Origin of the sequence: Pseudomonas sp. (assembly GCF_035497915.1) — a bacterium.
In the GTDB taxonomy this organism is placed as follows: Bacteria; Pseudomonadota; Gammaproteobacteria; order Pseudomonadales; family Pseudomonadaceae; genus Serpens.
The window spans coordinates 1-56,042 of record NZ_DATJCS010000021.1; the positions used below are offsets into that span (position 1 = coordinate 1).

Sequence of the window (56,042 nt, forward strand, 5' to 3'; positions counted from 1 at the left end):
CTAGGCGAAACCCCTACCGAATTGCTTGACGACCATAGAGCGTTGGAACCACCTGATCCCATCCCGAACTCAGCAGTGAAACGATGCATCGCCGATGGTAGTGTGGGGTTTCCCCATGTGAGAGTAGGTCATCGTCAAGCACCTAAAACCAAAACCCCAATCCGCTAACGCGGGTTGGGGTTTTGTCTTTCCTGCTCGAAAAAAGCGAACTGTGCCTGCTACGCCAGCCACAGTTCAGCTTGATCAGAGCGGCTTCAGACGCTCCAACAATGCCCCTTTTTCCACGAGTTCAAGGAATTCATCACCCAAGCGTTGGCTTTCCGCCATGGCCTGGCGCCAATAGCGAGCGCGTCCTTCGTCATTACCAACATAGCGTTTGAAATCGGTTCGGTCCGGCAGTTTGCCATGTGGTAATCGCGCCAGATATTCGGGGGACGGAGACAGCAGCACCACGCCAGCGAGCCTTTGGCTGTCGGCTTTGCGCCAGGGCATGCCTTTGTCGAACCAGCCGGGAATGACGCGGTTGGTGAAATGCGGGTAGAGGACGAGTCCCGGCTCCTGATACGGCAGGTCGAGGTGGTAGTCCAGTAGGCCGCCGTCACGATAGGTCCCCGGTCCTGCTCCAGGAATGTCGCGAATGCCTTCCATGACCAGAGGAATAGAGCCGGAAGCCAGCAAGGCGGCGCGTAGATTGAGCCGATCCATGGGAATGCAGCGCGATGGAAAGTCGCTCAGTTCCCCCAGCGGAGGCGTCTGGCGGGGGTCGTGCATAACGATGCGCTCGAAATGGGCCGCCAGACGCCGTCGACCCAGCAGATTGCTGGCAATCACCGAGGACAGGCCGAGAGCCATCTGCAACCGTCGCTCCCCCGTCAGCAGCCCCTGGCTGCGCACCACCATCACATTGAGGCGATAATGTGCATTACCGAGAATCGCCTCGTCCTGATCCTGCAACAGGGCTTCGAGCATCTCTCGGCAACTGCGGGTCACCTCGGCGATGCTCGCCTTACGCTCGAAGCGCAGGCCGGTATACAGCTCGCCGAGGCGGCGCAGACTTGCTATCGGATCAGGCAGGCAGGCGCTGGCGAAGCGCCATGAGCCGATGGATGATCCGATCAGTGTGCGTACGCGCGGGGCGCGCGGCAGCCATTCACCAAACAGCGCCAGATCCAGACCCTGAATGCCGAGGGCTTTCGGTCCGCCAGCCGCTCCGGAAAGGATGGCGATGTCCTCGGGGCGCAGGCCGCGCTCGCGGATATGTGCCAGGGCAACGGAGCCGGCCCGTATTTCCAGGGCTGGATGGGGAATATGGATACTGCTCACGGGACGTCCTTCTATCAGCGGCGAGCGCATTATACGGATGCTTGCCGCAAGGGACAGGCGGAGTGGCGTGGCGCTGGATTTTGCGGGTGAAGATGCGGAAAATGCGCGTTTTTTCGCGCGTAATCCCCAGAGAGTTATTATGAATGCTGTAGTCGTAGCCGTAGGCCTCATGCTGATCCTCAGCCTGTGCCGCGTACATGTGGTGATTGCCCTGATTGTCGGTGCGCTGGCGGGTGGCCTGCTGGGCGGCCTCGGACTCGAGGGTTCGCTGTCTGCATTCAACAAGGGGCTGGGCGGCGGAGCGACCGTTGCACTTTCCTACGCCTTGCTCGGTGCCTTCGCGGTGGCCATCGCCAAGTCCGGCCTAGCCCACGCCTTGGCCGACAAGGCGCTGAGCCTGGTTGGCCAACAGGCCAGTCGGGGTACCGGACTGCTCAAGTGGGCCATGATCGGGTTGCTCATGAGTGTGGCGGTTTCTTCCCAGAACATCCTGCCCATTCACATAGCCTTCATACCGCTGTTGGTGCCGCCTCTGCTGTATGTGCTCAGCCAGCTCAAGATCGACCGTCGCCTGATCGCCTGCGTGCTCACCTTCGGCTTGGTGACCCCTTACATGTTTCTGCCGGTGGGATTCGGCAGCATCTTCCTGAATGACATTCTGTTGGCCAACGTGGCGCGCGCCGGGGTGGATACCAGCGGTATCCAGGTCACCCAGGCCATGCTGATTCCGGCCCTTGGCATGCTGACTGGCCTTGTTGTCGCCCTGTTCAGTTACCGCAAGGCGCGCAGCTACGACATGGGCCGGATCGAGCAGGCTGAGCGGGTAGCTGTCCGTTACAGTCCCAGGAGCATGCTGGTGGCCGTGGCCGCCGTAGCCGCAGCGTTCGTTATCCAGCTTTGGCTGGACTCGATGATCATCGGTGCCCTGATCGGTTTCGTGATCTTCTCGGTCTCTGGTGTCGTGCGTTGGCGTGAGGCGGATGACCTGTTCACCGAAGGCATGAAGATGATGGCCATGATCGGTTTCATCATGATCGCTGCCGCCGGTTTTGCCGAAGTCATGCGCGAGACCGGGCAAATCGGCGCGTTGGTGGAAACCTCGGCGGCCTGGATCGGCAACAGCAAGGCGCTGGGTGCGCTGCTGATGTTGCTGGTGGGATTGCTGGTCACCATGGGCATTGGTTCCTCGTTTTCCACCGTGCCGATCATCGCGGCCATCTTCGTCCCGCTGGGCATCGAGCTGGGCTTCAGCCCGCTGGCCATCGTCAGTCTGGTCGGTACCGCCGGCGCGCTGGGTGACGCTGGCTCGCCTGCTTCCGATTCGACCCTCGGCCCGACCGCCGGCCTGAACGTCGATGGCCAGCACAACCATGTCTGGGACACCGTCGTTCCCACGTTCCTGCATTACAACCTGCCGCTGCTGGCCTTCGGCTGGTTGGCGGCTATGGTTCTCTGAGCATCGCCTGATCTACCCCAAATGGAGCCTTCGGGCTCCATTTGCTTTTTCCGGGTCGCACTTACCGTCAGTGACAATGCCTAAGCCAGGGGACGCCTCGACAGGGATACCCATGGCCAATCACCGACTCGAGAACAAGGTCTTTCTGGCCTTGCTGCTGCTGGTCTCCATCGCCTTCCTCTGGATACTGTTGCCGTTCTACGGCGCGGTGTTCTGGGCCGTCATCCTGGCCATCATCTTTGCGCCTTTGCAGCGCCGGCTTACGCGTCGGATGCCCGGGCGACCCAATCTGACGGCAACGATCACGCTGTGTGCCACGTTGCTGGTTGCCGTGCTGCCGGTCGGCATCATCGGCACCTTGCTGGTGCAGGAAGGGGCGAGCCTGTACCAGCGAATCGAAAGCGGCCAGCTGGATCTGGGCGCCTACCTGGAGTGGATTCGCGAGCGACTCCCCCCGTCTCTGCAGCAGCAGCTGAACCGCTTGGGAATCGGCGATTTTCAGGACCTGCGTGAGCGACTGTCCGGCCTGTTGATGCAGGGCAGCCAGTTCCTCGCGACACGGGCGTTCAGTTTCGGGCAGAGCACCTTCGAATTCCTGGTGCGACTGGCTGTCATGCTCTATCTGCTGTTTTTCCTCATCCGTGATGGCTCCGGCATGGTGGCCCGGGTGCGCAACGCCTTGCCGCTGGCCGATGTACAGAAGCACCGGCTGTTCACCAAGTTCACCCAGGTGGTGCGGGCCACCGTGAAAGGCAACCTGGTGGTGGCGATCACCCAAGGGACACTGGGCGGGTTGATCTTCTGGTTCCTTGGAATTCCCAGTGTGCTGCTGTGGGCCGTGGTGATGACCTTCCTTTCGCTGTTGCCGGCGGTGGGAGCCGCGTTGATCTGGACGCCAGTGGCCATCTATTACCTGCTCAGCGGACAGATCTGGCAGGGGGTATTGCTGACGCTGTATGGGGTTGGGGTGATTGGTCTGGTGGACAACGTCCTGCGCCCGATTCTGGTCGGCAAGGACACCAAGATGCCCGATTACATGGTGCTGATTTCCACGCTGGGTGGCCTGGCCTTGTTCGGACTGAACGGTTTCGTCATTGGTCCCCTGGTGGCCGCGCTGTTCATGTCCACCTGGGGGTTATTCACCGAGCGGGAGGAAGTTGTCGTCGACGATCACAGGCCGGCCGCCTGAGCCAGTTGCAGCAGGGGCTGGGGATAGACGCCCAGGAAAAAGGCGAGCGCGGCGATGGCCAGCAGCATGATGCCGCCGGCCCGCTGTGGCCAATTGATCGGCGGCTCCCGGCGCATCAGGCCCGGCTCGACCAGGTACAGCGTGACCATGACCCGCAGGTAGTAGAACAGGCCGATGGCGCTGCCGATGATCAGTGCGCCGATCAGCCACCAGAGTCGCGCCTGCACGCCCGAGGCCAGGATGTAGAACTTGCCGATGAAGCCGGCGGTCAGCGGAATGCCGGCCAGGGACAGCATCATCACCGTGAGCACCGCGGTCAGGTAGGGCCGCCGCCAGAACAGCCCGCGGTATTCGAACAGGGCATCCGCATCGCGGCCCTTGAACGGGCTGGACATCAGCGCCACCACCCCGAAGGCGCCGAGCGTGGTCAGCACATAGGTGACCAGGTACACGGCGATGGCCTCGCCGGCCAGACCGCTGCTGGCAATCAGGGCGATCAGCAGGTAGCCGAAGTGGGCGATGGAGGAGTAGCCCAGCAGGCGCTTGAGGTTGTTCTGCTGCAGGGCGAGCAGGTTGCCGGTCAGGATCGAGGCAATGGCGATCAGCGATAGCGTGCTATCCAACCAGCCACCATAGGTGGCAGGCGACAGCTGGTAGAGGCGCACCAGCACCACGAACACGCCGACCTTGCTGGCCGTGGCCAGGTAGGCGGCCACCGGCGCTGGCGCACCCTGGTAGACGTCGGGTGTCCACAAGTGGAAGGGCACCAGGGAAAGCTTGAAACCCAGACCGACCAGCAGCATGACCATGCCCGCCTGCACCAGCGGGGCGAATTCGCCGGTACCCAGGCTGATGCCGATGCCGACGAAGTCCAGGCTGCCCGACTCGGCATACAGCAGCGCCATGCCGAACAGCAGGAAGGCACTGCCGGCGGCGGACAGGACCATGTACTTCAGGCCGGCTTCCAGGGAATGACGATTGAAGAAGGCGTAAGCCGCCAGGCCGTAAACCGGCACCGACAGCAGTTCCAGACCCAGGAACAGCGCCGCCAAGTGCTGGCTGGTCACCAGCACGATGCCGCCGGAGGCGGACAGCAGCATCAGCAGGTACAGCTCCTCGCGGTTGCCGGGGAAGCCGCCTTCGCCCGGCTTGCGACCCAGATAGGCATGGGCGAGGGTGACGCAGGTCAGCGTGGCGACGAGCAGCAGCGCCGTGTAGAAGTAGCCGAACGCATCCATGCGCAGCAGTGCCGTCACGTCGAGGGGCGCGGCGTCCAGGGCCGGCTGGATCGAGAGCAGCGCCAGCAACAGGCCCGCCACCGAGGCAATGTAGACAACACGGTGGTTGCGTTTCCAGGCGATCAGCAGCATCACCACGATGGCGGTACCGCTGGTCGCCAGCAAAGGCAGCAGGGCAATGAAGTGGGCGAGCGTCAGGTCCATGCGGGCTACCGGATCGAGGCGAGTTGGGTGATGGCCGTGCCCAGCCATTGGCGGACCCCTTGCACGCTGGCCTGCGCGGTGTCGAGCGCCGGCTGCGGGTAGATGCCCAGCAGCACCAGCAGCACGACCAGTGCCAGCACCATGCCAACCTCCCGCCCGTTCAGACCGGGCAGCGGCTGCGCGGAGCCGGCGGGCCCGAAGTAGGCGCGGTGAACCATGGCCAGCGAGTAGACCGAGGAGAGCACCAGGCCGAAGGTGGCAATGACCACTACCCCGGGATGGGCGGCGAAGGCACCAAACAGCACCAGAAACTCACCGATGAAATTGCCGGTGCCCGGCAATCCCAGCGAGGCCACGGCGAAGAACAGGCTCAGGGGTGGCAGCCAGGGCAGGCGCCGCCACAGGCCACCCATCTGGCGCATGTCGCGGGTATGCACACGCTCGTACAGCTGACCGCAGAGAATGAACAGCGCGGCGGCGGACAGGCCGTGGGCGAGCATCAGGATCACCGCGCCCTGCAGTGCCAGCTCGCTGCCCGAATAGATACCGATCAGCACGAAGCCCATGTGGGAAATGCTCGAGTAGGCCACCAGGCGCTTGATATCGGTCTGCGCGAAGGACAGCAGGGCGCCATAGAAGATGCCGATCAGCCCCAGCGTCATGGCGATCGGCGCAAACTCCGCCGAGGCGTTGGGGAACAGCGGCAAGGCGAAGCGGATCATGCCGTAGGCGGCGGTCTTGAGCAGAATGCCGGCCAGGTCGACCGAGCCGGCGGTGGGCGCCTGGGCATGGGCGTCGGGCAGCCAGGCGTGGAAGGGCACCAGTGGGAACTTCACCGCGAAGGCGATGAAGAAGCCGAGCATCAGCAGGTATTCGATGCCGGGCGTGAGTTCGGTTTCCAGCAGCCGGGCGTAGTCGAAGGTAACCACGCCGCTGTTCAGGTAATGCACCAGCACCAGGCCGAGAATGGCCGCCAGCATGAGCAGGCCGCTGGCCTGGGTGTAGATGAAGAACTTGGTCGCGGCGGTGATCCGCGTCTTCTTGCCGTCGCCGCTGTGCCCCCACAGCGCGATGAGGAAGTACATCGGCACCAGCATCATTTCCCAGAAGAAAAAGAACAGGAACAGGTCCATGGCCAGGAACACGCCGACCACCCCGCCGAGGATCCACAGCAGGTTTAGGTGGAAGAAGCCGACATGCCGCTGTATCTCGTTCCACGAACACAGCACCGACAGCACCCCGAGCAGCCCGGTCAGCACCACCATCAGCAACGAGAGTCCATCCAGCGCCAGGTGCAGGTTGATGCCCAGTCGGGCGATCCAGACCTGTCGGTATTCCATGACCCAGACTCCGGCATCGGCCGGCGAAGGTGCCAGGCGGTAATCGCCCTGCAGCCACAGCCACAGGCCCAGCGCCAGCAGCAGCCCCATGGCGAACAGGGCGATCCAGCGCGGCAGCGTCTGGTTGACGCGCTCGACCAGCCAGCAGAGCAGACCGCCGAGAAAGGGAACCAGGATCAGCCAGGGAAGCATCACGGTGTCGAATCCTTGCGCACGTTCAGATCAGGACCAGGCCAAGCAGCAGCACGGCTCCACCCACCAGGGACAGCGCGTACCAGCGCAATTGGCCGGTCTGGGTCCGACTGGTGGCCCGGTGCCCGGCCTGCGCCAGCGTCGCCAGCAGGCCCATGCCGCGATCGATGGGATCGCGACCCAGCAGCCGGCACAGCAGCAGGTAGGGCCGCACGAACAGCCTGTCGTAGAGCCAGTCGAATCCCCAGGCGGCGCGCCACCAGGCATGCAGCCGCCGCCCCGGCGAGCTCTGCGCGAGCGCCGTGACCCGCGTGCGCTTGCCAAGGAACAGCCCGGCGGCGAGCAGGATGCCGGAGACGGCAATCGCCCCCGAGGTGATTTCCAGTGTCATGCGCCCCTCGTCCGTGGTCTGCCCGGCGCCCGGCGGCAACACATCGGCCAGCGGCGGGCTGATCCAGGCGCCGAGAAAGGTGGACAGCAGGATCAGCACGATCAGCGGCAGGCCATGGGCCAGGCCGCGTCCGGCATGGGCCTCGATGCGTGGCGGGCCGTGGAAGACGATGAAGATCAGCCGGAAGCAGTACAGCGAGGTCAGCAGGGCGCCGGCCAGGCCGGCGTACAGCAGCCCCTGATGACCGCTGGCGAAGGCCTCCCAGAGAATCGCATCCTTGGAATAGAAGCCGGCGGTGAGCAGCGGTAGGGCCGCCAGCGCCGCGCCCCCCACCAGGAAACTGGCATAGGCCAGCGGCAGGCGGCGCCATAACCCGCCCATGCGGAAGATGTTCTGTTCGTGGTGGCAGGCGTTGATCACCGCGCCGGCGGCGAGGAACAGCAGGGCCTTGAAGAAGGCGTGGGTCATCAGGTGGAAGATCGCCGCACTCCAGGCGCCCACGCCCAGGGCGAGGAACATGTAGCCGATCTGGCTCATGGTCGAGTAGGCCAGGATGCGCTTGATGTCGGTCTGCGCCAGGGCGGCGAAGCCGGCCAGCAGCAGGGTCGTGGCGCCGATAAGGCCGACCAGCTGCAGCACCTCCGGCGCCAGCAGGAACAGGCCGTGGGTGCGGGCGATCAGGTAGACGCCGGCGGTGACCATGGTGGCGGCGTGGATCAGCGCGGAAACCGGCGTGGGGCCGGCCATGGCATCGGCCAGCCAGGTCTGCAGCGGCAGTTGCGCGGACTTGCCGACCGCGCCGCCGAGCAGCGCCAGCGCCGCGAGGCTGATCCACACGTTACCCTCGGCAAACCGCTGGGGCGCCAGGGTGAGCAGGGACTGGATGTTCAGGGTGCCGAGCTGCACGAACAGGATGAACAGGCCGAAGGCCATCAGCACGTCGCCGACGCGGGTGACGATGAAGGCCTTGAGGGCCGCGTTGCCGTTGGCCCGCTCGCCGTAATAGAAGCCGATCAGCAGGTAGGAGCACAGGCCGACCCCCTCCCAGCCGAAGTACAGCAGCAGCAGGTTATCGCCCAGCACCAGCAGCACCATGCTGAAGATGAACAGGTTGGTGTAGGCGAAGAAGCGCGAATAGCCCTCTTCGCCACGCATGTACCAGCTGGCGAACAGGTGGATCAGGAAGCCGACCCCGGTGACCACGCCCAGCATGGTCAGGGACAGGCCGTCCAGATGCAGTCCGACACTGGCCTGCAGGCCAGCCACGTCCAGCCATTGCCACAGCTGCTGCGTGTGGAAACCGCCCGCCGGTGGCGCGGTGACGAACTGCGCGGTAATCCAGGCCGTGACCAGCGCCGCCAGACCCACCGAGCCGACCCCGATGACGGCGGCCAGGCGGTCCGGCAGGCGTCCACGGGAGAAGGCCAGCAGCAGGTAACCCAGCAGGGGAAAGAGGAAGGTCAGGGGCAGCAGCTTCATCCGCGCATCTCGCTGGCGGCATCCACGTTGAGGGTGTCGAAGCGGCGATACAGCTGCAGAAGGATGGCCAGGCCGATGGCCGCCTCGGCGGCGGCCAGACTGATGACCAGGATGAACATGATCTGCCCGTCGGGCTGTGCCCAGCGGCTGCCGGCCACCACGAAGGCCAGGCCGCTGGCGTTCATCATGATTTCCAGGCTCATCAGCACGAAGAGGATGTCGCGGCGCACCATGAGGCCGACCAGTCCCAGGCAGAAGATCAGCGCGGCGACTGCCAGGCCATGTTCCAGGGGAATCGCATCGATCATGGCGGTCACTCCGTGGCCTCGTGGCGTCCCAGGTGGTAGGCGGCCACCAGCGCCGCCAGCAGCAGCAGCGAGGCCAGTTCCACGGCCAGCAGGTAGGGGCCGAACAGCGCGATGCCGACAGCCTTGGACGGTACATCCTCCAGGCCGAGGGGCACCTGGCTGGGCGCGGCGAACAGCGCCCACATCAACTGGCCGAACAACAGCAGCGCCAGCAGCCCGGGGCCGATCCAGACTCCCGGGGTCAGCCAGCTGCGCTCCTGGCGCGCGGTCTCCGGGCCGAGGTTGAGCATCATCACCACGAACACGAACAGCACCAGGATCGCCCCGGCATACACGATGATTTCCAGCGCCCCGGCGAACGGCGCGCCGAGGCTGAAGAAGCACATGGCCACGGCCAGCAGCGAGGTGATCAGGTAGAGCAGGGCGTGCACCGGATTGCTGCCAGTGATTACCCGGAAGCTGGCCACCACGGCCACGCCGGCGGAGAGGTAGAAGGCATATTCCATGTCAGGGCCTCGGTGAAACAGGTTGGCGGGTCATGGCAGCAACCCCTTCACATCGATCGGCGGCGCCTCGTCCTGGGCGGTGCCCTTGGGCTTGCCGGCGATGGCCAGGCCGGCCACCCGGTAGTAGTTGTAGTCCGGATACTTGCCGGGGCCGGCAATCAGCAGGTCCTCCTTCTCGTACACCAGCTCCTGGCGCCGGTATTCGCCCATCTCGAAGTCCGGGGTGAGCTGGATCGCCGTGGTCGGACAGGCTTCCTCGCACAGGCCACAGAAGATGCAGCGCGAGAAATTGATGCGGAAGAACTCTGGATACCAGCGGCCGTCTTCCTGCTCGGCCTTCTGCAGGGAAATGCAGGCCACCGGACAGGCCACCGCGCAGAGGTTGCAGGCCACGCAGCGCTCCTCGCCGTCGGGGTCGCGGGTCAGCACGATGCGGCCCCGGTAGCGCGGCGGCAGGTACACCGGTTGTTCCGGGTACTGCAGGGTGTCGCGCCGGCGGAAGCCGTGGCTGAAGATCATCACCAGGCTGCGCAGCTGGGTGAAGGTGCCGTGCACCACCTCGCCTATGTACTTGAGCATGGTTTCTTCTCCTCAGCGGGCCGCCAGCACCAGGGCGCCGGTCACCAGCAGGTTGAGCAGGGTCAGTGGCAGGCAGAACTTCCAGCCGAAGGCCATCACCTGGTCGTAGCGTGGACGCGGCAGCGAGGCGCGCAGCAGGACGAAGAACATGATGAAAAAACCCGTCTTCAGCGCGAACCAGACGAACGACAGCCACGGCAGCGCATCGAGGAACGGGCCGTGCCAGCCGCCGAAGAACAGTGTGGTCAACAACGCCGAAACCAGGACGATGCCGATGTACTCGCCGACGAAGAACATGCCCCATTTCATGCCGGCGTATTCGATGTGGTAGCCGTCGGCCAGCTCCTGCTCGGCTTCCGGCTGGTCGAAGGGATGCCGGTGGGTCACCGCCACGCCGGCGATGAGAAAGGTACAGAAGCCCAGGAACTGCGGCAGGATGAACCACAGGTGCTGCTGCTGGTACGCGACGATGTCGCGCAGGTTGAACGAACCCGTCTGCGCCACCACGCCCATTAGCGACAGGCCGAGGAACACCTCGTAGGAAACGGTTTGCGCCGAGGCGCGCAGCGCGCCGAGCAGGGCGTACTTGTTGTCGCTCGCCCAGCCGGCGAACAGCACCGCGTAGACGGTCAGGCCGGCCATGGCGAAGAAGAACAGGATGCCGATGTTCAGGTCCGCCACGCCCCAGGTGGGGGTGATGGGCACCACGGCGAAGGCCATCAGCAACGAACTCATGGCCACCACCGGGGCGAGGGTAAACACCAGCCGATCGGCGAACGGCGGCGTCCAGTCCTCCTTGAAGAACATCTTCAGCATGTCGGCGGCCAACTGGAACATGCCGAACGGGCCGACCCGGTTGGGGCCATAGCGGTCCTGCCACCAGCCCAGCAGGCGACGCTCGACGAAGCTCAGCAGGGCTCCGGCGATCACCACCGCCAGCAGGATCACCAGCGCCTTGATGACCGCGATGAGGATGTCGACCACGCCGGGCGTCAGCCAGCTCATGGCGCGGCCTCCAGATCCATGGCCAGGCTGTCGGCGCGCAGCGGCGGAATGCCGGGGAAACCGCTGGGCAAACCGATCAGGCCCGGGGCCAGTTGGTCACTCAGACGCAGCGTCAGGCGCAGCCGCTGGTCATCGATGCGCAGAGTGACCGGCATGCCCTCGCGCAGGCCGCGTCGCTCGGCCTCCTCGCGGCCCAGCAACGCGTAGGGATCGGGCATGCGTGCCTGAATCGGCGCGGCGCGGGCGCTCAGCTCCTCGCTGCCGAACAGGTGATGCAGTGGCACCACGTGCAGCAGCCCCGGCCGGGGCGTGAACGCCGGTGGCGGTGCGCACCAGGCGATATCGCCACGCGGGCCGTCGAGCAGTCGCACGCCCGGGTCGCCGGCGCGCAGGTGGCCGCCCACCTCGTCCTGGAAGCGGTTCCACGCCTGCGGCGAATTCCAGCCCGGGGACCAGGCGAAGGGGATCTGCTGCCGGGGCTCGGCGCTGCCGGCATAGCCCTCCATGGAAAAGGCGAAGGCGCTGTCCCGATCCTGGGGCTGGCGCGGCTCATGCACGTTCAGGTTGGCGCGCATGGCGGTGCGGCCGCTGTAGCGGTGCGGTTCACGGGCGAGCTTGAGGCCGCGGATGCGGAAACTCGCCTGGGGCGCCGCGTCGCGGATGCCGGCCAGCAGCGGGTGGGCGGCGGCGCAGTCCTCGGTGGCCTGGTCCAGCTCGGTCCAGTCCACCGGGCGACTCTGCAGGGTGCAGTGCAGGGCATGCAGCCAGCGCCAGCCCTCGCGGATGCGGCACTCCGGGTCGTAGTAGTCGGGCTCGAAGACCTGGAAGAAGCGCTGCGCGCGGCCTTCCTGGCTGACCAGGGTACCGTCGGCCTCGGCGAAGCTGGCGGCGGGCAGCAGCAGGTGAGCGCGCTCGGCGGTGGCGGTCGCCTGATGGTCGAGGACAATCAGGGTGGCCTGCTGCAGAGCGGTATCAATGCGCTGGGCATCGGTGCGCCGGTACAGATCGTTCTCCAGCACCACCGCCGCCTGTGCTTCGCCGCGCTGCAGGGCCTGCAGCGTGTCCTCCAGAGAGCTGCCGCCGAGCAGGCTCAGGCCGAGGCTGTTGACCTCCGGCACCACCAGGCTCAGTGATGCGTTCTTCTGGCGATTTTTCAGGGCCTGGGCGATGTTGCCCACGGCGTCGAGCAGTGCCGGCTCGCCCAGCGAAGTGCCGCCGATCAGCAGCGGACGGCGGGCGGCCAGCAGGGCGGCGGCGATGCGCTCGGCGTCTTCCCGGGTTGCCCGATCCAGTCCCTCGACCGCCGGGGCCTGCGGATCGATGGCGTGCGCCACGGCGCAACCCAGGCGTGCCAGGTCGAGCGGTGCGCCGTGGTGGCAGCGCTCGGCCAGGTCATCGAGGCGGGTGCCTTCCAGGCTGGCAATGAATAGCGGATGCAGCGCTCGCTGGGCGACGTTCTGCACGGCGGCCTGATGCCAGCCCGGAATCTGCAGCGCGGCGGCCATTTCCTCGGCCTTGCCATGGATGGCCTGGCGCACCGCCAGGGCCAGGCGGGCGGCGGTCTGGGTCAGGTCCTCGCCGAGAATGAACACCGCATCGTGGCGTTCGATGTCGCGCATCGAGGCCACCGGCAACGGGCCCTTGTGTAGCAGGTCGCGGACTCGCTGCAGGCCCTCCAGCTCGGCGGCGCTCACGCCGCTGCAGAAGTGCTCCTCGCCGACCAGTGCACGTAGGGCGTGGTTGCTTTCCAGGCTGGCGCGCGGCGAGCCGATGCCGATCACCCGCTTGCCGCGCAGCAGTTCGGCGGCCTTGTCCAGCGCGGCATCGATGCCCAGCGTGGCGTCCGCGCAGCGGGGCTGGCGCGGGCGGTCCGGGCGGTTGACGAAGCCGTAGCCGAAGCGGCCACGGTCGCAGAGAAAGTAGTGGTTGATCTCGCCGTGGTAGCGGTTCTCGATGCGGCGGATCTCTCCGTAGCGTTCGCCGGGGCTGATGTTGCAGCCGGCCGCGCAGCCGTGACAGATGCCGGGGGCATACTGCATGTCCCACTTGCGGGTGTAGCGCTCGGAATGGGTTCGGTCGGTGAATACCCCGGTCGGGCAGACCTCGGTGAGGTTACCGGCGAACTCGCTGTCCAGCGGGCCGTCCTCGACGCGGCCGAAATACAGGTTGTCATGGGCGCCGAACACGCCCAGGTCGGTGCCGCCGGCGTAGTCGTTGTAGTAGCGCACGCAGCGGTAACAGGCGATGCAGCGGTTCATCTCGTGGCCGATGAACGGGCCCAGGTCCTGGTTCGCGTGGGTGCGCTTGCTGAAGCGGTAGCGGCGCCGGCTGTGGCCGGTCATCACCGTCATGTCCTGCAGATGGCAATGCCCGCCTTCCTCGCACACCGGGCAGTCGTGCGGGTGGTTGATCATCAGCCACTCGACGACGCTGGCGCGAAAAGCCCGGGCTTCCTCGTCGGCGACGGAGATCCAGGTGTTGTCGCTGGCCGGTGTCATGCAGGACATCACCAGCCGGCCCCGGGTGTCGTTCTCGTCCCGGAACTGTTTCACCGCGCACTGGCGGCAGGCACCCACGCTGCCCAGCGCCGGATGCCAGCAGAAGTAGGGAATGTCGAGGCCGAGCGACAGGCAGGCGTGCAGGAGGTTGTCCGCCCCGTCGACCTCGTATGCCTGTCCGTCTACATGAATGGTGGCCATGCTCCTGTCCTTGCTGTCCGCCGCAGCGGGGATGGGTGTTGCGGTTGCTTGCTCCTCAGGTTTCGGCGTGCCGCGCGCGCTGGCGTGCCGAGGGCGCGATGCCGGCTTCGAACTCGTCGCGGAAGTACTTCAAGGCACTGCCCAGCGGCTCCACCGCACCCGGTGCGTGAGCGCAGAACGTCTTGCCCGGGCCGAGGAAGTCGACCAGCTCGCCGAGCACCTGCAGATCCTCCGGTGTGCCCTGGCCCTGCTCCAGCGCACGCAGGATCTTCACGCTCCACGGCAGGCCGTCGCGGCACGGCGTGCACCAGCCGCAGGACTCGCGGGCGAAGAATTCCTCCATGTTGCGCAGCAACGACACCATGCTGACCGACGCATCGACAGCAAGTGCCAATCCGGTGCCCATGCGGGTGCCGACCGCGGCGATGCCGCCGGCATGCATCGGGGCGTCCAGGTGTTCGGGCAGCAGGAAGCCGGTGCCGGCGCCGCCGGGCTGCCAGCATTTGAGCCGGTGGCCGTCGCGCATGCCGCCGGCGTAGGTTTCCAGCAGTTCGCGGGCGCTGATGCCGAACGGCAGTTCCCACAGGCCGGGATTCCGGACCCGGCCGGAAAAGCCCATCAGCTTGGTGCCCATGTCTTCGCTGCCTGGACGACACAGTGCCTTGTACCAGTCCACCCCGTGGTCGATGATCGCCGGCACGTTGCACAGGGTCTCGACATTGTTGACGCAGGTCGGTCGGCCCCACGCACCGACGCTGGCGGGGAAGGGGGGCTTGGCGCGCGGGTTGGCGCGGCGGCCTTCCAGCGAGTTGATCAGCGCGGTTTCCTCGCCACAGATGTAGCGGCCGGCGCCGGTGTGCACGAACAGCTCGAAATCGAAGCCGCTACCGAGGATGTTGCGGCCCAGCAGGCCGGCGTCGCGGGCCTCCGCCAGGGCGCGGTTGAGGATGCGCGCCGCGTCGACATATTCGCCGCGCAGAAAGATGTAGCCGCGGGCGGCGCGCAGCGCGTGGGCGCTGATCAGCATGCCTTCCAGCAGCAGGTGCGGCAGCTGCTCCATGAGCAGCCGGTCCTTCCAAGTGTTGGGTTCCATCTCGTCCGCATTGCACAGCAGGTAGCGGATGTTCCGCGTCTCGTCGGCGGGCATCAGGCTCCACTTCACCCCGGTGGGAAAGCCGGCACCGCCACGTCCCTTCAGGCCGGAGTCCTTGACCGCCTGCACGGTGGCGGCCGGGGTCAGCTCGTCGAGGGCCTTGCGTAGCGCCCGGTAGCCATGGGTGCGCCGGTATTCGTCCAGCCACACCGGTTCGCCATCCTCGCGCAGACGCCAGGTCAGCGGATGGGTATCTTCGGCGCGTGCGACACGGTTGGCCGGGCCCAGGGAGGCGAGCGTCATGGATAGGCCTCCAGCAGTCGGGAGAGTGCGTCGGCGCTCACGTTGCCGTAGGTGTCGTCATTGATCATCAGCGTGGGCGCCTTGTCGCAGTTGCCCAGGCAGCACACCGGCAGCAGCGTGAAGCGGCCATCGGCGCTGGTCTGCCCCGGCTCGATGCCGAGCTGGTCGCGCAGGCGGGCGAGCAGGGCTTCGTGGCCGGCGATGAAGCAGGTCATGCTGTCGCACACGCGCAGGATGTGGCGGCCCACCGGCACGCGGAAAATCTGGCTGTAGAAGGTGGCCACGCCTTCCACATCGCTGGCGGGGATGCCCAGCAGCGCGCCGATGGCCTCGCAGGCACCGTCCGGCACCCAGCCGCGCTGCTTCTGCACGATCTTCAGCGCCTCGATGGAAACGGCCCGCGGATCCTCGAAGTGCTGCTTTTCTTGTTCGATGGCCTGGCGTTCGGCCTCGCTCAGGGTGAATCGGTCGGTCTGGATCAGGGTCTGGCTCATGGTCAGCGGTCCACGTCGGCCATCACGAAATCGATGCTGCCCAGGTAGGCGATAAGGTCGGAGATCATGCTGCCGTTGATCACCGAGGGAATCTGCTGCAGGTGCGGGAAACTGGGGGTGCGGATGCGCGTGCGGTAGCTCATGGTGCTGCCATCGCTGGTCAGGTAGTAGCTATTGATGCCCTTGGTCGCCTCGATCATCTGCAGGCTTTCGTTGGCCGGCATCACCGGCCCCCAGGACACCTGCAGGAAGTGGGTGATCAGCGTCTCGATGTGCTGCAGCGTGCGTTCCTTCGGCGGCGGCGTGGTTAGCGGATGGTCGGCCTTGTGGGGCCCTTCCGGCATGTTGCGCAGGCACTGTTCGATGATCTTCAGACTCTCGCGCATCTCGCCCATCTTCACCAGGCAGCGGTCGTAGGCATCGCCGTTGACGGCCAGCGGCACCTCGAACTCGAACTGCTGGTAGCCGGAGTAGGGACGCGTCTTGCGCAGGTCGAAGTCGCAGCCGGTGGCGCGCAGGCCGGCGCCGGTCACGCCCCATTCCAGCGCTTGCCGGGTGTTGTAGGCAGCCACACCCTTGGTACGTCCGATCAGGATGCTGTTCTGCAGGGCGGCTTTCTCGTACTCGTCCAGGCGCCGGGGCATCCAGGCGAGGAACTCGCGCACCAGCGCGTCCCAGCCGCGCGGCAGGTCGTGGGCGACACCGCCGATGCGGTACCAGGCCGGGTGCATGCGAAAGCCGGTGATCGCCTCGACCACCTGGTAGGCCCGCTGGCGATCGGTGAAGGTGAAGAACACCGGGGTCATCGCGCCGACGTCCTGGATGTAGGTGCCGAGAAACAGCAGGTGGTTCAGGATGCGGAAGAACTCGGCGAGCATCACGCGGATGACGTCCACCCGGTCCGGCACCCGGATGCCGGCGAGCTTTTCCACGGCCAGCACGTAGGGCAGGTTGTTCATCACCCCGCCTAGGTAATCGATGCGGTCGGTGTAGGGGATGTAGCTGTGCCAGCTCTGGCGCTCGGCCATCTTCTCGGCGCCGCGGTGGTGGTAGCCAATCTCCGGCACGCAATCGACGATCTCTTCGCCATCCAGCTGCAGGATGATGCGGAAGGCGCCATGGGCCGAGGGGTGGTTGGGGCCGAGGTTGAGGAACATGAAGTCTTCATGGGCGCGCTGGCGGCGCATGCCCCAATCCTCGGGGCGAAAGCGCAGCGCCTCCTGCTCCAGGTCCTGCTTGGCGGCGGTCAGGCTGTAGGGGTCGAACTCCGTGGCGCGGGCCGGGTAGTCCTTGCGCAGCGGGTGGCCTTCCCAGGTCGGCGGCATGAGGATGCGGGTCTGCAACGGGTGACCGCTGAAGCGGATGCCGAGCATGTCCCAGACTTCCCTTTCGTACCAGTTGGCGTTGGGCCAGACGCCGGTGGCGGTCGGCAGCTCGAGATCGTCCTCCAGCAGCGCGACCTTGAGCATCAGGTCGCTGTTTCGCTCCAGCGACATCAAGTGGTAGAAGACGCTGAAATCGGCCGGGGGCAGTCCCTGGCGGCGGGTGCGCAGGCGCTCGTCCATGCCGTGCAGGTCATAGAGCATCGAATAGGGGCGGGGCAGCTGGCGCAGGGAACGCAGGATCTCGATCAGCCGCTCGCGCGCCACCCAGAGCACCGGCATGCCGGTCAGGGTCGGTTGCTCGGTGAAGCTGTCGGCGCCGAAGCGGGCGATAAGCTCGCTGACGATGCCGCGATCATCCGCCTGGTACGGCGGAATGCGCAGGGTGCCGCCCGTGGACTGTTTCGGCTCAGACATCATCGGGGCTGCGCAATTGAGTGACCTGGATACGCCGTTCCCGGTGCCGTTCCCGCTGCGAGGGCATTTCCGCCCGGTAGACGCCCTGATCGCCCACGACCCAGGAAAGCGGACGGCGTTCCTGGCCGATCGAGTCCTGCAGCAGCATCAGCCCCTGCAGGAAGGCTTCGGGGCGCGGCGGGCAGCCGGGCACGTAGACATCCACCGGCAGGAACTTGTCGACGCCCTGCACCACCGAGTAGATGTCGTACATGCCGCCGGAGTTGGCGCAGGAACCCATGGAGATCACCCATTTCGGCTCGAGCATCTGCTCGTAGAGCCGCTGGATAATGGGCGCCATCTTGATGAAGCAGGTACCCGCCACCACCATGAAATCGGCCTGGCGCGGCGAGGCACGGATCACCTCGGCGCCGAAGCGGGCGATGTCGTGGGGCGCAGTGAAGGCGGTGGTCATCTCCACGTAACAGCAGGAAAGCCCGAAGTTGTAGGGCCACAGGGAGTTCTTGCGACCCCAGTTGACCGCACCGTTGAGCACTTCCTCGAGCTTGCCCAGGAAGATGCTGCGGTGCACCTGATCCTCCAGCGGATCGCCTACCGTCGAACGCTCACCGATCGGGTAGCGCGCATTGGCTGCCTCCGGATCGATTCGCACCAGGTTGTATCGCATCGCCCATGCCTCATTGTTTGTGCTTCGCCCGGCGCCGGCTGGGTGACCAGTCGAGCGCGCCGATGCGCGCCAGATAGACCAGGCCCGCCAACAGGATGGCCACGAAAATGGTCGCTTCGATGAAGCCGGCCCAGCCGCTTTCGCGCACCGAGATCGCCCAGGCGAAGAGGAACAGGGCTTCGACGTCGAAGATCACGAACAGCATCGCGACCAGATAGAACTTGGCGGACAGGCGCAGGCGGGCGCTGCCGGTGGAGACGATGCCGGATTCGAAGGGTTCGTTCTTGCTGCGGCCCCAGGACTTGCCACCGAGCAGGCTGGAGACGCCGAGCATGAAGGCGCACAGGCCGAGGATGCCGACCAGGAACACGGCAAAGGCCCAGTGGTGGGACAGGGTGGCGATATCGGTCATTGCCAGGCTCCCGGGTGCCATTGCGGCAGAGTCCGCAGGTGAGCTGAGCCTAGACCCGGATGCAGAAACGACAAGGCCCCGGTATCGCTACCGGGGCCTTGCCTGGGCAGTCGCACCGGTCGGCTGGGCCGACCGGGCGTGAGCCAGTTCCTTAGTGGAACTGGTTCATGGTGTTGTCCTTGCCGCTTGCCTTCAGAGCCGCTTCACCAGCGAAGTACTCCTTATGGTTGTCACCGATGTCGGAGCCAGCCATGTTCTGGTGCTTCACGCAGGCGATGCCCTGACGCAGTTCTTCACGCTGCACGCCCTTGACGTAGGCCAGCATGGCCTGGTCGGCGAAGTAACCCTTGGCCAGGTTGTCGGTGGACAGCGCGGCGGTGTGGTAGGTCGGCAGGGTGATCAGGTGGTGGAAGATGCCAGCCTGGGCGGAACCTTCGCGCTGGAAGGTACGGATCTTCTCGTCGGCGATCTGAGCCAGCTCGGTGTTGTCGTAGTCGACACTCATCAGCTTGGCGCGGTCGTAGGCGGAAACATCCTTGCCTTCGGCAACCATGGCATCGAACACCTGCTGACGGAAGTTCAGGGTCCAGTTGAAGGACGGGCTGTTGTTGTACACCAGCTTGGCGTTCGGGATGACTTCGCGGATGCGGTCAACCATGCCCTTGATCTGGCCAACGTGCGGCTTCTCGGTTTCGATCCACAGCAGGTCGGCGCCGTTCTGCAGGCTGGTGATGCAGTCCAGCACGCAACGGTCTTCGCCGGTGCCCTTGCGGAACTGGAACAGGTTGGACGGCAGGCGCTTCGGACGCAGCAGCTTGCCACCGCGGTTGATGACCACGTCGCCATTGCCCAGTTCGGCAGCGGTGATTTCTTCGCAATCCAGGAAGGAGTTGTACAGGTCGCCCAGGTCGCCCGGTTCCTTGGTCACGGCGATCTGCTTGGTCAGGCCGGCACCCAGGGAGTCGGTACGAGCAACGATCACGCCGTTGTCGATGCCCAGCTCGAGGAACGCGTAGCGAACGGCAGCGATCTTGGCGAGGAAGTCGGCGTGCGGAACGGTCACTTTGCCGTCCTGGTGGCCGCACTGCTTCTCGTCAGAAACCTGGTTCTCGATCTGGATGCAGCAAGCGCCCGCTTCGATCATGCGCTTGGCCAGCAGGTAGGTGGCTTCCGGGTTACCGAAGCCAGCGTCGATGTCGGCGATGATCGGGACGATGTGGGTTTCGTAGTTGTCGATCTGAGCCTGGATTTCAGCTTCCTTGGCCTTGTCGCCGGCTTCGCGGGCAGCGTCCAGGGCGGTGAACAGCAGGTCCAGCTCACGGCTGTCGGCCTGGCGCAGGAAGGTGTACAGCTCTTCGATCAGACCGGAAACGGCGGTCTTCTCGTGCATGGACTGGTCGGGCAGCGGGCCGAAGTCGGAGCGCAGCGCAGCAACCATCCAGCCGGACAGGTACAGGTACTTCTTGTTGGTGGTCTTCAGGTGCTTCTTGATGGAGATCAGCTTCTGCTGACCGATGAAGCCGTGCCAGCAACCCAGCGACTGGGTGTAAACGGACGAGTCAGCGTCGTACTCGGCCATGTCCTTGCGCATGATGTCAGCGGTGTACTGGGCGATCTGCAGGCCGGTCTTGAAACGGTTCTGGGCGCGCATGCGGGCCACGGATTCCGGGTTGATGGCGCTCCAGCTGCTGCCGTACTGCTCTTTCAGGGCGGCGATAGCCTTGATGTCATTTTGATAAGCGGACATGGTCAATCCTTCACAAATGGGTTGGTCTGGCACCGACTCCCGGTCGACCTGAGCAAGGTCGTGCAACGGGCGGCTCATGCAACCTGGAGGAGGATGGACGGAAACGGAGGCTGTCAGGTAGGGAGCGAGCAGAGGTACTACAGCATCTGCGATCTGCATGGATATGCAGGAAAGGGCTGTGGATCACCAAGGCTTCCCCGTCCCTCGGGACGACTACGTTCCAGTCGCAACCTCGTCGATCGCCCGGTAAGGCTGAATCGGCACGAAGAGACCCGGCTGGTTGGCTTGAGTCGCTTCGGGCAGCTCTTCGAAAAGAGCCTCCTGGTTAGCGGGAGCGGGCGCATGATGCGATGGAACCGGAGGCGAGTCAAACGTTTTGTAGTGTTTTTTTTGCGGCACTACATTTCGGCTTTTGCGGTGCGCCGTCTCATTCGAGAATTTCCACGCGGATGCGTAGCGGCTTCGTTTCCTCGGAGCGGGTGGCCAGCCGATTGCGCGTGGCGGGAAGGTACTCGCCGGCAACTTCGATCCATTCCCCGAGGCGCCCGCTGAGGTGAGTTTCGCCCAGCAAGGTGTCGCGGGCCCCGTAGGTGGCGGGATCCATCTCTGTGCGGCGGGCACTCAGGTCGAGCCGGACGCGTTCATCGCCAGCCAGCCTGACCACCAGTTGCAGGTCGAGGCCGCTTTCGCTTTCCTGGCTTTGCAGATAGGGCGTGCCGTCCAGGTCGGCGCTGAAGCCGAGTCGTGGCTCGCTGCGTTCGAGCTGCACGAATGCAGGTTGGCCCTCGCTGGCGCGGATCTGCAGGGTCTGTCCGGACTGGCCGGCGCTCAGCACACGCGGCGCGTGGGTCGGGTTCGTTGCCGGCAGGTCGCGGTGCGTCAGCAAGCGGTAGCGGGGCTGGTCGCCGGAGCCGCTGTCCAGGCTGACCAGCAACTGGCGGAGCGGTACGTCCAGTTGGGTGAGAACGCCGCGCAGTTCGTTGATGCGCTCCAGGCTGGCGCGCACCAGCAGCTGCTGCTCATGGGCGACGAGGCTCTCGCCTTCGTCGAGCAGCGCCTGGGCGACCGGAAGAAGCTCTTCGGCGGAGCGATGCTGCAGGGGGATAACGGCGGTGGCGGCAAGGAGAGGCTGGGTGAAGGCCAGCAGGGCTGTCAGGATCGCGCGAGGCAGGAACATGCAGGGTCTCTCCTTGAGGGCGGACGGAGGACCCGTCCGCGTTTCGGGGTCCGCTCAGCCGCTGTGCCGGACCATGTCGACGTGCGGGATGCCCGCCTCGAGGAATTCCTCGCTGACCACCTGGAAGCCCAGGCGCTCGTAGAAGGCGGTGGCATGCACCTGGGCGGTGAGGAACTGGCGAGTCAGGCCCGCTTCTTCCGCCGTACGGATGGCTGCCTTCATCAGCATCGCGCCGATGCCGCTGCCGCGCCAGTCCTTGAGCACCGCTACCCGGCCGATGTGGCCGTCGGCCAGCAGGCGGGCGGTGCCGATGGGGTAGTCGCCCGTGCAGGCCAGGAAGTGGGTTGCCTCCTGGTCATCGGAGTCCCACTCCAGCTCTGGCGGCACCGACTGCTCGTTGATGAATACGGCCTCGCGGATGCGGCGCAGCTCGGCATTGTCCTTCTGCCAGTCGGCAATCCGGATGCTCAGTTCATTCTTCATCGGCCAGCTCCAGGCTCCCCTGTTTGACGAGCTCCAGCAGCAGGGTACGCGCTTCATCATTGGCCAGCCATTGGCCGAGATTGTCCTGATGCAGGGCGTCGGCCGAGCAGAGCAGCTTGAGCAGATCGCGCAATTCGGCCGGCAGCAACCGGCTCTGGCCGCTGGCGAACAGCAGCAGGCCGAGATCGATCTCGCTCCAGGCCAGACGCGAGCTGGGGTTGCGCACCAGCACCGCGCCGTCTTCCAGGGCGTTCAGCAGTTCGTCTTCGTCGATGTCGGGACCCGCCACCAGCTCGGGGTACTTGGGTTCGGTCATGAACTGGCCGAACCAGGTGAGCAGCAGGCGCTCGTCGCCCATATGCTCGGCCAGCAGTTTCTTCAGGCGCACCAGGGCATCGCTCTGGATCTGGAAGGGGTCGTCCTGCGGCTGCAGATCGGCATCGCTGTAGCGGTCCTCGTCGGGAATGAACTGGGCGAGGAAGTCGGTGAAGTGGGTGAGCACTTCGCTGGCGCTGGGGGCGCGGAAGCCCACGGAGATGGTCATGCACTCGTCTTCGGCGGTGCCGAAGTGGGCCAGGCGCGGCGGCAGGTAGAGCATGTCGCCCGGTTCCAGCACCCACTCGTCCGTGCCGGCGAATTCGGCAAGAATCTTCAGGTCGGCGTGTTCGAGCAGCGGGCTTGCGCTGTCGCACATCTGGCCGATGCGCCAGCGGCGCTTGCCGTAACCTTGCAGCAGGAACACATCGTAGTTGTCGTAGTGCGGGCCGACGCCACCACCCGGCGCGGCGTAGCTGATCATGATGTCGTCGATGCGCCAGTTGGGCAGGAAGTTGAACTGCTCCAGCAGCTCGGACACTTCCGGCACGAACTGGTCAACGGCCTGCACCAGCAGGGTCCAGTCGCGCTCGGGCAGATTCTGGTAGGTGTCTTCAGCGAAGGGGCCGCGGCGCAGCTCCCAGGGGTGTTCGCCGTGCTCCAGTACCAGACGCGATTCGACTTCCTCTTCGAGCGACAGGCCGGCCAGCTCGTCCGGGCTGATCGGGCTCTGGAAATCGGGAATCGCCTGGCGGATCAGCAGCGGCTTCTTCTGCCAGTACTCGCGCAGGAATTGCTGCACGCTGATACCGCCCAGAAGTTGAAGTGGAATATTAGAAGTCATCGCTAACACCTTGCTCTTTCGAGCGGAGCGGAGTCGAAAATGAAAAACGCCCGGCGCGGCCGGGCGTCCTTGGGCGGTACGCGGGTCAGATGCGCTTGGCCTGCGCCACCGCATTGCCGATGTAGTTTGCCGGGGTCAGCTTGCGCAGCTCGGCCTTGGCTTCGGCGGGAATATCCAGGGTGTCGATGAAGGTCTGCAGGGCGTCCGGGCTGATGCCCTTGCCACGGGTGAGCTCCTTGAGCTTCTCGTAGGCGTTTTCCACCGCGTAGCGGCGCATCACGGTCTGCACCGGCTCGGCGAGGACTTCCCAGCAGTGATCCAGGTCTTCGGCGATGCGTGCAGCGTTCAGCTCCAGCTTGCCGATGCCCTTGAGGGAGGCTTCATAGGCAATGATGCTGTGGGCGAAACCGACACCGAGGTTGCGCAGCACGGTGGAGTCGGTCAGGTCGCGCTGCCAGCGGGAGATCGGCAGCTTGCTGGCCAGGTGCTGGAAGATCGCGTTGGCGATGCCCAGGTTGCCTTCGGAGTTCTCGAAGTCGATCGGGTTGACCTTGTGCGGCATGGTGGACGAGCCGATTTCGCCGGCCACCGTCTTCTGCTTGAAGTAGCCCAGCGAGATGTAGCCCCACACGTCACGATCGAAGTCGATGAGGATGGTGTTGAAGCGGGCGATGGCGTCGAACAGCTCGGCGATGTAATCGTGCGGCTCGATCTGCGTGGTGTAGGGGTTCCAGCTCAGGCCCAGGTCCTGCTCGATGAATTCGCGCGCGTTGGCTTCCCAGTCGATCTGCGGATAGGCGGACAGGTGGGCGTTGTAGTTGCCCACGGCGCCGTTGATCTTGCCGAGCAGTGGCACGGCGGCCGCCTGGGCGATCTGGCGCTCCAGACGGTACACCACGTTGGCCATTTCCTTGCCCAGGGTGGTCGGCGAAGCCGGCTGACCATGGGTGCGCGACAGCATCGGCACGTCGGCGAACTTCACTGCCAGGTCGCGGATGGCGCCGGCGATCTGGCGCATCAGCGGCAGCAGTACCGTATCGCGGCCTTCGCGCAGCATCAGGGCGTGGGACAGGTTGTTGATGTCCTCGCTGGTGCAGGCGAAGTGGATGAATTCGTTGACGGCCGCCAGCTCCGGCAGCTGCTTGGCCTGCTCCTTGAGCAGGTATTCCACGGCCTTCACGTCGTGGTTGGTGGTGCGCTCGAATTCCTTGACGCGCTCGGCGTGCTCCAGCTGGAAGTTCTCGGCCAGGCTGTTGAGCAGCGCATTGGCTTCGGCGGAGAACGGCGCCACTTCCGGAATGCCGGAATGCTGGGCCAGGCGCTGCAGCCAGCGCACTTCCACCAGGACGCGGTTCTTGATCAGGCCGAACTCGCTGAAGATCGGGCGCAGAGCGTTGGTCTTGCTGGCGTAACGGCCATCGACGGGGGAAACCGCGGTGAGCGAGGAGAGCTGCATGGGGTTATCTCGGCAAACGGGCAGAAAAAACAGGGCGCATAGCATACCCGAAAGATCGGTGGCCAGGGCGCCCGTGATGTCGGGGTCAAGCGCTGCGTAGCAGCGGGTAAAGCTCCTTGAGCAGCTTGCGGCGGCCGAACACCAGCTGCCAGCGGCTGCCGCCCAGCTGGCGCCAGAGGCGCGCGGCGCGCACGCCGGCGAACAGCAGGGTGCGGATCTTGGCGGCATTGGCGCTCTGTTGCAGGTAGCGCATGTCGCCCTGCACCTGGATGCGCTGGCGGAAGGTGGAGAGGGTGTCCTGGTACAGCGCGCCGAAGGAGGCGATGACGTTTTCGTGGGTCGGGCCGAAATGCTCGACCTGCTGCTCGATCTGGCCGAGGCGCTTGCCGATCAGGTCCATCAGGTCGTCGCGCTTGTCCAGCTGGCGCTCGAGGGTCAGCAGCGTCAGCGCGTAGCGCAGCGAGTCGCGTGGCAGGCTGGCCGGGGTGCGCTCCAGGGTGCTGGCCAGTGCGCGATAACCGTCGCGCAGGTTGAGGTCGTCGCCGCCGAATACCTCCAGGGTGCTCTGCGGGTTGCGCGCCAGCAGGCTGCCGATCAGGCAGCCCACGGCCGCCTCGTTGCATTGCCCGGTGCGCGCCAGGCGATCCACCTGGATGGCGGCGGTGAATACGGCGCCCAGGGCGATCAGCTGTTCCTGGGTGCGATTCATGCGTCAGCTCCGCTGCGGGAAAACCAGGGTTCGGCCTGTTCGATGACGCCGCCGCCCAGGCAGACCTCGCCGTCATAGAACACCACCGACTGGCCGGGGGTGACGGCGCGCTGCGGCTCGTCGAACACCGCGCGGTAGCCGCCGTCGATGCGTTCCAGCGTGCAGGCCTGGTCCTGCTGGCGATAACGCACCTTGGCGGTCAGGCGGCGCGGTTCGGCGAGCTCGATGGGGTTGACCCAGTAGATCTCCGAGGCGCGCAGCGCGCGCGAAAACAGCCAGGGGTGCTCGCCCTGGCCGACAATCAGTACGTTGCGCTCCAGATCCTTTTCCAGCACGTACCAGGGCTCTTCGCTGGCGTTCTTCAGGCCGCCGATGCCGAGGCCCTGGCGCTGGCCGATGGTGTGGTACATCAGGCCGTGGTGGCGGCCGATCACCTTGCCGTCGGTGGTTTCGATGTCGCCGGGCTGGGCCGGCAGGTACTGCTTGAGGAAATCGCTGAAGCGGCGTTCGCCGATGAAGCAGATACCGGTGGAGTCCTTCTTCTTGGCGGTGGCCAGGCCGTGCTGTTCGGCGATGGCGCGCACCTGGGGCTTTTCCAGTTCGCCCACCGGGAACAGGCTGCGGGCGATCTGTTCGCCGCCCACGGCATGCAGGAAGTAGCTCTGGTCCTTGTTCGGGTCCAGGCCCTTGAGCAGCTCGCTGCGGCCGTCGATATCGCGGCGGCGCACATAGTGACCGGTGGCGATCAGGTCGGCGCCGAGCATCAGCGCGTAGTCAAGGAATGCCTTGAACTTGATTTCCCGGTTGCACAGGATGTCCGGGTTCGGCGTGCGCCCGGCCTTGTACTCGGCCAGGAAGTGCTCGAACACGTTGTCCCAGTACTCGGCGGCGAAGTTGGCCGTGTGCAGGTGGATGCCCAGCCTGTCGCAGACGGCCTGCGCGTCCGCGAGGTCTTCCCTGGCGGTGCAGTATTCGGTGCCGTCGTCCTCTTCCCAGTTCTTCATGAACAGGCCTTCGACCTGGTAGCCCTGTTGCTGCAGGAGCAGGGCGGAGACGGAGGAGTCCACGCCTCCGGACATGCCGACGATGATGCGTTTGCCGTTCACGGAGAAACCTTTCAGAAAATCAGCGAGAGAGGGTAGCGGTGGCCAGCCAGGTAGTGCTCGACCGCCTTGGCTACCAGTGGACTGCGCAGGCGCTCGGCCTCGGCCTGCATCTCGGCGGGCGTCAGCCACAGGGCGCGCTCGATGCCGGTGTCCAGTAGTCGCTGGGGGTCGTGGCTCAGCGGGCGGCCGAAGAACGTGGTGCGGTAGTAGGTGACCCCGTTGCTGGGCGCGGTGTACAGGCCGACGCCGACGAGGCCCTGGATCTCCACCGTCCAGCCAGTCTCTTCTAGGGTTTCGCGCAGGGCGGCCTCGATGAGGCTTTCGCCAGGCTCCAGATGCCCGGCCGGCTGGTTGAGGACCAGCCGGCCACGCTGTTGTTCTTCGACCAGCAGGAAACGGCCGTTGTCTTCGATGACGGTGGCGACTGTGACGTGGGCGTGCCAGTTCATCCGCACATTCCGAGGTTCTTCAGGGGAGCGGCATTATACGCGCTTGTCGTCGCAGGGCGAGTGAGAGGCCGGAAATGCAAAACCCCGGCGCGAGGCCGGGGTTTTGGAGCCGGTGACAGGTCACCGGCGAGGCAGCGGACTCAGGCCAGCTGTGCCAACGCACCATTGAAGGTTGTGCTGGGACGCATGGCCTTGTCGGCCAGTGCGAAGTCGGGCTGGTAGTAGCCGCCGATGTCCTGCGGCTTGCCTTGTGCGCCGTTCAGCTCGGCGACGACGCGGGCTTCGTTCTCGGTCAGGAACTTGGCCAGGCCGCTGAACTGGGCTTGCAGCTCCAGGTCTTCGGTCTGTTCGGCCAGGGCCTGCGCCCAGTACAGGGCGATGTAGAAATGGCTGCCGCGGTTGTCGATCTGGCCGACCTTGCGGGCCGGGGACTTGTTGTTGTCCAGCAGCTGGCCGGTGGCCTGGTCCAGGGTCTTGGCCAGCACCAGCGCCTTGCTGTTGCCGTAGGTGTTGCCCAGGTGCTCCAGGGAGGCGGCCAGAGCCAGGAACTCGCCCAGCGAATCCCAGCGCAGGTAGCCTTCCTCGTTGAACTGCTGCACGTGCTTGGGCGCGGAACCACCGGCGCCGGTCTCGAACAGGCCGCCGCCGCTCATCAGCGGAACGATGGACAGCATCTTGGCGCTGGTGCCCAGCTCCATGATCGGGAACAGGTCGGTCAGGTAGTCACGCAGCACGTTGCCGGTCACCGAGATGGTGTCCTTGCCTTCGCGGATGCGCTGCAGGGAAACGCGGGTGGCTTCGACCGGGGACAGGATGCTGATGTCCAGGCCGGTGGTGTCGTGGTTCTTCAGGTACTGCTGCACCTTCTCGATCACCAGCGCGTCGTGCGGACGGTTGCTGTCCAGCCAGAAGATGGCCGGGGTGTTGCTCAGGCGGGCGCGGGTGACGGCCAGCTTGACCCAGTCCTGGATCGGCGCGTCCTTGACCTGGCACATGCGCCAGATGTCGCCGGCTTCCACGGCATGTTCCAGCAGCAGATTGCCGTTCAGGTCGGTGACGCGCACGGTGCCGTCGACCGGAATCTGGAAGGTCTTGTTGTGGGAGCCGTATTCCTCGGCTTTCTGCGCCATCAGGCCGACGTTCGGGACGCTGCCCATGGTGGTCGGGTCCAGCGCGCCGTTGCGCTTGCAGTCCTCGATCACGGCCTGGTACACGCCGGCGTAGCAGCGGTCGGGGATCACGGCCTTGGTGTCGTGCAGTTTGCCGTCGGCGCCCCACATCTTGCCGGAGTCACGGATCATCGCTGGCATGGAGGCATCGACGATCACGTCGCTCGGCACGTGCAGGTTGGTGATGCCCTTGTCGGAGTTGACCATGGCCAGCTGAGCGCTGGAGGCGTAGACGGCCTGGATGTCCGCTTCGATCTCGGCCTGCTTGTCGGCCGGCAGGGTCTTGATGCGGGCGTAGAGGTCGCCGATGCCGTTGTTGGCATCGAAGCCGACGTCCTGCAGGGCGGCCGCGTGCTTGTTCAGCACCGCTTCGTAATAGGTTTCGACGAACTGGCCGAACATGATCGGGTCGGAGACCTTCATCATGGTCGCCTTCAGGTGCACGGAGAACAGCACGCCGCTGTTCTTGGCGTCCTCGATCTGGGCGGCGACGAAGCTGCGCAGAGCCTTCTTGCTCAGTACCGAGGCGTCGATGATTTCACCGGCCAGCACCTTGGTCTTTTCCTTCAGAACGCGAACGCTGCCATCGGCGGCCAGCAGTTCGATCTTCACGCTGCCTTCGGCTTCGATCAGCGCGGCCTTTTCGCTGCCGTAGAAGTCACCGGCATCCATGTGCGCCACGTGGGACTTGGAGTCGGCACTCCAGGCGCCCATCTTGTGCGGGTTCTTGCGTGCGTAATTCTTGACGGACAGCGGGGCGCGGCGGTCGGAGTTGCCTTCGCGCAGCACCGGGTTCACGGCGCTACCCTTGATCTTGTCGTAGCGGGCCTTGACGTCCTTCTCGGTGTCGTTGCTCGGCGCTTCGGGGTAGTCGGGGAGTGCGAAACCTTGCTGCTGCAGCTCCTTGATGGCGGCCTTGAGCTGCGGAATCGAGGCGCTGATGTTGGGGAGCTTGATGATGTTGGCGTCGGGGGTAGTAGCCAGCTGGCCCAGTTCGGCGAGGTCGTCGGCGACGCGCTGTTCGGCGCTGAGGTAGTCGGGGAAGGTGGCGAGGATGCGTCCGGCCAGGGAGATATTGCGTGTTTCTATCTGGATGCCGGAGGAGTGGGTAAAGGACTTGATGATCGGAAGCAGGGAGTAGGTGGCTAGCGCAGGTGCTTCGTCGGTGATGGTATAGATGATCGAGCGACTGGACATGTTTCGAATCGAGCCCTTGTGGGTGCTGTGGTTGCGAAAGCCGGTGATGCGCGCCCACAGGTCCTCTGCGGCGATCCAAGGCGCATCCAGGCTGAACTGGCGGATGTCTGCGAATGGTCAGGAAGGGGTGTTTTCCAGGCCATGAAGCGGGTTACTTCAGTCAGACAGGGATTTCCCTATGCTCCCGCGGCGGCGAACTATATCACAAGGCCCCCATCCCCCTGTAAGCGGAGCAGCGCGGGGACGACGCGGAAAAGCTTGCGACAAGGGTATAGTTTCCACTCGGGAGTCAATTGGCTAAGCTCTGGCGCGGAAACACTCATCCAACGCAACGGAGTCCAGCATGGGTTACCAAAAGATCCAGGTCCCCGCGAACGGTGACAAAATCACCGTCAACGCCGACATGACCCTCAATGTGCCGAACAACCCCATCATTCCCTTTATCGAGGGTGACGGCATTGGTGTCGACATCAGCCCGGTAATGATCAAGGTCGTCGATGCTGCCGTGCAAAAGGCCTACGGCGGCGAGCGCAAGATCGCCTGGATGGAAGTCTATGCCGGCGAGAAGGCCACCCAGGTCTACGACCAGGACACCTGGCTGCCCAAGGAAACCCTGGAAGCCGTGCGCGACTACGTTGTGTCCATCAAGGGCCCGCTGACCACCCCGGTCGGTGGCGGCATTCGTTCGCTGAACGTGGCGCTGCGCCAGGAGCTGGATCTGTATGTCTGCCAGCGCCCGGTGCGCTGGTTCGAAGGCGTGCCCAGTCCGGTGAAGAAGCCTGGCGATGTGGACATGGTGATCTTCCGTGAGAACTCCGAAGACATCTACGCCGGCGTCGAGTGGAAAGCCGGCAGCCCCGAAGCCGAGAAGGTCATCAAGTTCCTCACCGAGGAAATGGGCGTCAAGAAGATCCGCTTCACCGAAAACTGCGGCATCGGCATCAAGCCGGTTTCTCTGGAGGGCACCAAGCGCCTGGTGCGCAAGGCCCTGCAGTACGTCGTGGACAACGATCGCAGCTCCCTGACTATCGTCCATAAGGGCAACATCATGAAGTTCACCGAAGGTGCCTTCAAGGAATGGGGCTACGAGGTGGCGCGTGATGAGTTTGGCGCCGAGCTGCTGGATGGCGGCCCGTGGATGCAGTTCAAGAACCCCAACACTGGCAAGACCATCGTGGTGAAGGACGCCATCGCCGACGCCATGCTGCAGCAGATCCTGCTGCGTCCGGCCGAATATGACGTCATCGCCACCCTGAACCTGAACGGCGACTACCTGTCCGACGCCCTGGCGGCCGAAGTGGGCGGCATCGGCATCGCGCCGGGTGCCAACCTGTCCGACACCGTGGCCATGTTCGAGGCCACCCACGGCACCGCGCCGAAGTACGCCGGCCAGGACAAGGTCAACCCGGGCTCCATCATCCTCTCCGCCGAGATGATGCTGCGCCACATGGGCTGGACCGAAGCCGCCGATCTGATCATCAAGGGCACCAACGGTGCCATCGGCGCCAAAACGGTCACCTATGACTTCGAGCGTCTGATGGACGGCGCGACCCTGCTGTCCTGCTCCGCCTTCGGCGATGCCATGATCAAGCACATGTAAGACGTGCTCTGACAGGCAAAAGAAAGCCGACCCGCAAGGGTCGGCTTTTTTATTGGGGTGGAACCCTCGTCGTGGCGTCAGGCGCCTTGTGTCTGCGGTGTCTTGGTGGCGGGGGACGCAACCTCAACTGAGGTGATCGAGCGTATGTTCACCGCATGCAGGCCCTTGGGGCCCTGGAGGATTTCGAAGTGGACCGGCTGGCCGGCCTTGAGTGTTTTGTATCCGTCCATCTGGATTGCTGAGTAGTGGGCGAACAGATCCTCATCTCGGCCGTCAGCAACGATGAACCCGTAGCCCTTGGCGTTGTTGAACCACTTGACCTTACCGCTGAGCATGCTGATTTTCCCTCTGCAAAGGACTCCATCACTGGAGTATCATCGACTTCAATTCCATGTGAAGGCGAAACGGCCGTGGCATGGAACCACCGGTTACCCGAAGGGGTACTCTTTGTTTGTATCACTGATTTTCCGAGAGTCAAGGAAGTGAGCGGGCGGCTGAGACGCCGGTCAAACCCATCACCTGTCAGCGTTTTGATCCCCTTTCCAAGCATGCAAGCAGATCAGCAGATTCGACTAACATTCAATCAGGACCGTCCCGATTGGCATGAAGATGACGACTCCGGTCTGCTCGTCGGAGAGGCCCGGCCGACGCTGCAGACGCCGCCCCTGTACAAGGTCGTCATGTACAACGACGACTACACCCCGATGGATTTCGTGGTGGAGGTGCTGGAGCGCTTCTTCGGGCTGAATCGGGAACAGGCAACAAGAATCATGCTGACCGTGCATACCGAGGGCCGAGCTGTTTGCGGATTGTTCACTCGCGATATTGCCGAGACGAAGGCCGAGCAAGTCAACGAGTACGCCCGTACATGCCAGCATCCGCTACTCTGTGAGATCGAGAAGGACGGCTGAATCCGGCCGCGTGGGGAGGTAAGCCATGTTGAACCGAGAGCTCGAAGTCACCCTCAATCTGGCGTTCAAGGAGGCCCGAGCCAAGCGTCACGAGTTCATGACCGTCGAGCACCTGCTGCTCGCCTTGCTGGACAACGAGGCGGCGGCCAGTGTGCTGCGTGCCTGTGGGGCTGACCTGGACAAGCTGCGCCATGATCTCAAGGAGTTCATCGACTCGACCACCCCGCTGATTCCGCCCCACGACGAGGAGCGGGAAACCCAGCCGACGCTTGGCTTCCAGCGTGTCCTGCAGCGTGCCGTCTTTCACGTGCAGAGCTCCGGCAAGCGCGAGGTGACCGGGGCCAACGTGCTGGTTGCTATCTTCAGCGAGCAGGAAAGCCAGGCGGTATTCCTGCTCAAGCAGCAGACCGTGGCGCGCATCGATGTGGTCAACTACATCGCCCATGGCATTTCCCGCGTGCCCGGCCACGCCGATCACGCAGAAAACGAGGACATGCAGGACGAGGAGGGCGGTGAATCCACCAGCGCCAGCCATCCGCTGGATGCCTATGCCACCAACCTCAACGAGCTGGCGCGCCAGGGACGCATCGATCCATTGGTGGGGCGCGAACCCGAGGTTGAGCGCGTTGCGCAGATCCTGGCGCGGCGTCGCAAGAACAATCCCCTGCTGGTGGGCGAGGCGGGCGTCGGCAAGACGGCAATCGCCGAAGGCTTGGCCAAGCGTATCGTTGATCGCCAGGTGCCCGACCTGCTGGCGGAAAGTGTCGTTTATTCACTGGATCTGGGCGCGCTGCTGGCCGGCACCAAGTACCGGGGCGATTTCGAAAAGCGCTTCAAGGCGCTGCTCAACGAACTGCGCAAGCGGCCGCACGCCATCCTGTTCATCGACGAAATCCACACCATCATCGGCGCCGGCGCGGCCTCGGGCGGCGTGATGGATGCGTCCAACCTGCTCAAGCCGCTGCTTTCCTCCGGTGAGATCCGCTGCATCGGCTCGACCACCTTCCAGGAATTTCGCGGCATCTTCGAAAAGGATCGTGCGCTGGCGCGGCGCTTCCAGAAGGTGGATGTCACCGAGCCCTCGGTCGAGGACACCATCGGCATCCTGCGCGGGCTCAAGGGCCGCTTCGAAAGCCACCACGAAATCGAATACACCGACGAGGCGCTGCGCGCCGCCGCCGAGCTGGCTGCCCGCTACATCAATGATCGGCACATGCCGGACAAGGCCATCGACGTGATCGACGAAGCGGGCGCCTACCAGCGTCTGCTGCCGGCCGACCGACGGGTGAAATCTGTCGATGTCGCGCAGGTCGAGGACATCGTCGCCAAGATCGCGCGCATTCCGCCCAAACATGTCTCCAGCTCCGACAAGGAGCTGCTGCGCAACCTGGAGCGTGACCTCAAGCTCACCGTGTTCGGCCAGGATGAGGCCATCGACTCGCTGGCCACCGCCATCAAGTTGTCCCGTGCGGGGCTCAAGGCGCCGGACAAGCCGGTCGGCTCGTTCCTGTTCGCCGGCCCCACCGGCGTGGGCAAGACCGAAGTGGCGCGCCAATTGGCGCGTTCGCTGGGTGTCGAGCTGGTGCGCTTCGACATGTCCGAGTACATGGAGCGGCATACCGTGTCCCGCCTGATCGGCGCACCGCCCGGTTACGTGGGTTTCGACCAGGGCGGTCTGCTCACCGAGGCGATCACCAAGCAGCCGCATTGCGTGTTGCTACTGGACGAGATCGAGAAGGCGCATCCGGAAGTCTTCAACCTGCTGCTGCAGGTGATGGATCACGGCACCCTGACCGACAACAACGGGCGCAAGGCGGATTTCCGCAACGTCATCCTGATCATGACCACGAATGCCGGCGCAGAGACCGCCTCGCGTGCGTCCATCGGCTTCACGATGCAGGATCACTCCACCGACGCCATGGAAGTGATCAAGAAGACCTTCTCGCCCGAGTTCCGCAACCGCCTGGATACCATCATCCAGTTCGGCCGGCTCAGTCATGAGGTCATCAAGAGCATCGTCGACAAGTTCCTCACCGAACTGCAGGCCCAGCTCGAGGACAAGCGTGTGCAGCTGGATGTCAGCAACGCCGCGCGAGGCTGGCTGGCCGAGCGTGGCTACGACGTGCAGATGGGCGCTCGACCCATGGCGCGGCTTATCCAGGACAAGATCAAGCGGCCGCTGGCCGAGGAGATCCTGTTCGGCGAGCTGGCCGAGCATGGCGGCGTGGTGCACATCGATGTGGCGGGTGATGAACTAGTCTTCGAATACGAGACCAGCGCCGAAGTCGCCTGACTGCCAGTGTGAAAAAAGCCCGGGTCATGCCCGGGCTTTTTTTTGTGCCAACGAAAATGGCGCACAAACAAAAACGCCCGGCATGGCCGGGCGTTCGGGCAACTCGGTTTCAGCGGGCGCGATAGGTGATGCGGCCCTTGCTGAGGTCGTAAGGCGTCAGCTCGACGCGCACCTTGTCGCCGGTCAGGATGCGGATGTAGTTCTTGCGCATCTTTCCGGAGATGTGCGCGGTAACGACATGCCCATTCTCCAACTCCACGCGGAACATGGTGTTGGGGAGGGTGTCGATGACAGTGCCTTCCATTTCCAAGCTGTCTTCTTTCGACATGCAGTATTGCCCTCGGTATTCATGAAAGCCGGGTCGCCTGTGGACCCTGGCAAAAGCGGCGTGCATTGTGCCCGAAAATGCCCTGCTCCGCCAAGTCTCAGGTCAGACTCACCCAGCGCTGGTTGACCAGCAGCTCAATGGGCCGGTACTCCGTCTTGTAATTCATCTTCCGGCAGTTCTTGATCCAGTAGCCCAGGTAGACATCGGAAAGCTCCAGGCGTGCGGCTTCGTTTATCTGCCAGAGGATGGCGTAGCGACCCAGGCTGCGATGTTCTTCCTCCGGTGCGTAGAAGGTGTAGACCGCGGAAAGGCCGTTGGGCAGCACGTCGGTAACGGCGACGGCCAGCAGATAGCCGTCCTTGCGGAACTCGAAGAAGCGGGCAAAGGCCAGGTTGCGCACCAGGAAGGTCTGAAACTGCTCGCGGCTGGGCGGATACATGTCGCCATCGGCATGCCGCTGCTCGATGTAGCGGGCATACAGCCCGTAAAGCTCTTCGCTGAAGTGCGGCGGCCGTGATGTGACTTCAAGGTCGGCGTTGCGCTTGAGGATGCGGCGCTGCTGCCGGTTGGGGTTGAAGCGGGTGACGGGAATGCGCGCGGGAATGCAGGCGTTGCAATGCTGGCAATGCGGCCGGTACAGGTGATCACCGCTGCGCCGGAAGCCCATCTCCGAGAGCTCGGCGTACATGTGTGCATCCATGGGCTGACTGGGATCGAGGAAGAGCGTAGTGGCCTGCTCTCCCGGCAGGTAGCTGCAAGGATGGGGCTGGGTGGCATAGAACTTCAGGCGAGCCAGCTCGGTCATTGGTCGCTTACCTCAATGGACTGAGGGGGAGTGTAAGTCAGTCGATCTGGTGCGCCTAGGCACGCCAGTTGGCTGAACTGGATTGGTCCAGGTGACGGTGCAGGTAGGTGGCGAATTCGGCACGCGGGATGGAACGGGCGCCAAGGCTCTCCAAGTGGCGCGTCGGCATCTGGCAGTCGATGAGGACGAAGCCCCAATCTTGCAAGTGTCGCACCAGCGTGACGAAGCCGACCTTGGAAGCGTTGGTGGTCCGGCTGAACATGGACTCACCGAAGAACAACTGCCCCATCGCCAGACCGTACAGGCCACCAACGAGTTGGTCCGCTTGCCATACTTCGACCGAGTGGGCGATGCCGAGTTCGTGCAGGTGCCGGTAGGCCTGTTGCATCGGGTGGGTGATCCAGGTGCCGTCGCTGTTGCGCCTCGGTCCGGCGCAGGCATCGACCACCTGGTCGAAGGCCTGGTCGAAGGTGACGCGAAATTCCTGCTGGCGCAGGCACTTGGCCAGGCTGCGCGAGATGTGCAGCTCCGTGGGAAACAGTACGGTGCGCGGATCGGGCGACCACCAGAGTGGTGGCTGGCCGTCCTGGAACCAGGGGAAGCAGCCGTGGCGGTAGGCCTGGATCAGTCGTTCGGGGCGCAGGTCGCCGCCCGCCGCGAGCAGCCCGTTGGGTTCTCGCAGCGCCTGTTCGAGGGGAGGGAAGTCGAGGGTGTCTCGATCCAGCCAGGCAAGCATGGGCAGAGGAGGGCGGCCGAACGGCCGCCCGTTCGATCAGAGACTGTCGAGGTACTTTTCGGCATCCAGCGCGGCCATGCAGCCGGCGCCCGCCGAAGTGATCGCTTGGCGATAGACATGGTCGGCCACGTCGCCGGCGGCGAACACGCCAGGAATGTTGGTGGCCGTCGCGTTGCCCTCGCCACCGCCATTGATCACCAGATAGCCGTCGCGCATGGTCAGTTGGCCGGTGAACAGCTCGGTGTTCGGCTTGTGGCCGATGGCGATGAACACCCCCGCGAGATCTAGGGTCTTCTCGACGCCGCTCTGGGTGTCCTTCAGGCGCACGCCAGTGACGCCGCTGTTGTCACCCAGCACCTCTTCCACAGTGTGGTTCCAGTGCAGGCGGATGTTGCCGTTGGCGGCGCGTTCGAGAATCTTGTCCTGCAGGATTTTCTCCGAACGCAGCTTGTCGCGGCGGTGGATCAGATGCACTTCCTTGGCGATGTTGGCCAGGTAGAGCGCTTCCTCGACGGCCGTGTTGCCGCCGCCGACCACGGCTACCACCTGGTTGCGGTAGAAGAAACCGTCGCAGGTGGCGCAGGCGGACACGCCCTTGCCGGAGAAGGCTTCCTCGGAAGGCAGGCCCAGGTACTGGGCCGAGGCGCCGGTGGCGATGATCAGTGCATCGCAACTGTAGGTGCCGCTGTCACCCTTGAGAATAAGGGGACGCTGCTGCAACTCGGCGGTGTGGATGTGGTCGTAGACGATCTCGGTGTCGAAGCGCTCGGCATGCTTCTGCATGCGCTCCATCAGCGCGGGACCGGTCAGGCCTTCGACATCGCCCGGCCAGTTGTCCACCTCGGTGGTGGTGGTCAGTTGGCCGCCAGGCTGGATGCCGGTGATGACCAGTGGCTTGAGGTTGGCGCGCGCGGCATACACGGCGGCGGTGTAGCCGGCTGGGCCGGAGCCCAGAATGATCAGCCGCGAATGCTTGACTTCATTCATAAAAAAACCTCATAAGCCTTTGTTCGATAAAGAGTGCGTGGTCCAATTCAGGCCGGCCCGAAAAAACTGCCGGTAATCCTACACCGAAGGTTGCGAACGCGGGAACGCGCTCCGCTCTATCATGGCGATAGCTTGCGTGGCGACAGGCGTGCAAAGCCGTAGAATGCGACCTGATCCACGCCCGCCCCAGATGCAGGAAACGCGTTTTGAAGAAAACTTCCACCCGCAGTGTTGAGACTCCCGAATGGCGCCGGCAGTTGCCGGTGCGCCTGAAGGAGGGCGCCCTGATTGCGATGGGCGCACTCTGCCTCTACCTGATCATGGCCCTGCTGACGTACGAACGCACCGATCCGGGTCTGTTCCGCAGCGGGCGGGTCGATCAGGTACAGAACGCCGCCGGACGGGCCGGCGCCTGGTTCGCCGATCTGCTGTTCGGTGGGGTCGGTTATTTCGCCTACCTGTTTCCCGTGCTGCTGGCTCTCAAGTGCTGGCGCATGTTCCAGCTGCGCCATGCGTCCTGGCATATCAGTGGCTGGCTGATTTCCTGGCGCGCCATCGGCCTGGTTTTCCTGGTGCTGTCCGGGGCGGCGCTGGCGCATCTGCATTTCGAGCCGGTGGCCTGGCTCCCGGCTTCTGCGGGCGGCGCCCTGGGGGAAAGCCTCGGCTACCTGGCCGAGCAGACCCTGAACGTGCAGGGCAGCACGTTGATGTTCCTGGCGCTGTTCCTGTTCGGCCTGACGGTGTTCACCGATCTGTCCTGGTTCCGACTAATGGACCTGCTCGGCAAGATCGTCCTGGACCTGGGCGAGCTGATCCAGAGCGCCATCGCCAACTGGTGGGCGACGCGCCAGGCCACGCGCGCCGCCCAGCCGGTGGTGTCACGTCGGGTCGAGGAACCGGTGCTGGGCGAAGTCGTCGAGCCGCCACTGCTGGAGGACGGCGAGGAGCTCAAGCGTGCACGTCAACGGCTGCTGGCTCGCGAGCCGAAACCGGCGCGTGTCCCGCCGCCCGCGCCGCAGACGCCGGTGATCGAGCCATCGCCCCCGCGCAAGGCACCGGTGATCAGCGAACTGCCGCCTCCGCCGCGGCTGGATGATCCGGTCTTCGCGACCCCCAAGCTCAAGCCCGCCGCGGTTCCCGCCAACGCCCTGGAAGGCACCTTGCCGCCGCTGTCCATCCTCGATGCGGTGGAGAAGAAGGCCAGCGGTTATTCCGAGGAAGCGCTGCAGGCCATGTCGCGGCTGCTGGAGCTCAAGCTCAAGGAGTTCGGTGTCGAGGTAACGGTCGAGAATGTCTACCCCGGCCCGGTGATCACCCGTTTCGAGATCCAGCCGGCGCCTGGCATCAAGGTCAGCCGCATTTCCAACCTGGCCAAGGACCTGGCGCGCTCCCTGGCGATCATCAGCGTGCGCGTGGTGGAAGTCATTCCCGGCAAGACCACCGTGGGCATCGAGATTCCCAACGAGGATCGGCAGATCGTGCACTTCTCCGAGGTGCTCTCCGCGCCGGAGTACGAAAGCGCCAAGTCGCCGGTCACCCTGGCGCTGGGCCATGACATCGGCGGCCGCCCGGTGTTTGCCGACCTGGCCAAGATGCCGCACCTGCTGGTGGCCGGCACCACCGGTTCGGGCAAGTCGGTGGGCGTCAATGCCATGATTCTGTCGATCCTGTTCAAGTCGACGCCCGAAGACGCGCGGCTGATCATGATCGACCCCAAGATGCTGGAACTGTCCATCTACGAAGGCATTCCGCACCTGCTGTGCCCGGTGGTCACCGACATGAAGGAGGCCGCCAACGCGCTGCGCTGGAGCGTCGCCGAGATGGAACGGCGCTACAAGCTGATGGCCGCCATGGGCGTGCGCAACCTGGCCGGCTTCAACCGCAAGATCAAGGAAGCCGAGGAAGCCGGCACGCCGCTGACCGACCCGCTGTACAAGCGGCAGAACTTCGAGGACGAGCCGCCGCTGCTGAAGAAGCTGCCGACCATCGTGGTGGTGGTCGACGAATTCGCCGACATGATGATGATCGTCGGCAAGAAGGTCGAAGAGCTGATCGCGCGCATCGCCCAGAAGGCCCGCGCCGCCGGCATCCACCTGATCCTTGCCACCCAGCGTCCTTCGGTGGACGTGATCACCGGCCTGATCAAGGCCAACATCCCGACGCGCATGGCGTTCCAGGTGTCCAGCAAGATCGACTCGCGCACCATCCTCGACCAGGGCGGCGCCGAACAGCTGCTCGGCCACGGCGACATGCTGTTCCTGCCGCCGGGCACCGGCCTGCCGATGCGCGTGCACGGCGCCTTCGTGTCCGATGACGAGGTGCACCGCGTGGTCGAAGCCTGGAAGCAGCGCGGCGCGCCCGATTACATTGAGGACATCCTTTCCGGCGCTGATGAAGGGGGTTCCGGCAGTTTCGAGGGCGGCGGCGAAGGGGGCGAGGGTAGCGAGGAGGATCCGCTGTACGACGAGGCGGTACGTTTCGTCACCGAAAGCCGGCGCGCTTCCATTTCCGCCGTGCAGCGCAAGCTGAAGATCGGCTACAACCGCGCCGCGCGCATGATCGAGGCCATGGAGATGGCCGGGGTCGTCACCCCCATGAATACCAACGGCTCGCGCGAAGTGATCGCGCCGGCGCCGATCCGCGACTGACTGCGAGGAATTCGATGAACCTGTTGCGCCTTCTGATACTGGCCGTTGGCCTTGCCGTGCTTCCCGCGCAGGCGGACAATGCCGCCGCGGTGAAGCGACTGACCGACCTGCTCGGAAAATCCCAGACCCTGTCGGGGCGTTTCTCCCAGCTGACCCTGGATGCTTCTGGCACCAACCTGCAGGAATCCACCGGCGAGATGGCGCTCAAGCGCCCCGGCCAGTTCCGCTGGCATACCGACCCGCCGCTGGAGCAGCTGCTGGTCTCCGACGGCAAGCAGGTCTGGCTGTATGACCCGGACCTGGAGCAGGTGACCATCCAGAAGCTGGATCAGCGCCTGACCCATACCCCGGCGTTGCTGCTGTCCGGCGACGTGTCGCGGATCAGCGACAACTTCGAGGTCAGCTATCAGGAAACCAGCGGCGTGGCCGATTTCATCCTGCGGCCCAAGGCCCGGGATAGTCTGTTCGACAACCTGCGCCTGTCGTTCCGCAATGGCGTGATCAACGACATGCAGCTGATCGACAGCGTGGGCCAGCGCACCAACATCCTGTTTTCCGGCGTGCGGGTGAACCCGCCGCTGGAACAGAAACTGTTCAGTTTCCAGCCGCCGCCGGGAACCGACGTGATTCACGATTGATCGAGGCAAACCAGCGTTTCCATGGACCTGTTCCAGCAAACCCCTCCCGCCCAGCCCCTGGCCGCACGCCTGCGCGCGGCCAATCTGGATGAATATGTCGGGCAGGAGCATCTGCTGGCGCGCGGCAAGCCGCTGCGCGAGGCGCTGGAGCAGGGCGCGCTGCACTCGATGATCTTCTGGGGCCCGCCCGGGGTCGGCAAGACCACCCTGGCGCGGCTGCTGGCGCAGGTGTCCGACGCGCACTTCGAAACGATTTCCGCCGTGCTGTCCGGCGTGAAGGAAATCCGCCAGGCCGTGGAGATCGCCCGCCAGCATGCCGCCCAGTCTGGCCGGCGCACCATCCTGTTCGTCGATGAAGTGCACCGCTTCAACAAGAGCCAGCAGGACGCCTTTCTGCCCTATGTGGAAGACGGCACGCTGATCTTCATCGGCGCCACCACCGAGAATCCCTCCTTCGAACTGAACAACGCGCTGCTGTCGCGCGCCCGCGTCTACGTGCTGAAAAGCCTCGACGAGGCGGCGCTGCGCAAGTTGGTGCAGCGCGCCCTGAGCGAAGAGAAAGGCCTCGGCGCCCGTCGACTCAGCCTGCCCGAGGAAAGCCTGCAGATCCTGCTGGCCGCCGCCGATGGCGACGGACGCCGCCTGCTCAACCTGCTGGAGAACGCCTCCGACCTGGTCGAGGATGGCGAGGCCATCAGCCCGGAAGCCCTGCAGAACCTGCTCGGCGACACCCGGCGGCGCTTCGACAAGGGCGGCGAGGCGTTCTACGACCAGATCTCCGCGCTGCACAAATCGGTGCGCGGCTCCAACCCGGACGCGGCCCTGTACTGGTTCGCGCGCATGCTCGACGGCGGCTGCGATCCGCTGTACATCGCCCGCCGCGTGGTGCGCATGGCCAGCGAGGAAGTCGGCAATGCCGACCCGCGCGCCCTGACCCTGTGCCTGAATGCCTGGGATGTGCAGGAGCGCCTCGGCAGCCCGGAAGGCGAACTGGCCGTGGCCCAGGCGATCGTCTATCTGGCCTGCGCGCCGAAGAGCAATGCCGTGTACACCGCTTACAACGCGGCACGCCGCGACGTGGAGGCCTCCGGCTCGCTGGAAGTGCCGCTGCACCTGCGCAATGCGCCGACCAAGCTGATGAAGCAGTTGGGCTACGGCGACGAATACCGTTACGCCCACGACGAGCCGGACGCCTACGCCGCCGGTGAGGACTACTTCCCCGAAGAGCTCGAGCCGCGCCGCTATTACCAGCCGGTGCCGCGCGGCCTGGAGCTGAAAATCCGCGACAAGCTCGAGCACCTGGCCGCGCTGGACCGCAACAGCCCCCGGCAGCGGAGGCGCCCATGATCGGTGTCGTGCTCGCCGTGGCGGGCGGTGGTGCGCTGGGCAGCCTGCTGCGTTTTGCCACCGCCAACTGGGTGACCGCCCACTGGCCGCAGCATTTTTTCCTGGCCACCCTGGCGGTAAACCTTGTCGGCTGCCTGCTGATCGGCTATCTCTTCGGCCTGTTCCTGCTGCGCCCGGAATTGCCGCTGGAGCTGCGCGCCGGCCTGATCGTCGGCTTCCTGGGCGGGCTGACCACCTTTTCCTCCTTTTCCCTGGATACCCTGCGCCTGCTGGAAAGCGGCCAGCTCGCGACCGCCCTCGGCTATGCCCTGGTCAGTGTGGTCGTCAGTCTGCTGGCCACCTGGGCGGGCCTGGCTTTGAACAAACTCTGACAGACGAGAACAGACATGCTCGATTACAAACTGGTACGCACCCAGCTGCAGGACGTCGCCGCCCGCCTGGCGACCCGTGGCTATGAACTGGATGTGGCTCGCATCGACGCGCTGGAAAGCCAGCGCAAGAGCGTGCAGGTGCGTACCGAGCAGCTGCAGGCCGAGCGCAACAGCCGCTCCAAATCCATCGGCCAGGCCAAGGCGCGTGGCGAGGACATCGCACCGCTGCTGGCCGAAGTCGATCGCATGGGCGGCGACCTGGACCAGGCCAAGCGTGAGCTGGATGCACTCCAGGCCGAGCTGGACGCGCTGATGCTGACCATTCCCAACCTGCCGCACGAGTCCGTGCCGGTGGGCAGCGACGAGGAGCAGAACGTCGAAGTGTCCCGCTGGGGCACCCCGCGCAGCTTCGACTTCGCGATCCAGGATCATGTCGCCCTCGGCGAGCAGCACGGCTGGCTGGACTTCGAAACCGCCGCCAAGCTCTCCGGCGCCCGTTTCGCTCTGATGCGCGGCCCCATTGCGCGTCTGCACCGCGCCCTGGCGCAGTTCATGATCGACCTGCACACCCGCGAGCACGGTTATGAAGAGTGCTACACCCCGTATCTGGTGCAGGCCTCGGCCCTGCAGGGCACCGGCCAGTTGCCCAAGTTCGAGGAAGACCTGTTCAAGATTCCGCGTGGTGACCAGGCCGACCTGTACCTGATTCCCACCGCCGAGGTCTCGCTGACCAACATCGTCTCCGGCGAAATTCTCGACGCCAAGCAGCTGCCGCTGAAGCTCACCGCGCACACCCCGTGCTTCCGCAGCGAGGCGGGCGCTTCCGGTCGCGATACCCGCGGCATGATCCGCCAGCACCAGTTCGACAAGGTCGAAATGGTGCAGATCGTCGAACCGGCCAAGTCCTTCGAGGCCCTGGAAGAACTCACCGGCCATGCCGAGCGCGTGCTGCAGCTGCTTGAACTGCCGTACCGCAAGTTGGCGCTGTGCACCGGCGACATGGGCTTCGGTGCCACCAAGACCTACGACCTGGAAGTCTGGATCCCCAGCCAGGACAAGTACCGCGAGATTTCCTCCTGCTCCAACTGCGGCGACTTCCAGGCCCGCCGCATGCAGGCGCGCTACCGCAACCCGGAAACCGGCAAGCCGGAGCTGGTGCACACCCTCAACGGCTCCGGCCTGGCGGTCGGACGCACCCTGGTGGCCGTGCTGGAGAACTATCAGCAGGCCGATGGCACCATTTCGGTGCCGGCCGTGCTCAAGCCGTACATGGGCGGCATCGAGGTTATCTGACCCGCACACCGAGCCAACCCGGCGCGACGCCGGGCTGGCTCGCCAGGGGGCAATGCAGCGCCGACCATGGCACGGAAGCTGCCTGGCTTGATTTCCGACAAGCGCTGAATATCTTCGGATGGGCTTTGATGAGCCCTGGCCCCACAAGGTGTTGATCCATGGATTTCCTTCCCCTGTTCCACAACCTGAAGAACGCCCCGGTGCTGGTCATTGGCGGTGGCGAAGTGGCGTTGCGCAAGGCGCGCCTGCTGGCCGATGCCGGCGCCGTGCCGCGTGTGGTCACCCGCGAAGCGCTGGACGAGGTGTCGGCCCTGGTGGCCCGTCAGGGCGGCGAACTGCATCTGCGCGACTACCGGGAAGATGATCTGGAAGGGGTGCGCCTGGTGGTTGCCGCCACCGATGACGAGCCGCTCAATGCGATGGTTTCCCGCCAGGCCAAGGCCAGGGGCATTCCGGTGAACGTGGTGGATGCACCGGAATTGTGCTCGGTGATTTTCCCAGCCATCGTGGATCGTTCGCCGCTGATGGTGGCGGTGTCCAGCGGCGGTGACGCGCCGGTGCTGGCGCGCTTGATCCGTGCCCGCATCGAAACCTGGATTCCCGCCGCCTATGGGCAACTGGCCGGACTGGCCAAGAACTTCCGTTCGCGGGTCAAGGCGGCACTGCCGGATGTGCAGCAGCGCCGGGTGTTCTGGGAGGAGGCCTTCCAGGGCCAGATCGCCGAGAGCCTGTTCGCCGGCAAGCCGGCCGAGGCCGAGCGATTGCTCGAAGAGAAACTGGCCGGCAGCGCACCGAAGGCGCTTGGCGAGGTGTATCTGGTCGGCGCCGGCCCGGGCGATCCGGACCTGCTGACCTTCCGCGCCCTGCGCCTGATGCAACAAGCCGACGTGGTGCTCTACGACCGCCTGGTGGCGCCGGCGATCATCGAGCTGTGCCGTCGCGATGCCGAGCGCATCTACGTCGGCAAGCAGCGCGCCGAGCATGCGCTGCCGCAGGAACAGATCAACCGCCGGCTGGTGGAGCTGGCCAAGGAAGGCAAGCGCGTGCTGCGCCTGAAGGGCGGCGACCCGTTCATCTTCGGCCGGGGTGGCGAGGAGATCGAGGAACTGGCCGCTGAAGGCATTCCGTTCCAGGTAGTGCCGGGCATCACCGCCGCCTCCGGCTGTTCCGCCTACGCCGGCATTCCGCTGACCCACCGCGACTACGCCCAATCGGTGCGCTTCGTCACCGGGCATCTCAAGGACGGCAGCTGCGACCTGCCCTGGCAGGACCTGGTGGCGCCGGGGCAAACGCTGGTGTTCTACATGGGGCTGGTCGGCTTGCCGGTGATCTGCGAACAACTGATGCGCCACGGACGCGGCGCCGACACCCCGGTGGCGCTGGTGGAGCAGGGCACCACCATCAACCAGCGGGTCATTACCGGCACCCTGGCCGACCTGCCGCAGCGCGTTGCGGAGCAGACCGTGCGCGCACCGACTCTGGTGATCGTCGGCGAGGTGGTGCGCCTGCGCGACAAGCTGGCATGGTTCGAAGGTGGGCAGAGCTAGGTCTTGTATGCAGGGCGGTCGGCGCTTTTCCGGCCGCCATGGTGCACCGGCGCGGCGGCCGGAAAAGCGCTAACCGCCCTACGGGTGCTTGCCGCGCTGCCAGATCCCTTTACCCGGCAACCCCTCCCGCCCATGCGGCGCGAACAGATCCAGCGCCGGCCCTTTGGGCACGATCCCGGTCGGATTGATGGTCTGGTGGCTGGCGTAGTAGTGGTGCTTGATGTGGGTGAAATCCACCGTGGCGGCGACACCCGGCCACTGGTACAGCTCGCGCAGCCAGGCGCTGAGGTGTGGGTAATCGACGATGCGTTGCCGGTTGCACTTGAAGTGTCCGTGATACACCGCGTCGAAGCGGATCAGCGTGGTGAACAGGCGCCAGTCGGCCTCGGTCAGGTATTCGCCCGCCAGATAGCGCTGCCGACTTAACCGTTGCTCCAGCCAGTCCAGCTCGTTGAACAGCTCGTCGAAGGCTTCCTCATAGGCGTCCTGGGTGGTGGCGAAGCCGGCCCGGTAGACGCCGTTGTTTACCCGCGGGTAGATGCGCGCGTTGAGGGCGTCGATCTCGCCATGCAGCGGCTCGGGATACAGATCCAGGGTCGAGCCGGTCAGGCCATCGAAGGCACTATTGAACATGCGCAGGATATCTGCGGACTCGTTGCTGACGATGCGCTGCTGGTGCTTGTCCCAGAGCATCGGCGCCGTCACGCGGCCGGTGTAGTGCGGGTCATCCTGCCGGTAGCGCTGATGGAGGAACTCCAGTCCGTCCAGGGCATCGCCGCTGGAGCCTGTCTGGCGGTCGAAGGTCCAGCCGTTTTCGCGCATCAGCCAGCTCACCACCGAAACGTCGACGATGTCCTCCAGTCCCTTGAGCGCCCGGGCGATCAGGGTACGGTGCGCCCAGGGGCAAGCCAGGCTGACATACAGGTGATAGCGCCCGGCCTCGGCCGCGAACCCGCCCGCGCCGCTGGGGCCGGCACTGCCGTCGGGGGTTATCCAGTGGCGGCGCTGTGCCTGTTCGCGCTGGAAGCGCCCGTCGCGGGCGGTGTCGTACCACTGGTCATGCCAGTGGCCATCAATCAAGAGACCCATTGCGTGCTCCCCTTTGTTTGCCGGGGAGTCTAGCGGCGGGCGCGGGCCGGATGGGTGAAGTGTTCCGGTCGTTCCTATCGATCAGTTCGATCGGTTGCGTTCATCCCAATAGCGGCGGGCGAGGGCGAAGGCCTGTTCGCGCTCGTGGCCCAGACCGCGCAGCGCCAGGGAGATGGTGGCCTGTACTGCCAGCTCGCCATAGGCATCCTCCGCCTCGCCGCGCCAGACGGCCAGCAGGTGCGCCGGTTCCAGCCGCTCCGGCTTCATGTGTCGCTGGGCGGACATGGCCGGCCAGCTTTCATCGCAGGCTTCGCCGGCGGCGGTCAGATACAGCGTGGCGGGGCTGTCCGGATTGACCTCGATCTCGCCGCCTTCGCCCTTGATGACGATGGCGGTGTCGCCAAGCAACTGACTGGCGGCGCGGTGAATCTCCTGATAGCCGGGATGGAAGATGCTTTGCAGGCCGCAGTGTGCGCTCAGTGGATTGAGCAGACGCGCCAGGGAGTGGATTGGCGAGCGTAGACCCAGCACATTACGCAGGCCGATCATGTGCTGCAGGCGCGGCATCCAGGCGCCGAGCGGGATGAAGGCCAGGTTGTGCCGATCGAGCGCGTCGCTCACCTGCTGCCAGTCCTGGCACTGCGGGATATTCAGCAGCTCGAGCACGTCCTCGGTGTACAGCCGTCCGGCGGTGTGCTCACCGGCACCATGCAGCAGAATGCGCACACCCTGATCGGCCAGGCACCTGATGGCCAGCAGGTACCAAGGCAGATGGCGTTTCTTGCCGGCATAGCTGGGCCAGTCGATATCCACCGCCATCGGCGGGGCGTCGAGGCGGGCGCGCACCGCTTCGGTGAAACCGGCCATTTCCTCGGCGCTTTCCTCCTTGTGGCGCAGCAGCATCAGGAAGGCGCCCAGTTGCACGTCTTCGACTCTGCCGTCGAGCAGCATGCCCATGGCATCGCGGGCTTCCTCGCGGGTCAGCCCCCGGGAGCCGCGCTGGCCCTTGCCGAGGATGCGCACGTACTGGGCGAAGGGGTGTTCGAGCGAAGTATCGAGCGTCATATGCAGTTCGTCGGCTTTGGCAGGCCAGCCAGCTTGGCGGCCAGTTTGGCGGGAGTGCCCTTGAATAGGCGGTTGAGGTGCAGACTGTTGCCCTTGTCCGGCCCCAGCTTCAAGGCGACGTACTTGATCAGTGGGCGGGTTGCCGGCGACAGCTGGAACTCGGCATAGAAAGCCTGCAGCAGGCGCAGGATTTCCCAGTGCTCGGCGGTCAATTCCAGTCCTTCGCGCGCTGCCAGTGCTGCGGCGATGGCGTCGCTCCAGTCGTTTCGGTCGACCAGGTAGCCGTCCTTGTCCAGGGCGATGGTCTGCCCGTTGACCTGCAAGTCGCTCATAGCCAGCCGTTCACCTTGTCGTATTGCACGCATAGCTCGACGAACGCTGGGTAATCCACCAGTGTGACCCGGTCCGGCGCGCCAAGATTGCGGGCCTGCAGGTCTTCCTGCAGCGCATACAGGCGAACCGTTGCGGGCAGGGCTTGCAACAGCGGCCAGGCGTCGCTGCCGGTATGCAGCGCCTGACAGGCATCGCCGCACAGCAGCAGGGCGTCATTCGCGCCGAGCAGACGCAGGACGCTGTCCAGCGGCTGGCGCCAGGGGGATTGGCTGAGCAGGTGCAAGGTAGCCATCAGAGAGTCATCACCAGATCAAAACGGGCAAGCAGGGTCGGCAGCTCCACGCCGTGCAGCGGCGTTACCGGCACGCTGAGCGTGGCCTCGGCCAGGCCACGACGGGCCAGGCTCTCCTGGCACACATACAGCTCATCCACGCCAAACAGCGGCAGGGCCTGCAGGTTGGCGCCCAGATCCTTCTGCTCCAGCGCGGCCGGCTGCTGAGCCGTTGGCAACTGGAACACGCCGTCGTCCATGAACAGCAGGGCAATGGGCAGCTCGAAGGCGCCGCCGGCCAGGGCGATATCCAGCGCCTCGCGGGCGGCGGTGCCGCCCGACTGGCGGCAGATCAGCAGGAGCGACTTGGCCATCAGTCGCCTCCGAAGCAGACCAGACGGTCCGCCAGTTGCGCCGCTTCGTGCAGCTGGCCAAGGCCCGACAGTTCCCATGGCGCGCCCACGCTGACCGCTTCGCGATTGTAACGCCGCGCTTCCTCGGCATTCAGCACGCCACGGCGCAGGGCGGCGGCGATGCACACCACGCCATCCAGGCGGTTCTGGTCAATGAAGGCGCGCCATTGCGCGGCCACGTCCAGCTCATCCTGCGGGGCAACCACGCTGGACGAGGCGCTGTAGACACCGTCGCGGTAGAAGAACATGCGAACGATCTCGTGCCCGCCGGCCAGTACCGCTTCGGCAAAGCGCAAGGCGCGCCGCGAGGCGGGCGCATGGGGTGGAGAGAAGAGGGCGATGGCGAATTTCATGGCTCGGGTACCGCGGAAACAGGCCGCCATCATACCTCTGGCGGCGGGCACCGGAAACGAAAAGGCCCGCGCGAGGCGGGCCTTTGCTTGGAGCAACAACCGGTCAGTCGTCGCTGCTCATGATCCCGAAGATCTGCAGCAGGCTGATGAACAGGTTGTAGATCGACACGTACAGGCTGATGGTGGCCATGATGTAGTTGCGCTCGCCACCGTGGATGATCTCGCTGGTTTGGTAGAGGATCACCGCCGAGGAGAACAGCACGAAACCGGCGCTGATCGCCAGCTGCAGGCCGCTGATCTGGAAGAAGAAGCCGGCCAGCACCGCCGCCAACAGCACGAAGAAGCCGGCGGTGATGAAGCCGCTGAGGAAGCTCATGTCCTTGCGGGTGGTCAGCACGTAGGCGGACAGGCCGAAGAACACCAGCGCGGTCATGGCGAACGCGGAGCTGATCACCTCGGTGCCGTTGGCCATGCCCAGGTAGCGGTTGAGGATCGGGCCCAGGGTGTAACCCATGAAGCCGGTCAGCGCGAAAGTGGACAGCAGGCCCCAGGCGGAATTGCGCAGCTTCACGGTCAGGAAGAACAGGCCGTAGAAGCCGATCAGCACCACGAAGATGTTGGGGTAGGCGACGTTCATCTGCTGGGAGACATAGGCGACGATGCCGCTGAACGCCAGGGTCAGTGCCAGCAGGCCGTAGGTGTTGCGCAGCACGCCGCTGACTTCGCGCTGTTCGACCTGCGCGGGATTCAGTGCGTAGTTACGTTCTTGCATGTGGCTCTCCTGTCGAGGAAGGCATTTGAGATGGCCGGGATCATAGCAAAACCCCCGGCCAGAGGAAGCGGCGGTGTTTGACAGTGTGTTGCGATCCGGTACTATTGCCGCCCGCGCCAGAAGGCGCGGTTTCTTTTCGGAAGCGTGGCCGAGTGGTTTAAGGCAGCGGTCTTGAAAACCGCCGACGGGCAACTGTCCTAGAGTTCGAATCTCTACGCTTCCGCCATCTGATTTCGCTGGAAGCCCCGCGCTGCGGGGCTTTCGCGTTTCTGGGTGCTGCATATCCAAGCCAGCCCATACTGGGCCGGCGCGGAAGGCTGCCCGGCCTTCAATACACATCGCGCCGGTAGCGCCCGGCCTCGACCAGCGCCCGCACGGCTTCGGCGCCCAGCAGCTCGTGCAGCGTGGCGTCGACCCCTGCGGCCATGCTGTCCAGGCTGCCGCAGACATACAGCGCCGCACCTTCGGCCAGCCAGTCGCGCAGGCGATCCTGCTGTCGGCGCAGCAGATCCTGGACGTAGAGCTTGTCCGGCTGATCGCGGGAGAAGGCCAGATCCAGATGCCGCAGGTCGCCGCGTTCCAGCGCCGCCTGCAGTTCCGCCGCGCAGTAGAAGTCGTGGGCGCGCTGGCGCTCGCCGAACAGCAGCCAGTTGCGTCGCTGCCCGGCCAGGGTGCGCGCGCGCAGCAGGGCGCGCAGGCCGGACAGGCCGGTACCGTTGCCGATCAGGATCAGTGGGCGGTCATCCGCCGGTAGGTGGAACGCGCTGTTGCGGCGTATCCGTCCCAGCAGTTGATCGCCCTCGGCCAGATGAACAGTCAGCCAGCCGGAGCAGAGGCCCAGGTCGCCGCCGGCGTGTCGCACCTGACGCACGAACAGTTCCAGCACCCCATCGGCGGGGATCGAGGCGATGGAGTATTCGCGGCTGGCGAGCGGCATCAGGCTGTCGACCAGCGCCTGTCCGTGCAGGCCGACCCGGTGGGCGAACGTTTCCGGCAGTTGCCGGGTGCTCAGTGCCTCGGCCAGGCGGACCCGCTGCCCGTCGAGCTCGACCGCTTCGTCGGCGTCGCGTCCGTGGCGCTGCAGCCAGGCCACGACCCTGGCCTGCGAGTGACGTGGACGAATCTCGAGGATGTCCCCGGCTCGCCAGTCACTCGGGGTTTCCGGCGTCAGGGTGAGCTGAAAGACCGGGCCGCCTTGACTGCCAGGGTTCAGGAGTTGGCGACGTTGGAGGGTCCAGCCCGTCCAGCGGTTGCCATGCCAGGCGGGAACCGCCGTGCCGGTCAGCTCGCTCAGCTGGCGCTGCCAGTGACGCAGGGCGGTCGAGTCCTGGTCGTCGACCTCGATGGACTCGAACAGGCGCTTGCCGCCCTGGCGTTCCAGCCAGGCGTCGACGCGGCGGGCGAAGGCGCAGAACTGCTCGTAGCGCCGGTCGCCCAGGGCGAGCACCGCATAAGCGAGCCGATCCAGCGGCAGGGTGGCTCCCAGCAGTCGGCGCTCGAAACCTCGGGCGTCATCCGGTGCCTCGCCGTCGCCGAAGGTGCTGAGCACGAACAGGGCCCGAGGCTGTCGGCGCAGGCTTGCCGCGTCGAGGCGCGCCAGGGGTTCGACGCGCACCGCCAGGCCGGCGGCCTGCAACTGGCCGGCGCTCTGCCAGGCAAGCTGCTCGGCGAAGCCGCTCTGGCTGGCGTAGCCGATCAGCCAGCCATTCCCGGGCGCGGCATTCGGTTCGCTGCGGGCCGCCCGCGCGGCGCGGCGCTTGCGACGGCGATCCAGATAGAGCAGCCAGCCGGTAACCAGGAAGAGCGGCATGAGCGCGCTGGCCAGCAGCATGAGCACTTTGCCCGGCAGGCCGAAATACTCACCCGAGTGCAAGGCGTAGACGCTGGTCAGCAGGCGGGCCTTGAGTGTCTTGTCGGCATAGCGTTCGTGACGGACGATCTCGCCGCTGCGCGGATCGAGCTGCAGCAGGTTGAAGGCACGGACGTGCTCGGCGCCGCGCAGGATGTAGAAAATCGTTGCCGGCTGGCCTGCCGCCGCCGGCAGGCGCAGGTTCCAGGCGATCAGCTGCGGGCCCGCCGCCCGCTGCATGCCCTGCCAGAGGGCGGCATAGTCCGGGGTCGCCGGTGCATCGGCCGCAGGCTGGCGGGCTTGCACGGCCGGCGGCGGGTCGGCCAGCAGCGCGGTAAGGCCCGCGCGATACCAGTCGTATGACCAGTACAGCCCCGTCAGGCTGGCGCACAGGTAGAACGGCAGGACCCAGGTCCCGGCGACTGCGTGCAGGTCCCAGTGGAAGCCGCGCCCCGTCTTGCGCCAGTCGACGCTCAGCCAGGTCCGCCAGTGGCCGGCCCGGCGCGGCCAGCGCAGATACAGCCCGGACAGGCAGAGGAAGATCAGGATCAGGGTGCTGGCCGCGGTGATCTGCTTGCCGGTCTCGCCCATGGCCAGCCAGCGGTGCAGCTGCAACACCACCTGGAAGAATTCCTGGCCGCGCGGGGCACCCAGCACGTGCCCGTTGGCGGGGTCGAACAGGATGCGCGCGCCGCGCCGCTCGCCGGGAGGCGGCGCCAGGTAGGCGGTGGCGGGCCCTGCATGGCGGTCGTCGATGCGCAGATCCACGACCCGTTCGCCACTGCTCGATTCGAGCCGGGCAACCAGCTCGCCGAGCTCGAGCCGCTGCGCTCCGGCCGTTGCGAGCTGTCCGTGCCCGCTGTTGAGCAGGCGGAGGATTTCGCCCTCGAAGCTGTACAGGGCGCCCGTCACGCCCATGACGGCCAGCACCAGGCCGGCGCTGATGCCGAAGAGCCAGTGCAGCTGGAAGAGGATTTTCTTGAGCACGAGGGTAGATCCAAGGGGTATCGGGAATGCTTGAGGATCGGATGTCGCCGGCGAGAGCTGGCAACATCCGATCCGGGGGCGCCTTAGAAGTCGAGCTGGTAGCCCAGGGTGAAGGTGCGACCGCGTCCGGCGAAGTACTGGTCGTCCCGGGTGCTGGCGGCCTGGGCGTAGTAGGTCATGTAGTCGCGGTCGAGCAGGTTCTCGATCCCCAGGCTGACCTCGCCGACCGGCAGGCGGTAGCCGAGCGAGGCATCCACCAGGCTGTAGCCGTCGAAGTGCAGGTCGGGGGTGTCGAAGCTGCGGCTGGCGTAGTGATTGGCCTGCAGGCGGCTGTTCAGCCGGTCGGTCCAGCGGGCCTGCCAGCTCAGTCCGAGGCGGTCCGGCGCGATGTTGGCGCCGTCCAGGTCGGTGTCGACCTTGCCGTCGCCGTCGGTGTCGGATTCACCGGTGAGCCGGGCATAGCTGGCCTGCAGGCGGTGCGCGTCGCTGACCTGCCAGCCGGCGGTGGCCTCGACGCCGGCGATCTCGGTGCGCTCGCGGCGCACCTGGAACACCCCGCCGACCCGCTCGAGGCGTGAACCCAGGTCCGAGTCGGACTCGAAATAGCTGATCTCGACGTCGACTGCCTGGCCGCTCAGGCGCAGGCCGACCTCGCGGTTGTCGGTGACCACCGGCTGCAGGTCGAGGAAGCTGTCGACCCGCTGGTCGGGCTGGCTGATGCCGCGCAGCACACGACCGACATCGGGCATGCCGAAGCCTTCCGAGTAGTTGGCGAAGAGCTGCGCCCACTCGTTGACCTGGAACACCACCCCGGCGTTGTAGAGGGTTTCCTCGAAGTCGGGCTTGCCGCCTTCGACGCTCACGCCGGCGGGCGGGCTGTTGGAGGCGATGGTGCGGAAGCTGTCGACCTCCAGTTCGGCGAATTCGTGGCGCACGCCGCCGTGCAGGGTCAGCCGTTCGCTGGCGCGCAGTTCCGCCTGGGCGAACGGGGCGACGTTGCGGAACACGGTTTCCGGCACCCACTCGCGATCGGTGGCGATCAGCATCTGGCGCGTGGTGTCCTGCAGGACGTCGACGCCGCCGGTGAGCTTGAGGTGCCCGTCGAACAGGCCGTCGCGACTGAGACTGAGCTTGCCGCCGAACTTGTCCGACTCGTTCTGCGACTGGTCGAACAGCGTTCCGACCGGGGCGATGGCCGCGTCCTGGAAGCTGCCCAGGACCCCACCGCCGTAGCGGGCACGAAAGCGCTGGCCGAACAGCTGGGCGGTGAGCAGGTTACCGGCCAGGTCGGCATCGGTGTAGGTCAGCGCGCCGGCCAGCACCTCGTTCTGCGGCGCCTTGCCCAGCGGCTGGCCCTTGCGCGAGGTGGCCGGGAGATCGGCGGCGCGGTCGCCCGGCACGTTGACGTAGTCGTGCTCGCCTTCGAGCTGGAAGCGGTTGACCATCAGCTCCAGGTTGCGGTCGGAGTCGAACCAGTAGCCGAGCTTCGCCAGCAGGTCGGTGCTGGTGGAATCCATGATGTCGCCCTGGGTGTCGTCGACGCCGATCAGCCGGTCGTTGGCGTCGTAGTGCATGCCGCGGCTCTGGCCGCTGACGGCGGCCAGGTAGTCCCAGTCGCCCTGGTTGCCTTCGATGCGGTAGTCCAGCTTGTAGCCCATGCCTGCGCCGGCGAAGTCGTCGGCGGCTTCCAGGCTGACTCCGGCATGCTGCTTGAGGGTTCCGCCCTGCGGCCGGCGGGTGACGTAGTTGATGATCCCGCCAGTGGCGCCCAGGCCGTGTTCGGCGCTGGCGCCGTGGATCACCTCGATGCGCTCGACCATCGACAGGTCCAGGGTGTAGCCGTCGCGCCCGCCGGCACGCAGGGGCGTGGATTGCGGTACCCCGTCGATCATGATCAGCGCCGCCCGGCCCCGGAAGGTCTCGCCCGCGTTGCTCAGCTTCTGCCGGCTGGGCGAATAGGAAGGGATCAGATTGCTCAGCACCTGGCCGTGGTCCGAGGTGATCGCCAGCTGTTCCTCGATCTGTGCCCGGGTGATGACGGTGATCTTCTGCGGTGTTTTGCCGACTTCGCTCTTGCCGCGGGTGGCGTTGATGGTGAGGGTGTCGAGTTCGAGGGTTTCCCCGGCGATGGCCGGTGCGCAGGGCACGGTCATGAACGCCAGGGAAATGCAGACGCACAGGCGGGTTTTGCGGAACACGTGAAAGCTCCTGGTGGTTTTTTGTATTGAGGAAGAGAGCGGGAGCCGAGGGGCCGGCGGGGATCCGCCGACCATCGGCATGCCGTCAGAGGTCGTAGTTGAGCCCGACGAACAGGCTGCGGCCCATGAGGATGTTGTCGACCGAGCGGGCGACGTCGTCGCGTTTCTCGTTGGCCAGGTTGTTGATGCCCGCCTTGAGCGCCAGCTCCGGGGTCGCCTGGTAGCGTGCGCCCAGGTTGAGGGTGTGGTAGGCGTCGCTTTCCACGCTCGGCCGGGCGGCGGAGACATACAGCAGCTGGCTGCCGGTGTACTGGTAGTCGAGGTTGGCACCCAGTTTCGCCGTGGCCTGCCAGTCGATGCCGACGTTCGCGAGGTGGCGGGGCGTGTTGCGCAGGGTTTCGCCGCTGTCGCGGTTCTCGCTGTCGGCGTAGGTGTAGTTGGCGCGCAGGCCGATGGCCGGGTTGAGCGCGTAGCGCCCCTGCAGCTCGTAGCCGCGGATGCGCGCCTTGTCGACGTTGCTGTAGGTCATCACGCTCGGCCGGTAGCCGGCGCGCCAGCTGTCGGTGTAGATCATGTCCTTGATGTCGTTGGCGAAGAACATGACGCCGGCCTCCAGGCGGTCATCCTGGTACAGCGTGCCCAGCTCGTAGCTGGTGGCGGTTTCCGGCTTGAGGTCGGGGTTGCCGACCAGGCTGCACATGCCGCGGCAGGCCAGCACGCTGTAGCTGTCGTCGAGCTGGTAGATGCTCGGCGCCTTGAAGGCCTTGCCGGCGCCGCCCTTGATCACCCAGTGGCTGGTGAGGTTGTACACGCCATAGACGCGCGGGCTGAATTCGCCGCCAAAGCTGTCGTGGTCGTCCCAGCGCCCGCCGAGGGTGATGTCCAGGGCGCCGAGGGAGAATTCGTCCTGCAGGTAGAGGGCCTGCTGGTCCACGCGAACCTCCGAGCCCAGGTTCTGGCTGTGGGCGAGCTCGGTGCGGCGCAGTTCGCCGCCGGCGGTGAGCCGGTGGTTGCCGAGCAGGCCGCTGAGCTGGCCGTCGAGGGTGTCGTTGATCTGGCTGACGTTGCCCTTCCCGCCGCGCAGGGTGGTCATCAGCTCGGAGTCGTCCATCAGGTCGACGTCCTCGTGGTAATAGCGCACGCGGGTCTCAAGCGCGTCCCAGTTGCCGGTGTGGCTCAGGCCGAGGGTCCAGCGCTCCATTTCCTGCAGGTTGGTCGGGAAGGAAACGCCCGAGTTGTTCCAGGTGGCCTTGCGGTCGTCGCTGCGATAGCTCATGTCCAGGTCGACCGTCTGCTGCTCGTCCACCAGCCAGCTCAGCGCGCCCAGCGCACTGCCGGCCTGGCGTTTCTCCGTGGCGTCGGTGTTGGGGAAGACGGTCTGCTCGGAGCGCCAAGCGGCCTGGTCGGTCGATTCCAGGATCAGGTTGCCGAGCAGTACGTTGTCGACCAGGGCGCCGCCGAGGTAGCCGCTGGCGCGGTGACGGTCGCCGGACTCGCCCTCGGTGGGATGTTCGTACAGGTAGCCAATGCCGGCCTGGGGCGTGCCGGAGGGCTGGCGCAGGATCACGTTGACCACGCCGCCCAGCGCGTCGGCGCCGTACAGCGAGGACATCGGCCCGCGAATCACCTCGATGCGTTCGATGGCGGCCATCGGGATCGAGGACAGGTCGAAGTCGTTGGCGTAGTTGGAGGTCAGCGCCTCGCGCGAATTGACGCGCCGGCCGTTGATCAGCAGCAGGGTGTAGTCCGAATCCATGCCGCGCAGCTTGATCTCCTGGCGACCGTAGGACGAGGCGGGGCTGATCTGGGTGCCCGGCAGGTACTTGATCGCATCGGCCAGGGTATGCACCGGCCGCTTCGCCAGCTCTTCGCGGGTCAC

At 65.3% G+C, this 56,042-nt stretch carries 49 protein-coding genes, 1 tRNA gene and 1 rRNA gene (1 of these 51 running past the window's edge); 13 read left to right on the forward strand and 38 right to left on the reverse strand.

The genetic code is table 11. The annotated features are described in order from the left end of the window. Window positions 1–24: 24 nt before the first annotated feature. A 5S ribosomal RNA gene (rrf, locus tag VL129_RS07230) occupies window positions 25–140 on the forward strand. Between the two features lie 103 nt (window positions 141–243). On the opposite strand, the gene VL129_RS07235 is transcribed toward rrf, so the two are convergent. Further along, window positions 244–1,353 carry a patatin-like phospholipase family protein gene (locus VL129_RS07235; protein WP_414705158.1) on the reverse strand — a complete coding sequence of 370 codons (1,110 nt, stop codon included), beginning with the start codon at window positions 1,351–1,353 and terminating at the stop codon, window positions 244–246. Between the two features lie 109 nt (window positions 1,354–1,462). On the opposite strand from VL129_RS07235, the gene VL129_RS07240 reads away from it, so the two are divergent. Both VL129_RS07240 and VL129_RS07245 read left to right on the forward strand, forming a co-directional pair. Then, window positions 1,463–2,779 (forward strand): Na+/H+ antiporter family protein, encoded by a 1,317-nt coding sequence (locus tag VL129_RS07240; RefSeq protein WP_325411675.1) that lies wholly within the window; start codon window positions 1,463–1,465, stop codon window positions 2,777–2,779. Between the two features lie 112 nt (window positions 2,780–2,891). After that, on the forward strand, window positions 2,892–3,968 hold the full coding sequence (locus VL129_RS07245; protein WP_325411558.1) for an AI-2E family transporter: 1,077 nt from the start codon (window positions 2,892–2,894) through the stop codon (window positions 3,966–3,968). Here the strand turns inward: VL129_RS07245 and nuoN are convergent. From nuoN to VL129_RS07355, 22 genes are all read right to left on the reverse strand, one after another. Beyond that, the gene (gene nuoN / locus VL129_RS07250) at window positions 3,950–5,410 is read right to left on the reverse strand and encodes an NADH-quinone oxidoreductase subunit NuoN (RefSeq protein WP_325411560.1); all 1,461 of its coding nucleotides are present in this window, start codon (window positions 5,408–5,410) and stop codon (window positions 3,950–3,952) included. The genes VL129_RS07245 and nuoN overlap by 19 nt on opposite strands. A 5-nt stretch (window positions 5,411–5,415) precedes the next feature. Beyond that, window positions 5,416–6,945 carry an NADH-quinone oxidoreductase subunit M gene (gene nuoM, locus VL129_RS07255; RefSeq protein ID WP_325411562.1) on the reverse strand — a complete coding sequence of 510 codons (1,530 nt, stop codon included), beginning with the start codon at window positions 6,943–6,945 and terminating at the stop codon, window positions 5,416–5,418. A gap of 22 nt (window positions 6,946–6,967) precedes the next feature. After that, window positions 6,968–8,812, reverse strand: a complete 1,845-nt coding sequence (gene nuoL, locus VL129_RS07260) for an NADH-quinone oxidoreductase subunit L (RefSeq protein WP_325411564.1) — start codon at window positions 8,810–8,812, stop codon at window positions 6,968–6,970. Continuing rightward, window positions 8,809–9,117: an NADH-quinone oxidoreductase subunit NuoK gene (gene nuoK, locus VL129_RS07265; RefSeq protein WP_325411677.1), complete on the reverse strand. Its 309-nt coding sequence runs from the start codon at window positions 9,115–9,117 to the stop codon at window positions 8,809–8,811. The genes nuoL and nuoK overlap by 4 nt, the downstream gene beginning before the upstream one ends. Before the next feature lie 8 nt (window positions 9,118–9,125). Continuing rightward, window positions 9,126–9,626, reverse strand: coding sequence for an NADH-quinone oxidoreductase subunit J (gene nuoJ / locus VL129_RS07270; RefSeq protein WP_027590933.1), 501 nt, complete (start codon window positions 9,624–9,626; stop codon window positions 9,126–9,128). 30 nt (window positions 9,627–9,656) lie between these two features. Beyond that, the gene (gene nuoI / locus VL129_RS07275; protein WP_325411567.1) at window positions 9,657–10,205 is read right to left on the reverse strand and encodes an NADH-quinone oxidoreductase subunit NuoI; all 549 of its coding nucleotides are present in this window, start codon (window positions 10,203–10,205) and stop codon (window positions 9,657–9,659) included. Between the two features lie 12 nt (window positions 10,206–10,217). Further along, a complete protein-coding gene (gene nuoH / locus VL129_RS07280; protein WP_325411569.1) occupies window positions 10,218–11,210 on the reverse strand; it encodes an NADH-quinone oxidoreductase subunit NuoH in 993 nt (330 codons plus the stop codon). Then, on the reverse strand, window positions 11,207–13,909 hold the full coding sequence (gene nuoG, locus VL129_RS07285) for an NADH-quinone oxidoreductase subunit NuoG (RefSeq protein ID WP_325411571.1): 2,703 nt from the start codon (window positions 13,907–13,909) through the stop codon (window positions 11,207–11,209). Before nuoG ends, nuoH begins: the two co-directional genes overlap by 4 nt. A 55-nt stretch (window positions 13,910–13,964) precedes the next feature. After that, complete coding sequence (gene nuoF, locus VL129_RS07290) at window positions 13,965–15,305, reverse strand: NADH-quinone oxidoreductase subunit NuoF (protein WP_325411573.1); 1,341 nt, start codon at window positions 15,303–15,305, stop codon at window positions 13,965–13,967. Beyond that, the gene (gene nuoE, locus VL129_RS07295; protein WP_325411575.1) at window positions 15,302–15,799 is read right to left on the reverse strand and encodes an NADH-quinone oxidoreductase subunit NuoE; all 498 of its coding nucleotides are present in this window, start codon (window positions 15,797–15,799) and stop codon (window positions 15,302–15,304) included. Before nuoE ends, nuoF begins: the two co-directional genes overlap by 4 nt. A 2-nt stretch (window positions 15,800–15,801) precedes the next feature. Beyond that, complete coding sequence (gene nuoC / locus VL129_RS07300) at window positions 15,802–17,598, reverse strand: NADH-quinone oxidoreductase subunit C/D (protein ID WP_325411577.1); 1,797 nt, start codon at window positions 17,596–17,598, stop codon at window positions 15,802–15,804. Then, window positions 17,591–18,265, reverse strand: coding sequence for an NADH-quinone oxidoreductase subunit B (locus VL129_RS07305; RefSeq protein WP_325411579.1), 675 nt, complete (start codon window positions 18,263–18,265; stop codon window positions 17,591–17,593). The genes nuoC and VL129_RS07305 overlap by 8 nt, the downstream gene beginning before the upstream one ends. Window positions 18,266–18,275: 10 nt before the next feature. Further along, complete coding sequence (locus VL129_RS07310) at window positions 18,276–18,677, reverse strand: NADH-quinone oxidoreductase subunit A (RefSeq protein WP_325411581.1); 402 nt, start codon at window positions 18,675–18,677, stop codon at window positions 18,276–18,278. A 151-nt stretch (window positions 18,678–18,828) separates the two neighbouring features. Beyond that, entirely contained in the window at window positions 18,829–20,424 is a 1,596-nt protein-coding gene (locus tag VL129_RS07315) for an isocitrate lyase (RefSeq protein WP_325411583.1), read from the reverse strand. Window positions 20,425–20,851: 427 nt separating this feature from the next. Further along, window positions 20,852–21,601 (reverse strand): secretin N-terminal domain-containing protein, encoded by a 750-nt coding sequence (locus tag VL129_RS07320; protein WP_325411585.1) that lies wholly within the window; start codon window positions 21,599–21,601, stop codon window positions 20,852–20,854. Window positions 21,602–21,655: 54 nt separating this feature from the next. Beyond that, complete coding sequence (locus tag VL129_RS07325; RefSeq protein WP_325411587.1) at window positions 21,656–22,084, reverse strand: GNAT family N-acetyltransferase; 429 nt, start codon at window positions 22,082–22,084, stop codon at window positions 21,656–21,658. Then, entirely contained in the window at window positions 22,074–23,243 is a 1,170-nt protein-coding gene (locus tag VL129_RS07330; RefSeq protein ID WP_325411589.1) for a ribosomal protein uL16 3-hydroxylase, read from the reverse strand. Before VL129_RS07330 ends, VL129_RS07325 begins: the two co-directional genes overlap by 11 nt. An 85-nt stretch (window positions 23,244–23,328) precedes the next feature. Beyond that, complete coding sequence (purB, locus tag VL129_RS07335; protein ID WP_325411591.1) at window positions 23,329–24,699, reverse strand: adenylosuccinate lyase; 1,371 nt, start codon at window positions 24,697–24,699, stop codon at window positions 23,329–23,331. Between the two features lie 85 nt (window positions 24,700–24,784). Next, the gene (gene hflD, locus VL129_RS07340; protein WP_325411593.1) at window positions 24,785–25,408 is read right to left on the reverse strand and encodes a high frequency lysogenization protein HflD; all 624 of its coding nucleotides are present in this window, start codon (window positions 25,406–25,408) and stop codon (window positions 24,785–24,787) included. Continuing rightward, entirely contained in the window at window positions 25,405–26,514 is a 1,110-nt protein-coding gene (mnmA, locus tag VL129_RS07345; RefSeq protein ID WP_325411595.1) for a tRNA 2-thiouridine(34) synthase MnmA, read from the reverse strand. Before mnmA ends, hflD begins: the two co-directional genes overlap by 4 nt. Before the next feature lie 11 nt (window positions 26,515–26,525). Further along, window positions 26,526–26,963 (reverse strand): NUDIX hydrolase, encoded by a 438-nt coding sequence (locus tag VL129_RS07350; RefSeq protein ID WP_325411597.1) that lies wholly within the window; start codon window positions 26,961–26,963, stop codon window positions 26,526–26,528. A 140-nt stretch (window positions 26,964–27,103) separates the two neighbouring features. Continuing rightward, on the reverse strand, window positions 27,104–29,329 hold the full coding sequence (locus VL129_RS07355) for an NADP-dependent isocitrate dehydrogenase (RefSeq protein WP_325411599.1): 2,226 nt from the start codon (window positions 29,327–29,329) through the stop codon (window positions 27,104–27,106). 343 nt (window positions 29,330–29,672) lie between these two features. On the opposite strand from VL129_RS07355, the gene icd reads away from it, so the two are divergent. Next, a complete protein-coding gene (gene icd, locus VL129_RS07360; protein ID WP_325411601.1) occupies window positions 29,673–30,929 on the forward strand; it encodes an NADP-dependent isocitrate dehydrogenase in 1,257 nt (418 codons plus the stop codon). A gap of 77 nt (window positions 30,930–31,006) precedes the next feature. Here icd and cspD read toward each other — a convergent pair whose 3' ends face one another. Next, window positions 31,007–31,264: a cold shock domain-containing protein CspD gene (cspD, locus tag VL129_RS07365; RefSeq protein WP_325411603.1), complete on the reverse strand. Its 258-nt coding sequence runs from the start codon at window positions 31,262–31,264 to the stop codon at window positions 31,007–31,009. 213 nt (window positions 31,265–31,477) lie between these two features. Here cspD and clpS point away from each other — a divergent pair, with 213 nt between their 5' ends. Both clpS and clpA read left to right on the forward strand, forming a co-directional pair. Further along, on the forward strand, window positions 31,478–31,840 hold the full coding sequence (clpS, locus tag VL129_RS07370; RefSeq protein ID WP_325411605.1) for an ATP-dependent Clp protease adapter ClpS: 363 nt from the start codon (window positions 31,478–31,480) through the stop codon (window positions 31,838–31,840). A 25-nt stretch (window positions 31,841–31,865) separates the two neighbouring features. Next, window positions 31,866–34,133, forward strand: a complete 2,268-nt coding sequence (gene clpA / locus VL129_RS07375) for an ATP-dependent Clp protease ATP-binding subunit ClpA (protein WP_325411607.1) — start codon at window positions 31,866–31,868, stop codon at window positions 34,131–34,133. A gap of 109 nt (window positions 34,134–34,242) precedes the next feature. Here clpA and infA read toward each other — a convergent pair whose 3' ends face one another. From infA to trxB, 4 genes are all read right to left on the reverse strand, one after another. Next, a complete protein-coding gene (infA, locus tag VL129_RS07380; RefSeq protein WP_325411609.1) occupies window positions 34,243–34,461 on the reverse strand; it encodes a translation initiation factor IF-1 in 219 nt (72 codons plus the stop codon). A gap of 97 nt (window positions 34,462–34,558) precedes the next feature. After that, window positions 34,559–35,266, reverse strand: coding sequence for an arginyltransferase (locus VL129_RS07385; protein WP_325411611.1), 708 nt, complete (start codon window positions 35,264–35,266; stop codon window positions 34,559–34,561). 55 nt (window positions 35,267–35,321) lie between these two features. Next, complete coding sequence (gene aat / locus VL129_RS07390; protein WP_325411613.1) at window positions 35,322–36,002, reverse strand: leucyl/phenylalanyl-tRNA--protein transferase; 681 nt, start codon at window positions 36,000–36,002, stop codon at window positions 35,322–35,324. A gap of 36 nt (window positions 36,003–36,038) precedes the next feature. Beyond that, a complete protein-coding gene (gene trxB, locus VL129_RS07395) occupies window positions 36,039–36,989 on the reverse strand; it encodes a thioredoxin-disulfide reductase (protein ID WP_325411615.1) in 951 nt (316 codons plus the stop codon). Window positions 36,990–37,282: 293 nt separating this feature from the next. Here trxB and VL129_RS07400 point away from each other — a divergent pair, with 293 nt between their 5' ends. From VL129_RS07400 to cysG, 6 genes are all read left to right on the forward strand, one after another. After that, window positions 37,283–39,637, forward strand: a complete 2,355-nt coding sequence (locus VL129_RS07400) for a DNA translocase FtsK (protein WP_414705160.1) — start codon at window positions 37,283–37,285, stop codon at window positions 39,635–39,637. Window positions 39,638–39,651: 14 nt separating this feature from the next. Next, window positions 39,652–40,275 (forward strand): outer membrane lipoprotein periplasmic chaperone LolA, encoded by a 624-nt coding sequence (lolA, locus tag VL129_RS07405; RefSeq protein ID WP_325411619.1) that lies wholly within the window; start codon window positions 39,652–39,654, stop codon window positions 40,273–40,275. Between the two features lie 21 nt (window positions 40,276–40,296). Next, window positions 40,297–41,622 carry a replication-associated recombination protein A gene (locus VL129_RS07410; protein ID WP_325411621.1) on the forward strand — a complete coding sequence of 442 codons (1,326 nt, stop codon included), beginning with the start codon at window positions 40,297–40,299 and terminating at the stop codon, window positions 41,620–41,622. Beyond that, a complete protein-coding gene (crcB, locus tag VL129_RS07415) occupies window positions 41,619–41,993 on the forward strand; it encodes a fluoride efflux transporter CrcB (RefSeq protein WP_325411623.1) in 375 nt (124 codons plus the stop codon). Before VL129_RS07410 ends, crcB begins: the two co-directional genes overlap by 4 nt. A 15-nt stretch (window positions 41,994–42,008) precedes the next feature. After that, complete coding sequence (serS, locus tag VL129_RS07420; protein ID WP_325411625.1) at window positions 42,009–43,286, forward strand: serine--tRNA ligase; 1,278 nt, start codon at window positions 42,009–42,011, stop codon at window positions 43,284–43,286. Between the two features lie 158 nt (window positions 43,287–43,444). Continuing rightward, on the forward strand, window positions 43,445–44,833 hold the full coding sequence (gene cysG / locus VL129_RS07425; RefSeq protein WP_325411627.1) for a siroheme synthase CysG: 1,389 nt from the start codon (window positions 43,445–43,447) through the stop codon (window positions 44,831–44,833). A gap of 78 nt (window positions 44,834–44,911) precedes the next feature. Here the strand turns inward: cysG and VL129_RS07430 are convergent, their stop codons facing one another. From VL129_RS07430 to VL129_RS07460, 7 genes are all read right to left on the reverse strand, one after another. Further along, a complete protein-coding gene (locus tag VL129_RS07430; RefSeq protein WP_325411629.1) occupies window positions 44,912–45,922 on the reverse strand; it encodes a glutathione S-transferase family protein in 1,011 nt (336 codons plus the stop codon). A gap of 81 nt (window positions 45,923–46,003) precedes the next feature. Further along, window positions 46,004–46,987 carry a glycosyl transferase family protein gene (locus tag VL129_RS07435; protein ID WP_325411631.1) on the reverse strand — a complete coding sequence of 328 codons (984 nt, stop codon included), beginning with the start codon at window positions 46,985–46,987 and terminating at the stop codon, window positions 46,004–46,006. Then, window positions 46,984–47,319, reverse strand: coding sequence for a TusE/DsrC/DsvC family sulfur relay protein (locus VL129_RS07440; protein ID WP_325411633.1), 336 nt, complete (start codon window positions 47,317–47,319; stop codon window positions 46,984–46,986). The genes VL129_RS07435 and VL129_RS07440 overlap by 4 nt, the downstream gene beginning before the upstream one ends. Continuing rightward, window positions 47,316–47,612 (reverse strand): sulfurtransferase complex subunit TusB, encoded by a 297-nt coding sequence (tusB, locus tag VL129_RS07445; RefSeq protein WP_325411635.1) that lies wholly within the window; start codon window positions 47,610–47,612, stop codon window positions 47,316–47,318. The genes VL129_RS07440 and tusB overlap by 4 nt, the downstream gene beginning before the upstream one ends. Further along, window positions 47,612–47,965, reverse strand: a complete 354-nt coding sequence (tusC, locus tag VL129_RS07450) for a sulfurtransferase complex subunit TusC (RefSeq protein WP_325411637.1) — start codon at window positions 47,963–47,965, stop codon at window positions 47,612–47,614. The genes tusB and tusC overlap by 1 nt, the downstream gene beginning before the upstream one ends. Next, entirely contained in the window at window positions 47,965–48,357 is a 393-nt protein-coding gene (gene tusD / locus VL129_RS07455; RefSeq protein WP_325411639.1) for a sulfurtransferase complex subunit TusD, read from the reverse strand. Before tusD ends, tusC begins: the two co-directional genes overlap by 1 nt. 103 nt (window positions 48,358–48,460) lie before the next feature. Continuing rightward, window positions 48,461–49,129: a Bax inhibitor-1/YccA family protein gene (locus VL129_RS07460; RefSeq protein WP_325411641.1), complete on the reverse strand. Its 669-nt coding sequence runs from the start codon at window positions 49,127–49,129 to the stop codon at window positions 48,461–48,463. A gap of 138 nt (window positions 49,130–49,267) precedes the next feature. On the opposite strand from VL129_RS07460, the gene VL129_RS07465 reads away from it, so the two are divergent. After that, window positions 49,268–49,355: transfer RNA gene (locus tag VL129_RS07465), tRNA-Ser, on the forward strand. A 102-nt stretch (window positions 49,356–49,457) separates the two neighbouring features. On the opposite strand, the gene VL129_RS07470 is transcribed toward VL129_RS07465, so the two are convergent. The 3 genes from VL129_RS07470 to VL129_RS07480 all read right to left on the reverse strand — a co-directional run. Further along, on the reverse strand, window positions 49,458–51,965 hold the full coding sequence (locus tag VL129_RS07470; RefSeq protein WP_325411643.1) for a sulfite reductase flavoprotein subunit alpha: 2,508 nt from the start codon (window positions 51,963–51,965) through the stop codon (window positions 49,458–49,460). Between the two features lie 83 nt (window positions 51,966–52,048). Next, entirely contained in the window at window positions 52,049–54,163 is a 2,115-nt protein-coding gene (locus VL129_RS07475; protein ID WP_325411645.1) for a TonB-dependent receptor, read from the reverse strand. Window positions 54,164–54,248: 85 nt separating this feature from the next. Next, window positions 54,249–56,042 carry the 3' portion of a TonB-dependent receptor domain-containing protein gene (locus VL129_RS07480; protein WP_325411647.1) on the reverse strand. The gene runs 165 nt beyond the window's last position, so 1,794 of the gene's 1,959 nt are visible here — the last part of the coding sequence; its start codon lies off the right edge, out of view; its stop codon occupies window positions 54,249–54,251.

What these genes read in the sequence shown, in the direction of transcription:
- nuoJ (WP_027590933.1), bottom strand. Translation starts at nt 9,626, where the DNA reads ATGGAATATGCCTTCTACCTCTCCGCCGGCGTGGCCGTGGTGGCCAGC.
- clpS (WP_325411605.1), top strand. Translation starts at nt 31,478, where the DNA reads ATGCAAGCAGATCAGCAGATTCGACTAACATTCAATCAGGACCGTCCC.
- tusD (WP_325411639.1), bottom strand. Translation starts at nt 48,357, where the DNA reads ATGAAATTCGCCATCGCCCTCTTCTCTCCACCCCATGCGCCCGCCTCG.
- infA (WP_325411609.1), bottom strand. Translation starts at nt 34,461, where the DNA reads ATGTCGAAAGAAGACAGCTTGGAAATGGAAGGCACTGTCATCGACACC.
- VL129_RS07355 (WP_325411599.1), bottom strand. Translation starts at nt 29,329, where the DNA reads ATGTCCAGTCGCTCGATCATCTATACCATCACCGACGAAGCACCTGCG.
- cysG (WP_325411627.1), top strand. Translation starts at nt 43,445, where the DNA reads ATGGATTTCCTTCCCCTGTTCCACAACCTGAAGAACGCCCCGGTGCTG.
- VL129_RS07400 (WP_414705160.1), top strand. Translation starts at nt 37,283, where the DNA reads ATGGGCGCACTCTGCCTCTACCTGATCATGGCCCTGCTGACGTACGAA.
- hflD (WP_325411593.1), bottom strand. Translation starts at nt 25,408, where the DNA reads ATGAATCGCACCCAGGAACAGCTGATCGCCCTGGGCGCCGTATTCACC.
- tusC (WP_325411637.1), bottom strand. Translation starts at nt 47,965, where the DNA reads ATGGCCAAGTCGCTCCTGCTGATCTGCCGCCAGTCGGGCGGCACCGCC.
- VL129_RS07325 (WP_325411587.1), bottom strand. Translation starts at nt 22,084, where the DNA reads ATGAAGAATGAACTGAGCATCCGGATTGCCGACTGGCAGAAGGACAAT.
- nuoN (WP_325411560.1), bottom strand. Translation starts at nt 5,410, where the DNA reads ATGGACCTGACGCTCGCCCACTTCATTGCCCTGCTGCCTTTGCTGGCG.
- VL129_RS07245 (WP_325411558.1), top strand. Translation starts at nt 2,892, where the DNA reads ATGGCCAATCACCGACTCGAGAACAAGGTCTTTCTGGCCTTGCTGCTG.
- VL129_RS07310 (WP_325411581.1), bottom strand. Translation starts at nt 18,677, where the DNA reads ATGACCGATATCGCCACCCTGTCCCACCACTGGGCCTTTGCCGTGTTC.
- VL129_RS07240 (WP_325411675.1), top strand. Translation starts at nt 1,463, where the DNA reads ATGAATGCTGTAGTCGTAGCCGTAGGCCTCATGCTGATCCTCAGCCTG.
- nuoF (WP_325411573.1), bottom strand. Translation starts at nt 15,305, where the DNA reads ATGACGCTCGCCTCCCTGGGCCCGGCCAACCGTGTCGCACGCGCCGAA.
- lolA (WP_325411619.1), top strand. Translation starts at nt 39,652, where the DNA reads ATGAACCTGTTGCGCCTTCTGATACTGGCCGTTGGCCTTGCCGTGCTT.
- tusB (WP_325411635.1), bottom strand. Translation starts at nt 47,612, where the DNA reads ATGGCTACCTTGCACCTGCTCAGCCAATCCCCCTGGCGCCAGCCGCTG.
- VL129_RS07305 (WP_325411579.1), bottom strand. Translation starts at nt 18,265, where the DNA reads ATGCGATACAACCTGGTGCGAATCGATCCGGAGGCAGCCAATGCGCGC.
- nuoI (WP_325411567.1), bottom strand. Translation starts at nt 10,205, where the DNA reads ATGCTCAAGTACATAGGCGAGGTGGTGCACGGCACCTTCACCCAGCTG.
- aat (WP_325411613.1), bottom strand. Translation starts at nt 36,002, where the DNA reads ATGCTTGCCTGGCTGGATCGAGACACCCTCGACTTCCCTCCCCTCGAA.
- VL129_RS07430 (WP_325411629.1), bottom strand. Translation starts at nt 45,922, where the DNA reads ATGGGTCTCTTGATTGATGGCCACTGGCATGACCAGTGGTACGACACC.
- VL129_RS07440 (WP_325411633.1), bottom strand. Translation starts at nt 47,319, where the DNA reads ATGAGCGACTTGCAGGTCAACGGGCAGACCATCGCCCTGGACAAGGAC.
- serS (WP_325411625.1), top strand. Translation starts at nt 42,009, where the DNA reads ATGCTCGATTACAAACTGGTACGCACCCAGCTGCAGGACGTCGCCGCC.
- purB (WP_325411591.1), bottom strand. Translation starts at nt 24,699, where the DNA reads ATGCAGCTCTCCTCGCTCACCGCGGTTTCCCCCGTCGATGGCCGTTAC.
- VL129_RS07235 (WP_414705158.1), bottom strand. Translation starts at nt 1,353, where the DNA reads ATGCGCTCGCCGCTGATAGAAGGACGTCCCGTGAGCAGTATCCATATT.
- crcB (WP_325411623.1), top strand. Translation starts at nt 41,619, where the DNA reads ATGATCGGTGTCGTGCTCGCCGTGGCGGGCGGTGGTGCGCTGGGCAGC.
- icd (WP_325411601.1), top strand. Translation starts at nt 29,673, where the DNA reads ATGGGTTACCAAAAGATCCAGGTCCCCGCGAACGGTGACAAAATCACC.
- VL129_RS07385 (WP_325411611.1), bottom strand. Translation starts at nt 35,266, where the DNA reads ATGACCGAGCTGGCTCGCCTGAAGTTCTATGCCACCCAGCCCCATCCT.
- nuoC (WP_325411577.1), bottom strand. Translation starts at nt 17,598, where the DNA reads ATGTCTGAGCCGAAACAGTCCACGGGCGGCACCCTGCGCATTCCGCCG.
- VL129_RS07460 (WP_325411641.1), bottom strand. Translation starts at nt 49,129, where the DNA reads ATGCAAGAACGTAACTACGCACTGAATCCCGCGCAGGTCGAACAGCGC.
- VL129_RS07350 (WP_325411597.1), bottom strand. Translation starts at nt 26,963, where the DNA reads ATGAACTGGCACGCCCACGTCACAGTCGCCACCGTCATCGAAGACAAC.
- VL129_RS07410 (WP_325411621.1), top strand. Translation starts at nt 40,297, where the DNA reads ATGGACCTGTTCCAGCAAACCCCTCCCGCCCAGCCCCTGGCCGCACGC.
- nuoL (WP_325411564.1), bottom strand. Translation starts at nt 8,812, where the DNA reads ATGAAGCTGCTGCCCCTGACCTTCCTCTTTCCCCTGCTGGGTTACCTG.
- VL129_RS07320 (WP_325411585.1), bottom strand. Translation starts at nt 21,601, where the DNA reads ATGTTCCTGCCTCGCGCGATCCTGACAGCCCTGCTGGCCTTCACCCAG.
- VL129_RS07315 (WP_325411583.1), bottom strand. Translation starts at nt 20,424, where the DNA reads ATGTCCGCTTATCAAAATGACATCAAGGCTATCGCCGCCCTGAAAGAG.
- nuoH (WP_325411569.1), bottom strand. Translation starts at nt 11,210, where the DNA reads ATGAGCTGGCTGACGCCCGGCGTGGTCGACATCCTCATCGCGGTCATC.
- nuoE (WP_325411575.1), bottom strand. Translation starts at nt 15,799, where the DNA reads ATGAGCCAGACCCTGATCCAGACCGACCGATTCACCCTGAGCGAGGCC.
- nuoG (WP_325411571.1), bottom strand. Translation starts at nt 13,909, where the DNA reads ATGGCCACCATTCATGTAGACGGACAGGCATACGAGGTCGACGGGGCG.
- VL129_RS07330 (WP_325411589.1), bottom strand. Translation starts at nt 23,243, where the DNA reads ATGACTTCTAATATTCCACTTCAACTTCTGGGCGGTATCAGCGTGCAG.
- cspD (WP_325411603.1), bottom strand. Translation starts at nt 31,264, where the DNA reads ATGCTCAGCGGTAAGGTCAAGTGGTTCAACAACGCCAAGGGCTACGGG.
- VL129_RS07435 (WP_325411631.1), bottom strand. Translation starts at nt 46,987, where the DNA reads ATGACGCTCGATACTTCGCTCGAACACCCCTTCGCCCAGTACGTGCGC.
- trxB (WP_325411615.1), bottom strand. Translation starts at nt 36,989, where the DNA reads ATGAATGAAGTCAAGCATTCGCGGCTGATCATTCTGGGCTCCGGCCCA.
- clpA (WP_325411607.1), top strand. Translation starts at nt 31,866, where the DNA reads ATGTTGAACCGAGAGCTCGAAGTCACCCTCAATCTGGCGTTCAAGGAG.